Below are 55247 nucleotides of genomic sequence, written 5' to 3'. Positions count from 1 at the left end.
GAGGCCTTCTCCAAGACCTATGACCTCGCCACCAAGCTCGCCATCACCGGAACGCCGTCCTATGTCGTCGGCAACGAGGTGGTGTTCGGCGCGCTTGGCCAGGAAGTGCTGGCCGAAAAGATCGAGGCGGCGAAGGCCGCGCTCTGATCAGCATTCGGGTTTCGATTAGGCTGCGGGTTTCCGGCACCGGCCGTTTTTCCGGCTGTTGTGGACGGCGAAAGAACGCACTTGCGCTCTTTTCGCCAGCGTCTATGCCCATTATAGAGGGTCCGGCGCGCCGGCTTAGCCGCGCCGGGAAAGGTCGGCATATTTTGAAAACGGTTTTCGTCCTGAACGGCCCCAATCTCAACGCGCTCGGCAAGCGCGAGCCAGGCATCTATGGCGGCAAGACGCTTGCCGCGATCGCCGACGACTGCAAGCAGGCAGGTGCCGCACTTGGGCTGGAGATCGATTTCCGCCAGTCGAACCATGAGGGCGACCTCGTCGACTGGATCCAGGAGGCCGCCGACAAGGCCGCCGCGATCGTCATCAATCCGGGCGCCTACGGCCATACCTCGATCGCCATTCACGATGCCATCCGCGCTGTCGCGCCGCTGCCGGTCGCTGAGGTGCATCTCTCCAACATCCACGCGCGGGAACCATTCCGCCACGTGTCCATGGTCGCGCCGGTCGCCGTCGGCATGATCTGCGGGTTCGGGCCGCTCGGCTACACGCTGGCGCTGCAGGCGCTGGCTGCACGCCTATGACCGGCCAACAAACAGAAGGCTCGAAAATGTCGATAAAGAAGAACGGTGTTGACCAGCAGCTGATCCGCGATCTGGCGGGCATACTGAACGACACCAACCTGACCGAGATCGAGGTCGAGCTGGGCGATCTGAAGGTGCGCGTCTCGCGGCAGGCCCCGGCCGTCCATGCCGTCGCCACAGCTCAGCCGGCCTATGCCCCGGCAGCCGCGCAGCCTGCGGCAGCGGCCGCGCCGGCGACGCCCGACGTGTCGAAGAACGCCGTTGCCTCGCCGATGGTCGGCACCGCCTATCTGGCACCGTCGCCTGACGCCAGGCCGTTCATCGAAATCGGCCAGAAGGTCAAGGAAGGCCAGACGCTGCTGATCATCGAAGCAATGAAGACGATGAACCAGATCCCCTCGCCGCGCGCCGGCACGGTGACGGCGATCCTGTTTGAAGATGCGCAGCCGGTCGAATATGGTATGCCGCTCGTCGTGATCGAGTAGAGCCGGGAACAGGCGAAAGATGTTCCAGAAAATCCTCATCGCCAATCGCGGCGAAATCGCCCTCAGGGTGCTGCGCGCCTGCAAGGAGCTCGGCATCCAGACGGTGGTGGTGCATTCGACCGCCGACGCCGACGCCATGCATGTGCGTCTCGCCGACGAGAGCGTCTGCATCGGCCCGCCGCCGTCGCGCGACAGCTATCTCAACATCCACCAGATCGTCGCCGCCTGCGAGATCACCGGCGCCGACGCGGTGCATCCCGGCTACGGTTTTCTGTCGGAGAACGCCAAGTTCGCCGACATCCTCGCCGCGCACAACATCACCTTCATCGGCCCGACCGGCGACCATATCCGCATCATGGGTGACAAGATCGAGGCCAAGCGTACCGCAAAACGCCTCGGCATTCCCGTGGTGCCCGGCTCCGACGGCGCGGTCACCGAGGACAAGGAAGCCGAGCGCATTGCCGCCGCGATCGGCTACCCCGTAATCATCAAGGCGTCGGCCGGCGGCGGCGGGCGCGGCATGAAAGTGGCGCGTAGCGAGGCCGATCTCGAGGTGGCGCTGCAGACGGCACGCTCGGAGGCGGGTGCGGCCTTCGGCGACGACGCAGTCTATATCGAGAAATATCTGCAGAAGCCGCGCCATATCGAAGTGCAGGTGTTCGGCGACGGCGCCGGGCGCGGCGTGCATTTCGGCGAGCGCGACTGCTCGCTGCAGCGCCGCCACCAGAAGGTCTGGGAAGAAGCGCCCTCGCCGGCGCTCAATGCCGAGGAGCGCGCGCATATTGGCGGCGTCTGCGCCAGGGCGATCGCCGATCTCGGCTATTCCGGCGCCGGCACCATCGAATTCCTCTATGAGGACGGCGAGTTCTATTTCATCGAGATGAACACGCGCCTGCAGGTCGAACATCCGGTGACCGAGGCGATTACCGGCATCGACCTCGTGCACGAGCAGATCCGCGTCGCCTCGGGCGGCGGACTTTCGGTGCGCCAGGAGGACATCCGCTTCCACGGCCATGCCATCGAATGCCGCATCAATGCCGAGGATCCGCGCACCTTCACCCCCTCGCCGGGCACCATCACCCATTTCCACACGCCGGGCGGCCTCGGCATCCGTGTCGATTCCGGCGTCTATTCCGGCTACAAGATCCCGCCCTACTACGACAGCCTAATCGGCAAGCTGATCGTGCATGGCCGCAACCGCGTCGAATGCATGATGCGGCTGCGGCGCGCGCTCGACGAATTCGTCGTCGACGGCATCAAGACGACGCTGCCACTGTTTCGCGACCTCGTTGGCAACGCCGACATCGCTAATGGCGACTACGATATCCACTGGCTGGAAAAATACCTGGCCGAAGGCGAGTGATACAGGGGCGAAGCGATGACCCGTCCCTACGCACCCGGTTATCGCATCCCGACCGACCTTTTGCTCAAAGCCTATGCCTCCGGCGTCTTCCCGATGGCCGAAAGCGCCAATGACCCCGAAGTATTCTGGGTGCGGCCGGAGACGCGCGGCATCATTCCGCTCGACGGGTTCCACATACCGAAAAGCCTGAGAAAGACGATCCGCAAGAACCTGTTCGAGTTCCGCATCGATTTCGACTTCGAGGCGACGATCGAGGCCTGCGCCGAAAGGCGCGAGGAACGTCGGTCGACCTGGATCAACGCGCCGATCCGCGAAGCCTATATCGAGTTGCATCGGATGGGCCATTGCCATTCGGTCGAGGCCTGGCACAACGACCGATTGGTCGGGGGGCTCTACGGCGTATCGCTCGGCCGCGTGTTCTTCGGCGAGAGCATGTTCGCCAGGGAGACCGACGCGTCAAAGGCCTGCCTGGTTCACCTCGTCGAACGCCTGAAGGCGCGTGGCTTTGCACTGCTCGATACGCAGTTCACCACCGAGCATCTCAAACGCTTCGGTGCAATCGACGTGCCGCGCGGCAAGTACGAGAAGATGCTGGCCGAGGCGCTGAAGGGCGAGGCCGTGTTTTTTCCATAAACTGGTATGGTTCATCGTTTCACAGAAACAAAATTCCGGACGGAAAGCCGTTCACACTTTCCCGGAATTGCTCTTGCGGCCGGTCAGCCTTTTGCTGCCGTCACCAGCGGCGTCTGTGCGTGGAACATCATCTTCCAGCCATTGACGCGATGGACATAGCCGGTGCTGACCAGCGCCGCATAGGCTTCGCCATCTTGCCGCGTCGCACGCGCCTCGTAGGTCAGCATGACGATGTCGCTGCCCGGCTCGATGATGCCCTTGAGATCGATGTCGAGATCGCGCCAGCGGTTCGGGTCCGTGGCAGTTGCGGCCAGATCGGTATTGCTCATCACCCGCGCCATCTGCGGGAAGGCCACCAGGCAGTCGGTATCGGCATTGGCCTTGAAATAGTCGGCACCGCCGCTCCAGAATCCCCTTTCGATGTCGAGAAGTTCGTTCTTGTTGGCCATCATCATGGCAACCTCCTCCGTAGAGAGGCACCAACGCTCGGGCAACGCGGCGGTTCCGCAGGGCGCGGTATCCGCCGCGCACTGACAGATTCTAGTTGGTTTTGGGGGCGGCGGGTGCCGGCACGTCGGACTTCTGCTTGCAGCCCTTCAGCCAGATATCATAGACGGCATGCTCGACGGCGTTGATCCCGGGGCTTTCGGCAAACATCCAGCCGGTGAAGATACGGCGTATTTTCCGGTCGAGCGTGATCTCGTCGACCTCGACGAACGAATCCGTCTTCGGCTCTTCGTTTTCGGGCCGCGAATAGCAGATGCGCGGCGTCACCTGCAAAGCGCCGAACTGCACCGTCTCGTCGATATAAACATCGAAGGTGATGATACGACCGGTGATCTTGTCGATGCCGGCGAATTCAGCGACGGGATTGGTGATGCGCTCGGATACTGCGGGTGCTGCAGGCGCCACCGACGCGTCCGGCGCAGGCGGCGCCAACTCCTGCGCAGCAGCAAGCGCCACCATAGAAGCGAGAACGACCGCGGTTAATCCGCCCGTCAAAATTCGGCTGAACATGCTCATGCAAGGTCCGGTGGTTTGCGCCCGGGTGATTCTCTTAACGCCAAGGCTAGTTGCTGCTGTCGGATCAGCAAACAGCTAAACAGCAATTGGGGCGACAAAGGACCGCCCTCGTGGGGACCGCCCTCGTGGGGACCGCCCCCGTGGGGACCGCGCGCGTGTCGCGGCGATCGATCACGAACCAGGCGTCCAGGCGTCGTAGTCGCCCGTCACCTGCGGACGATGCTGGTTGGTCAGCACCGAGCCTTTCGGGCGATAGGCCGCGGGGCTGCCGGTGAGGTTCGGCACATGCGGCTTTTGCCAGTCGCGTGGCTTGTAGTCTTCGCTTGGCGGCGCAACGTCGACACGGTGATGGATCCAGCCATGCCAGCCGGGCGGAATCGCCGAGGCTTCCGAATAGTCGCGGTAGATGACCCAGCGGCGGGTGCGGCCTTCCGAATCGACGCCGCCCTCATAGTAGACGTTGCCAACCTCGTCCTGCCCGACCTTCTTGCCGTGCCGCCAGGTGTGGAAGCGCGTTCCCAATGTCTGGCTGTTCCACCAGGTGAAAAACTGCAGAAGGAAAGTCTTCATCCAAATCCTCGTGGCAAGTCCTTGAAGCAAGTCCTCGCGGCGGCTGCGGCGCCTGTTCCTGCTTATGGCGTCACGGCATTGCGAAGGCAAGGGTCTTGCCGCAACCGGCGAGCAAATGGCTGACGGGAAAGCGATACGTTCATGCTATTTTCGCGGCCGCCCGAAGCAGATGAAATGGGTTGTTGGCAACCTTACGCAGCGTTATTCTAGGAGTTGAAGCTTCGTTGCCTCAAGGACGGCAAATGAGAGGGGCTCATGTCATCGCTGGCGGGCACGGCCGGTCGCGCATTGCCGCAGGTCGTTGAGGCGATCTACGATTCGATTGCCGACGTCGACCGCTGGCAGGCGACACTCGAGGCCATCTGCAACCTGGCGGAAGGCCAGCTTGCCATGCTCGCCGTCATCGACACGATCAGCAGCTCCGCGCGGTTTTCGGTGTCTTGCGGCGATCCCGCAGTTCTTGAGCCGTTGAAGCATGACTACGGCTCGCAAGTGCCGTTCTATGCGGCGGTTCCCAAGATGGAGATCGACGTGCCGTTCACCGTCGATTCGATCTACGCCCTGCAAGGTCCGGATACGCGACAGAGATGGCTCGAAAGCCGCATCGTGCGCGAATGGGTGCAACCCAACCGCCTGGACGATTTCTTCTGGGTGGCGTTGATGAAGCGGCCGACCCGGATCGGCACGCTGATGGTGGTTACCGACAAGGACAGGCGCCAGATTTCCCGCGAGGATATCGAGCTTGTCTGCCTGTTGGCGCCGCATGTGCGGCGCGCGGTGACCATCGGCGACCTGTTCGAGGCCGAGCGGCGCAAGGCCGAAATCTTCCGCTCCATCATCGAAAGCCTCGACCATCCGGTGCTGATCGTCGCCGAAGACATGACCATCATCTTCGCCAACCCGTCAGCCGAAGCGCTGCTCGCCGAAAACATCTCGGTTGCTTGCGTGCGCGGCCAGCTTTCCTTCACCTATGCCAATGCCAATGCCGCGATCGGCCGCGCCGTCCAGCTCGGCACGCGCGACGAATTCGCGCTCGGACCTTGCGGCATCAACATTCCCCTGGCCAGGACGGTCGTTCCGGCGGTGGCCCATGTCATGCCGCTGGCGCGGCGTGAAATCTCGGCGCGCATCTCGCAACGCGCCGCCGCAGCGATCTTCATCGCCGCAGCCGGTTCGACACCGACCCCGGCGCTGGACGCCATTGCGGCGCTGTTCGGACTGACCGCGGCAGAAAGGCGCGTCGCCGGTCACGTTGCCGCCGGCCTGACGCGAAAGGAAATCGCCGCGGCCGGCGGCGTCTCGGACGGCACCGTCAAGTCGCAGCTGGCGACGATCTTCGACAAGACCGGTACAGGCGATCAGCGCGAGCTCGAACTGTTGATGCGCGAATTGTCGCCACCCTTGCGCTCCAGGTGATTTTGCTCAGGTTCCCCGGACCGGCAGCGGTCCAGAAGACTCGGCCGGCAAGTTTTTCAAGCCCTGACACCATCGTCCGCAAAATCTGGGAAACGAAACCGGCATCGTTGCAATTCGGCCAAAATCATGGTGCGGTCGTTCGCGGTCCAGAAACGCGGCACTATGCTCGGCTGGAATGAAAATGGTTTCTGGCGCGGATCTCGATCTTTGACACCGACATCTACCGAGCGGCTGCTCCCCTACCTCTTTCTGCTTGGGCTGATCGTAATCGCGGTCGCTTTCCGGCCACTGCTGCCCGTCGACGAAACGCGATATCTCAGCGTCACCTGGGAAATGTATCTGAGCGGACAGATCTTCGTCCCGACGATGAATTTCGCGCCCTATCTGCAGAAGCCGCCACTGCTGTTTTGGCTTATCGACCTTGTCTGGAACATTTTCGGCGCCAGCCGGCCGGCGGCGATGCTGGTCATCTTCGCCGCCTCCTCGCTCGTCATCTGGCTGACGACGGCGTTGGCAAAGACCCTGTTTCCGGGCCGCGACGACATCGCGCGGCGCATCCCCTGGCTGGTCGCCGGAAGCAGCGTGTTCGTCATCTATTCGACGCTGATCCTGTTCGACCTGTTGCTGACGGTCTTTGTGCTCGCTGCGCTGTTGTCGTTGATTGCCTTTGCCCGCAGCGGCAACCGCTGGCAGGCCGTTCTGGCCGGGCTGTTCATCGGCATGGGCGTGCTGACGAAAGGCCCGGTGGTGCTGATCCATATCGGCGCGCCCATCCTGTTCTACCCGTTCTGGCGCGACGGGCGGGCGGGACTGACGACACCGAACTTCCTCGCTGGAGTGGGCCTGGCCCTGCTCGCCGCACTAATTCCGGTGGCGATCTGGCTGGTGCCGGCGACCATCCTGACAAAAGGCAATTTCGTTTATGATCTTGTCTGGAACCAGTCGGCGGGGCGCGTCACCGGCAATTTGCGCAATTCGCACGGCCGGCCGTTCTATTTCTATCTGCTGCTGCTGCCGGTCATGTTCATACCGTGGATCTTCATACCCGAGGTTTGGCGGTTGAAGCTGCGCACGCGGATACGCAGCCTGATCGACGCGAAGTCGCCGGATCTGCGCGCCTTGCGCCTGCTGTCATTCTCGTTCGTTGCCGTGTTTCTGGTGTTCAGCGCGATATCCGGCAAGCAGCCTCATTATGTCGTGCCGATGTTGCCGTTCGTGGTCATCCTGTTCGGCTATTTCATGGCGGAGATCCCGCTCGCCAGGCTGAAGAGCTCGGCCATCGTCATGCTTGTCATTTTCGGCATCGGCCACGCGGTGGCATCGGCAACCGCGTTCAAACGCTATGATCTGACGCCGCTCGCCAACTTCATCGACGAGCGAAAGGATGCGGACTGGGCCGTGGCTTTCGACTATCAAGGCGAAGTCGGCTTCCTGGCCCGCTTGCAAAAGCCATTCGAAACCACCGACAAACCGGAAGAATGGCTTGGCTCGCATCCCAGCGGCTATGTCATCGACAAGGTTTCCAAGGATCCCGGCACTGCAGGGCAAATCGCGTTCCGGCTTCGCGTCGAACGCGGCTATCTCGTCGTGCTTAAGGGACAGCATTGACGATCGTCACCGGTATGCGAGTTCGTCCCCCGCGCGGGAGATGAAGGCGTTGCTGCTTCGTGGTTCCATCGCTCGATAGAACCGGGAGGTATTCATGCGCAAGCTCATCTCGACGACGCTTTTTGCCTTATCGCTCGCTGTGGCCGGCGTTATCGCCGATCCGGCATGGAGCTTCAAATGTCAGTCCGGAACGATTGGGCAAGGCAGTTGCTCCTGCTCCGGGACCGCCGACTGCACCGATATGCGGCATTCCAAAATGTGCAAGGGCGACCTGAACTGCGGTTCGGGCAAATGCTCCTGCACGGCCGCATTGGTAGTCGACCCCGGCCCGAAAACCCCCAAGCCCAAGGTCGTCGCGCCGATGGCGACAACCAAAGGCGTCGTGAAGCAGTAGGCATCCGACCCGAAAGGACGGCGGCTGGTTCCGCCCGATGTTTCGCGGTTCGTCCCCCGTGCGGGCGATGAACCGCTGTCGAAGAAATGGTGTTGTCTAGCCGGAGGGTGGTTTCCAACCGACTGAGCGAGGATACCATGTTGAAAATCTGCACGATGCTGTTCTTCTGCCTGATGGCGGCCGCCGCGGCCGCCCAGCCGCCGCCTTCGGGGCCGCCGGTTCCCAGTGCGGCACTTGCCCCATGCAACGCCACACAATCGAACAGGCCCTGCAAAGCCGAACTCGGCGTGTTCCTGATCACCAACACCGTCCGCAACCTGGCGCAAGCCAAGGTCGACGCCACCAACGCACAGCTGGCCGCCCAGGGACGATCGTCACGCGCATCGATCGAATCGCTGAAGCAATGGCGGCCGTCGCGCTTTGCGACGCAGATGCTGAACCAGCCGAACAGCTGGTTTGTCAAAGTTCCTTACATCCTGACCATCAAAGTCTCGATCCCGGTGACCTCCGACCGCCACATCGGCATTCCCATAGACGTCAACGTCTTCTGCAGCGGCTGGCAGACCGATTCCAGCCAGGTCATCATCCGCTCGCAACCCGGCCCGGCGAGCTTCGAGGGCGGCAACATCCTCGAAGACGTTTTCAACGTCGGCAATTACATCGACGCTCAGGTACGGAGCTCGTTTTCGGCACCTCTGCCGGTGACGACGCCGGTTCCAAATTCGAAATGCTCGGCAATAGACGGCTCCGATGCCGGCACGCAGGCCACCGGCGATGATCTCATCTTCTGGACGGTGCCACGGCGCAACCTGGTGGTGACGGACGCCATAGCCAAGCCGACGGTTGAAGTGACCTTCGACAGCCTCACACGCCTGCCAGCCCGCGACTTCCACAACAATGTCGTCTATACGGAATCCGAGGCCATAAACCTCAACGTCTATGCCAATGAGGATGGCCGTCAGAAGGCGCTGACGATGCGCGAACGCGACGTGGCTGCGCTGAACCTTCCCGCAGTACGGCTGGACGCGCGAAAATACGATTCGCTGGTCGTCATCGGCAATGTCGACCAGCCGCCGAACGACCCCAGAGACAGCGCCTTCGCGGTAGCGGCCAAGACTGCGGGATTCGGTGCCGGTTCCAAGATCATGCAGATCCCGAAGTGGTATTCGAGGCCGCCGGACCAGTTCAATCACAAGCCTACATGGATCAGAGTTCCCGGCTACGAGTTGCACTATACGGTGCGCTATCTCAACAGCGGCGGGCTGGCCGTCGACGGTGGAGCCAGTACGGTCCGGCCCCCAAAAGTCGCCGTTCCGATAAAGACGCTCATCAAGCCGAAAACGCCCTGACGCGGCCGCTCGCGGATGACGGCGGCGGTTCAGACCGCTGCCGCCATCCCCCGCGCGGCAGATGCGGCAGCGCCGGCATCATGGCCTGATCTTGCTGGAACAAACGCGCCGCTGCGCCACGAGCGAGCGGCGCCATCGATGGAGACAAACGATGCTGCACCTTCCTCACACCATGCCCGCCATCAGGATCATTGCGGCAATCTCGCTGCTTGCCTTCCCGAACTTCCTGCCGCCGGTCACGAGCCCGGCGAACGCGCTGCCGGTCAGCCAATCCTGCAGGATCACCACGTATTACAAGTCTGCGGCAAAGGCGACGGAGGTTGGCGTGCGCTCGACGTGCCAGGGCGTCAAAAAATGGGGCGTCACCTCGAAATATTACGAGGTGGAAAAAATCGAAGCCGCCACGCCCCCGCACACGTCGGGTGGAGGCGGCAGCCTGCCGTGCGAGTTTCTCGCTGCCGGCTGCTCCAACCTGCCCGTGAAACGCAACTGAGCGCCAGGCGAACGAGCTAGCCGGTCGCCTTCTCCAAAACCAGCGCCGGCAAGCCTGAGGCGCCGCCGCAATCGGCCGTGTTGCCGGCGGGCAAGAACCCTCGCGCGCGGTAAAAGGCGATGGCCGGAGCATTTGCTTCCTCGACCTCGACGCGCAGCGTCCGGGCCTCCGGAAAGCTGGCCTCGATCTCGTCCAGCAGCGCCTGGCCGATGCCTTGCCTCTGCCAGGCCGGATGCACGTAAAGCTGGTTCAGCATGACGATCGCGGGATCCGTGGTGGCGGCGGCGAAGGCCATGCCGCCGATGCTTTTGCCGTCATCGGCGAGCAGGAACTCCGAGTTGGGCCGCGTCAGCCGTGCTTTGAGCGCGGCGATAGAATGCCATTCATCGGTGATTTCGGTAACCCGCGCCGCGCCGTAGATGGCGTCATAGGTGGCATGCCACGTCTCGATCAGCAATGCGCGCACCGCCGCCAGATCGCGCTCGCCGGCGGTGCGGACGAACATCCTACTCGATCCCGAGCCTGGCCTTGACCAGCTCGTTGACCGCCTGCGGATTGGCCTTGCCGCCAGTCGCCTTCATCACCTGGCCGACGAACCAGCCGGCCATGGTCGGCTTGGCGCGCGCCTGTTCGACCTTGTCCGGGTTGGCCGCGATCACCTCGTCCACCGCCTTTTCGATGGCGCCGGTATCGGTGACCTGCTTCATGCCGCGGCTTTCGACCAGCTGACGCGGATCGCCGCCCTCGTTCCAGACGATCTCGAATAGATCCTTGGCGATCTTGCCGGAGATGGTGCCTTCCTTGATCAGGTCGATGACCGCGCCAAGCTGGTCGGGCGAAACAGGAGCGTTTTCAATGTCCTTGCCGGCTCTGTTCAACGCACCCAGCAAATCGTTGATGACCCAGTTGGCGGCAAGCTTGCCATCGCGACCAGCGGCCACCTTCTCGAAATAGTCGGCGACCGCCTTTTCCGATACCAGGATCGAGGCGTCGTAGGTCGACAGGCGGAGCGAGGTGATCAGCCGCGCCTTTTTGGCGTCGGGAAGTTCCGGCAGGTCCTTTGCCAACTCGTCGACATAGGCCTGGTCGAATTCCAGCGGCAGAAGGTCGGGATCGGGGAAATAGCGGTAGTCGTGCGCTTCTTCCTTGGAACGCATCGAGCGCGTTTCGCCCTTGTTGGGGTCGAACAGCCGCGTTTCCTGGTCGATCTTGCCGCCGTCCTCAAGGATGGCGATCTGGCGGCGCGCCTCGTAGTCGATGGCCTGGCCGATGAAACGGATGGAGTTGACGTTCTTGATCTCGCAGCGCGTGCCGAATTCACCGCCGGGCCGGCGTACCGAGACGTTGACGTCGGCGCGCAGCGAGCCTTCGTCCATATTGCCGTCGCACGTGCCGAGGTAGCGCACGATGGTGCGCAGCTTGGTGACATAGGCCTTGGCTTCATCGGCGGAGCGCATATCCGGCTTCGAAACGATCTCCATCAGCGCCACACCGGAGCGGTTGAGATCGACATAGGACATCGTCGCATGCTGGTCGTGCATCGACTTGCCGGCGTCCTGCTCCAGGTGCAGGCGCTCGATGCCGACCTCGATGTCCTCGAATTCGCCCTGCCGGTCCGGGCCGACCGAGACGATCACCTTCCCCTCGCCGACGATCGGCTGCTTGAACTGCGAGATCTGGTAGCCCTGCGGCAGGTCGGGATAGAAATAGTTTTTCCTGTCGAAGACCGATTTGTGGTTGATCTCGGCCTTTAGGCCCAGCCCGGTGCGGATCGCCTGCTTGACGCATTCCTCGTTGATGACCGGCAGCATGCCGGGCATCGCCGCGTCGACCAGGCTGACATTGGCGTTGGGCGCGGCGCCGAAAATGGTCGAGGCGCCGGAAAACAGCTTTGCCTGAGAGGTCACCTGCGCGTGGACCTCGAGGCCGATGATGATCTCCCAGTCGCCGGTGGCGCCGGGAACCAGGCGCTTGGCGTCGGGCGTGCGGGTGTCGATAATGCTCATAAGGGCCTGCATATTGAAATTGCGGATATGCGAGAACGCATATTTTGATGTGCAACTTCGCTAGTGCAAACCGCCAAAAGAGACAAGCGCAAAGCCGCAGGCGCCGACGCGGCACAGGCCCGCACCTGCCGCGACGAACTGCGATAGCAGCTTGAAAAATCGACCTGTCGGCAACCCGGCCGCCGTCACCTATGCCGTGGCGATGTAGGCCCTGATCTCCTCGGCCTCGCGCTCGACATCCTCGATGCGGCGCTTGACCACGTCGCCGATCGACACGATGCCGTCGAGCAGCCCGTTCTTTTCCACCGGCAGATGGCGGAAGCGGCCCTTGGTCATGATCTCCATGACCTCGTTGACGGTGTGGTTCTCATTGCAGATCTTCACCTTGGGCGTCATCGCCGAGCGGATGGCAAGGTCGAGCGCCGCCGCCCCCTCCTTGGCGAGAACCCGCACCACATCGCGCTCGGAAAGAATGCCGACGATCTTGTGATCGCCGTTGGTGATGACCAGCGCGCCGATCCTGTGTTCGGAAAGCATGCGGATGGCTTCGCTGAGCTTTTCGTTCGGCCCGAGCGTCACCACGCCGTGGCCTTTTGCCTCGAGAATTGCCTTAACAGTCATGGCGTCCTCCTCTGCATTTCCTGCCGGCTCCTGCCCTGGCCGGCTTTCCCTGGGATGAACATGGTGCGCCGCGATCGGTTGCTTTTCAAGTGCGGCGGTCTCAGGTCTCCGGCTCGTCCGCCTGCCGGGGCACCTGCTCTCGTCGATCAAAAAACCGCAGGCCGAAGAAGCCGGCAAGAAAGCCGCCAATATGGGCTTCCCAGGCGATCTGGCCGTCAATGCCAGGCGCCAGGCCGAAGAGGCCGGTCGCGAGGTTGATCACCATCCACATGGCGAGAAAGGTGACGACGCCGCGCGAGCGCAGCACCGCCGCCATCGGCAAAGGCCGGCCGGCGAAGGCGGCCTTGCCCGACGAGCGGTCGATGCGGAAGCCGTAGCGTGCCGCCGCGCCCATCATGCCGGAAATCGCGCCGGAGGCGCCGACCAGCGGCGCCTCGCCAAGCGGGTGCATGGCCCAGAACAGCGCCACCGCCGCCAGTCCGGTCGCGGCGAAGAACAGGCTGAAGCGCAGGGCGCCGAAGCGGTTGGCCAACGGTGAGCCGAAGGCCGCGAGCCACACCATGTTGATGGCAAGATGGGCAAAGCCGCCATGCAGGAAGGCATATGTAAAGGGCCGAGAAAACAGGAACCAGTCGAAGCCGTATTGGCCAGTGTAGAGAACAGGAATGAAGGCCCCGTCGTACAATAGTGTCAGCTGCTGGTCTTGGCTAAGCACATACTGCTGCATCAGAAAGACGACGACGCAGATGGCGATCACCGCCAGCACCACGGGCGGCAGGTTGAACACCGGCTCGCGGCGCTGCTCCGGTTCGCGGGCGACAGGCCCACCCTGGCCCTGCTCGATCTCCGGTGGGCTTTCTGGGTCGCTCATATGGCTTGCACTCAGTCGCTGGATTGGACTTGGCGAGCATGTAGATCACGGCCAACCGAATCACAAACGGCGAATCAGCAGCCCCGAATCAAAAAAGAAGCCGTCCAAGGTTTCCCTTGAACGGCTGGTCGAGCCCCCTTGCTCCCCCTGAACTCTTGACTGAAGTGCTGCCGATCGTCGCAAAACGACCGCTTCTGGAGTGGTTTTGGTGTGCCACAGGGCTGGCAGGCGCGCAACGTAAACCAGTTGTTAACCTTAACCGCCCCGACCCGTGAACAAGTATTAACGATGCTGGCACGCATCCTGCTCCGCAACGCATGTAGGTCTTCGGAGGGCGCCCTTCTGTTCACCGATGGGACATCAGAAGACAGAATGCGCGGAGCAGCATTAGCATGAACCAGACCGGATCGATCACGCTGTTCCATTATTGGAACCGGTTGCGTGACGGACGCCCTGCCCCGAAGCGCTCGGAAGTCGAACCGGCCGACATCAAGTCGCTGCTGGCCGACACGTTCATCCTGGAAAAGGACACGCGCGGCGAAGCGGTGTTCCGGCTGGCCGGCACCAGGCTCTGCGCGGTCTATGGCCGCGAACTCAAGGGGTTTTCATTCCCTTCGCTGTGGCGCGAGAAGGACCAGCGGCTGATCTCGAAGCTGACCGATGGCGTCTTCGACCTGAAATCGGTGGTGCTCATCACCTACGAGGGTTTCAGCCGCAGCGGCCGTTCCAACAGGTTCGAGCTGCTCGCGCTGCCGCTCGACGGCGGTGTCGAGAGCCCGCGCTGCCTCGGCGTGATAAGCGCCGTCGAAAAGCCCTTCTGGCTGGGTGCCGACCCGGTTCTCGACGCCTTGATCGATTCGATCCGTGTCGTCGATCCCGACAAGGAGCCGATGTTCCCGGGGAACCGTCCGGCGATAGAGGTTCCCTCGCTCGCCCCGTCGGAATTCGACCCGCCCGAGACGATTTCGGCGCTCGGCCAGGCCCGCCGCATCCGTCACCTGGTCGTCTTCGACGGCGGACGCGAGGAATGATGCCCAAAGCTTAAAGCAACAGTGACGGGCTTTCCCCTTTGTTAACCTGCTTTGTTGTAGTTTTCCGCTGAAATTCCCCGCATCCATGCGCGGAATGCCGAATGGGGTATGGCAGTGATGAGGTCAGCGGCGGTCGACCATGCGCCGTCCCAAGCTGAAAGGCGTAACTTTCAGCGCGTCCGCGTGAAAATTTACGGACGTTTCATGCTGGAAGACCGCACCGAACATCCCTGCCAGGTGGTCGACATGTCGCCCGGCAACGTAGCGCTGCGCACCGAGCGCGCCGGCCTGGCTGGCGAAAAGGTCATTGCCTATATCGATCACATCGGCCGCATCGAAGGCGTCATCACCCGCACTTTGCAGGATGGCTTTGCGATGACCGTCATCGCGTCGGACCGCAAGAGGGACAAGCTCGCCGCGCAACTGACCTGGCTTGCCAACAAGCACGAGCTCGACCTGCCGGAGGACCGCCGCCATGAGCGCGTCGCACCGCGCAACCCGACGAGCGTGCTGCAGCTTGCCGACGGACGCCAGTACCAGTGCCGCATCATCGACCTGTCGCTGTCGGGCGCGGCGATCGAGATCGACGTCAAGCCGGCCATCGGCGTCCAGGTGACGCTGGGCACCATGCGCGGCCAGATAGTGCGGCATTTCGAAGATGGCGTCGCCATCGAGTTCGCCGTCATCCAGCGGCCGGAAACGCTCGATACCGAATTCAGCTCATCGCGCGGCTGACGCGGAAGCGTTAGCACTATCGGGAAGAGAGGCTGGCGATCCTTCGCGCCCCCCGTCTGTCCCGCCATCCTAGCTGTTCGAACGGTGCGACGAAGCATGGGAACATGTCCGGCTGGAATCCTTAAACAATTCTATATTCAATTTGGTCAAATTTTATGTTTATTCTATTGGCGTTTTACTTAATGTCTACTTCGCGCTTTTGCGTCAAATAAATCCAGCCGTGTCATTGTCTCCTCAAACGGGGAGACTGAATAATGAACAGGATGAGGGGCAAGCTGTTGCTGGCGGCAATAGCGATGCAGCTTTTCGGTTGGGGGACTGTAAACGCGGCGGAGCCGGCCTTCATGCACACCGGCGGCCGCACCACGCAGCCGGTCGGACACTACGAATTGTGCCAGCAGCTTCCGCAGGAATGCAATCAGAGGACGCCTGGCCGGGCACCCGTCGAGCTGACCCGCAAGCTGTGGGCAACGATCGTCAAGGTCAACAATTCGGTCAACAGCAGGGTCGCGCCGCGCACCGACATGGAAATGTGGGGCAAGGAGGAAGTCTGGTCCTTTCCCAATAGCGGCTTCGGCGACTGCGAGGACTATGCGCTGGAAAAGCGCCGCGAGCTGATGAGCATCGGCGTGCCGGCCGGCGATCTGCTGATGACGGTGGTGCGCCAGCGCAATGGCGACGGCCATGCGGTGCTGACCGTGCGCACCAGCCTTGGCGAGTTCATCCTCGACAATCTCCAGCCCAAGGTGCTGTCCTGGACCAATACCGGCTACACCTACCTGAAGCGCCAGTCCGAGCGGAATTCCGGCGCCTGGGTGACGATCAACGACGGCCGCTCCGACGCGGTCGCCAGCGTCCGCTGAGGACGCCAATGGATGTCGCCCAAAAGCGCGTAGCGGTTTTGGGATAACGACATGCATAAAACAGAGGTTAAGTGCGTCGCATGACTTCGCGCTTTAGGAGAAACCCGGTCGAGTCCCCACCCTCCCCGTCCCCAACGACCGGGTTTAAGGAGCCGGCCCCGTCCCCGGGCCGGCTCCACCATTTCCAAGCAAGCGGTTGGCGTTAATTGCAAAACGGCGCAACATCGCCGTGACGCCTCTGAAACGTGTATGGTGTTGAGATCACCATGCGCAACGCTGCATGATAGTGATGGGGGTCTCAATGGCGGTCACGATCGCGGTAGCTGTAACGGATGGCGACTGGTTCAATCAGTTGCGCCGTCAACCGGAGCTTACTGAAGTCAATTTCTGGTCGCCTTCGCCAAAATCATTCCGAGCTTTGGAACCGGGCGAGTTGTTCCTGTTCAAACTGCATTATCCTATCAACATGATCGTTGGTGGTGGCATCTTCGCTTCGTCGACGATCATGCCGCTGTCACTCGCCTGGGACGCCTTCGGGGTAGCGAATGACGTGACCGGCCTTGCCGAAATGCGAACTCGCATTCTTCGCTACCGAAAAATGGACCCGGCTACAGCAGGGCCGGTGGAGATCGGTTGCCGAATACTGACACAGCCCTTTTTTCTGCCCGAGAGCCGGTGGTTTCCTCCTCCTGTGTCTTGGGCAAGAAACCTTGTGTCATTTCGAGGATACGGTACAGACGAAGCAGACGGCAGGGCCCTTTGGGAAAGCGTTCAAGATGCGATGGCACCAGCTATTGAATCCACGGGCTTCTCCGAACCCGTACGCTACGGGGAGCCGACGTTGATCCGACCACGGCTTGGTCAGGGAGCATTTCGCCTCGTTGTGACAGACTTGTACGGAAGACGTTGCGCCATAACCAAGGAGCGCACGTTACCAGCTCTGGAAGCAGCACATATTCGCCCTTACGCGGATGGCGGCGAACACTCTGCAAGCAATGGAATCCTCATGCGACGGGACATCCACAGCCTCTTTGATCAGGGTTATGTCACGGTGTCGCAAGACCACCGATTTGAGGTTAGCGGTCGGATCCGAGAGGAATTTGAGAACGGTCGGCACTATTACGAACTGCACGGATCAGAGATCTCACTCCCGGCCAACAAGAGCCAGCAACCGGATGCGGCGGCGCTGCGCTGGCACAATGAGAGCCGATACCTCGGTTAATGAGCATCATACTGACCGCTCGATCGTTAGGCGCGCTGTCTCACGATCGTTTGTCGGATACGAGCTGCCGTTTGCCGTCGAAACGCTGTTACTTGCCCCTGATACGGAACGCGTCGACAAAGGCGGAAAACGCCGGAGAGGGATGGCGCCGGCTTGGATAGTACAGGTGGTAACCCTGGAACGTCGGGCACCATTTGGTCAGGACTTCATGGAGAAGGCCACTCTCAATGTGTGGAAGGACGAGTTCGCGCGGCAGATAGGCCAAGCCCACTCCGTCAAGCGCGGCCTGGATCGCCGGCCCCATGTTGTTAAGCGTCAGTTGCCCCTCGACCCGAGCACTGAACTCGCGCGCTCCTTCCCGCAATTCCCAGGCATAGACCGATCCTGACGTCGGCAGCCGGTAGTTGATGCAGTTATGGTCGGTCAGCTCCTGCGGCGTCTCCGGCGGTGTCCGGTGGGCGAAGTAATGGGGTGAGCCGACCACAGTGTAGGTCACGTCGGCTCCGATGCGCACGGCTACCATATCCCGGGCAATGGACTCGCCCAGACGCACGCCGGCATCGAACTGGCGCTCGACGATGTTGGTGAAGGCGTTGTCGACCACCAACTCGACATTGATATCGGGGAAGTCGCTCAGGAACTTTGGCAGCCGGGCGCGGAAGACAATGTCGACCGAATCGTCGGTGCACACCAGGCGAATGTTGCCGGACGGCCTGTCGCGAAGGACGCCGAGAGCGCTGACCTCAGCCGCGATGCCTTCGAAATGCGGTTCGATCCCTTCCTTGAGGCGTTGACCGGCCGCCGTCGGGGCCACGTCGCGCGTGGTGCGAGACAGAAGACGGACGCCAAGCCGCGACTCCAGCGACTTGATGGTGTGGCTAAGGGCCGAAGGAGTGACCCCGAGCTTGGCGGCTGCTCGGGTGAAGCTCCGCGTCCGGGTGATCTCCAGGAACGCGCGCATTTCGGCGAACTCGTCGCGTGGCATTGATGAGCCTCATTCACAAGCACATCAAAATTATACCCGCTAGTCGCATTTGGCTAGCCCGACTACTTAGTTCGGGAACGGACAGGAGACTGCCTTATGACCATCGATTTCGCACTGGACGAGGCCACTGCTGCTGCTGACAGCGGGACGACCCCATGGTCTGCGGTGGTCTGCCTGTCGCTGCTGACCTTCCTTCTGGTCGGACTGGAGTTCCTCCCGGTGAGCCTGCTCACCCCGATCGCTCAGGATCTGGCCGTCTCCGAGGGTCAGGCAGGCCAGGCAATCGCGGTATCCGGATTCTTCGCCGTGGTTACCAGCCTCTTCGGCAACTCGCTGTTGCGAAACGTCGATCGACGGACGGTGGTTCTGGTCTATACGGCAGTGCTGGCCGCATCGAGCCTGGCGGTGGCGCTTGCTCCCAACTTCCTGGTCTTCCTGGCCGGGCGGGCGCTGGTCGGCATCGCGATCGGCGGTTTCTGGTCACTGTCGACGGCCATTCTGGCCCGCCTGGCCGCGGGACCCGACCTGCCCAAGGCCATTGCCTTGCTCCAGGGTGGCACTGCCTTCGCATTGGTGATCGCAGCGCCCGTCGGCAGCTTCCTCGGATCGCTGATCGGATGGCGGGGAACCTTTTTCGTCACTGTCCCCATCGGCCTTGCGGCGCTCGTGTGGCAGTTGGCCGTTCTCCCGAAGATGCCGCCGATAGAGATCGCCTCGGTGTCAAGCATGTTCGGCCTGCTGCGGAATCGCAGATTCGCCATCGGCATGGGCGCGACCGGGCTCGCTTTCATCGGGCAGAACGCGCTCTCGATCTATCTGCGGCCGTTTCTGGAAAACGTGACGGGCCTTGAGGTCAACACCCTCTCACTGGCTCTGTTAGGCGTCGGCCTCGGTGGCCTGGCGGGACTGTCGATCATCGGCCTCATACTCCGGCGGCACCTCACAGCCGTGCTGATCGGGCTGCCGAGTGCACTCGCGGTCTTCGCTCTACTGCTGATTACCTTTGGACCGTTTGCACGCGCCACGGCCGGCCTCCTGGTTCTTTGGGGACTGTTCGCTACCCCGATCCCGGTGGCGTGGAACACCTGGATGACCACGCTCATCCCTGAAGACCTGGAGGCCGGGGGCGGACTCCAGGTCGCCCTGATCCAGTTCGCGATCGCAGGCGGCGCTATTGCAGGAGGCCTGCTGTTCGACGTGGCCGGCTGGTGGAGCGCCTTCCTTCTCGCCGCGGTCCTGCTCACGGGCTCGGCCTTGCTCGCCGCCTCGGCCGGCCCCCGCACCTGAACTCTTTCAATTCTTGTCTAGGAGAATCTCATGTCCGAAGGAATCGAGAACAAGATCGTCATCATCACCGGTGCCAGCAGTGGCCTCGGTGAAGCGACGGCACGCCATCTTGCCGCACGAGGCGCTTCCGTGGTCCTGGGTGCTCGCCGGTCACACCGCATCGACGCCCTTGTCCAGGAACTGACCGCCGCTGGGCACAAAGCCAAGGCCGTTACTACGGACGTCACCGACGCCGGCCAGGTCCAGAATCTGGTGAACACGGCGGTCCGGGAATTCGGCCGCATCGACGTGATGCTCAACAATGCGGGCCTCATGCCGTTGGCCCCGCTCGAACGGCTCAAGGTCGACGAATGGGACCGGATGATCGACGTCAACATCAAGGGCGTCCTTTACGGCATCGCGGCCGCGCTTCCGTACATGAAGGAGCAGCGATCGGGGCACATTATCAATGTCTCGTCCGTATACGGCCATGTGGTCGACCCGGGTGCGGCGGTCTATTGCGCCACCAAGTTCGCGGTGCGTGCGCTATCCGAGGGTCTGCGGAAAGAGGTGAAACCCTACAATATCCGCACCACGGTGATCTCGCCGGGCGCTGTCAGCACAGAGTTGCTCGAGCATATCAGCGAGAAGGATATCCAGCAGGGGACCAGGGACTTCGTGAGCAAGATCGCCGTGGGGCCAGATACGTTTGCCCGAACGGTCGCCTTCGCGATCAACGAGCCCGACGACGTCGATATCAACGAGATCTTGTTCCGGCCGACCGCCCAGCCGGTTTGACTTGGAAGGGGTTATGCTTCGATATCTTAAGGCCCGGCTCCGCCATTTCCGGGTCGGCTAGACCTTCTTCAGCCCCGCCCTAAACCGCCTGCCGTTTGCCACATAATGCGCGGCCGAGGCGCGCAGCCTGGCGACTGCGGCCTCGTCGAGCATCCTGACGACGCGCGCGGGCGAGCCGACGATCAGCGAATTGTCGGGAAATTGCTTGCCTTCGGTGACCAGCGCGCCGGCGCCGACCTGCGAGTTGTTGCCGATTTTCGCGCCGTTCAGCACGATGGCGCCCATGCCGATCAGGCTGTTGTCACCGATCGTGCATCCGTGCAGCAAGGCACGGTGGCCGATCGTGCAGCCTTGGCCGACGGTCAGCGGAAAGCCGGCGTCGGTGTGCATGATTGTGTGCTCCTGCACGTTTGTGTCGGCGCCGATGACGATTGGCTCGTCGTCGCCGCGGACGACGACGCCGAACCAGAAGCCGGCATTGCGGCCAATCCTGATATTGCCGATCAGGGTGGCATCGGGCGCGATCCAGTTGCTGTCGGCGTCCTCGAAGGCGGGCGCTTTTCCGTCAATCGCGTAGATCGGCATTGCTATCTCCAGATCGTCTCACACCGACAAGCTGCCAGACCCTAGAAGCGAAGCCGCCCAGGACGCAATGGCGATCACCACCATGCCCAGCGCCAGCGCCCAGATGGTCGCCGTACAGCCGTAGGAGATCAGCCCCAGCACCGAGATGCGACGCTCGCGCCAGGCGTCCAGCGCCTCGTTGGCGAACATCAGCGGCCCGGCGCAAGCCGTCGCGGCGAGTGAGCGCAGCATGTGCTTCGACGATACATAGGGTTGGACGAAGGCAAGCCTACGGCCGGCGATCAGCTCCATCGCCGATCCGGCCAGGCCGCAAGCCGTCAGCCCAGCCATAAAACTGAATATGATTTGTTCGACGGGGCCCATCTTTACCCTCCGTTTACCATGAAATCGCACAGTCGCCCGCAAAGCTGCGAAGCAAGAGCCGTGCCGCGCCGAGATGTGCCGTTCAGGCACACCCGATGGGACGGCAAACGAGGGTCGCGATGAAGCAGGCAGCCGCCACTGAGAGCCCGCAACTCAGCGTCGTCGATTCGACGCTGATGAGGCGGGTGTTTTATGCATTCGCGACGCTGGCGCTGCTTTCGGTGGCGATCAGCCTCGGCGGCAAATGGTTCGGCCGCTCGATCGCCATGGCCGGGTACACCGACGACACCACGGTCCACAGGGTCGTCATCGGCAACAACGTCATCGCCGTGCCGGCCAATGTCATCCGCTTTGCCCAGGCCCGGCGCGACGGCATCGCCTCGCGACTCGACCTCTATCTGCGCTATCCCGAGATGGACGGCTACAGCGAGGCTGCCCGCAACGACTTCAACCACACCGGACCCAGCAAGGACATCGTCTTCCTGTCGTTCGAGCCGCAGATGATGTCGCGCGACATGAGCGGCCGCTTCGCGCCGATCTACAGCGCGCTGATCGCCAAGCCGGGTACGCCCGGCCCTGGCGGCACCACGCTTTACGCGTTCAGCGAAAAATCAGGCTATCTGAACGAAGTGCTGGCGGTCGCCGATCGCCCCGGAAAGGATCCGTTCGTCGCACGCTGCCTGAGCGGCCCGAGCTCGGACGAATCGCTGGCGCCCTGCGAACGCGACATCCTGGTCGGCGATAATCTCAGCCTTACCTACCGCTTCCCCCGGGAATTCCTTGGCGACTGGCAGGGGCTCGACGCGGCGATTTCTGCCGAAGCAGCGCGTGTGCTGAAGACCGGGCGGTAAGCAACGAAACGAGCCGTTCCGTAGCGATCCTTCGCGCCCCTCTCTGTCCTACCGGACATCTCCCCCACGAGGGGGGAGATCGGCCGTCATCTTGGCTTTCGCCAATCTCCAATGTTGCAGGAAGAGTGCAGCGCCGAGGCTGCCAATCTCCCCCCTCGTGGGGAGATGGCCGGCAGGCCAGAGGAGGGCGCTGTCCCGCCGCCGTCCTGCAAGGTTCCGTACCGCCGCAGCGCTTGAGGCGTAGCGGCCAGCTAAACTCCCAACTCAGGCCAGATCGATGTCGAGGATCGCCATCGAGAAATTATAATCGCCGTCGTCCTCGTCCTTGAAGACGATGCCAAGGAACTCGTCGCCGACATAGACCTCGGCCGAATCTTCCTTGCGCGGCCGCGCCTTCACTTCGAGTTTAGGGTTCTGGAAGGTGCGCTTGAAATAGGCGTCCAGCTTTCTGATTTCGTCCGGCTTCAACAGTCTTCTCCGATCGTCGCTTGCTAAAGTGCGTCGCGTCTGAAGAGACGATGCGACGCGCTTTAAATCTTGCTTCATGCATGTCGCTATCCCAAAAACCGCTGGGCACTTTGGGCGACATGCATTGGTGAGCGCGCTTCTGGCACGTCGACAATGGCCATGTAAAGGCAAGCCGGCATGGGGGGCAGGAATTCAGCCCCTGCCCGAGCACTCAGATGTCGAAGCTGACGACGTGGTCCATCGTCTGCGATGGCAACAGCTGGTCCATCTGCCGCGAAGGCTGGTCGCAGCCGGTCTCGCCGACGACGCGGGCCGGCACGCCGGCAACCGTCTTGTTGTGCGGTACCGGCGACAGCACCACCGAGCCGGCCGCGATCTTCGAGCAATGGCCGATCTCGATGTTGCCGAGGATCTTGGCGCCGGCGCCGATCAGCACGCCGTAGCGGATCTTGGGATGGCGGTCGCCGCCGGCTTTGCCGGTGCCGCCCAGCGTCACGCCGTGCAGGATCGACACGTCGTCCTCGATCACCGCCGTCTGGCCGACGACGAGGCCGGTGGCGTGGTCGAGGAAGATGCCCTTGCCGATGCGGGCAGCCGGATTAATGTCGGTCTGGAACACCGAGGACGACCGGCTCTGCAAATACAGCGCGAAGTCCTGGCGGCCCTGGTTCCACAGCCAATGCGCCAGCCGGTGCGTCTGGATGGCGTGAAAACCCTTGAAGTAGAGCACCGGCATGATGAAGCGGTCGCATGCCGGATCACGGTCGTAATAGGCCTGGATATCGACGCGCACCGTCGTCGACCAGTCCTTGTCGTCGGCCGCCATCGCCTTGAACGTCTGGCGGATGAGGTCGGAGCCGATGTCCTGATGGGCGAGGCGCTCGGCCAGCCGGTGAATGACCGCTTCTTCCAGGTTTTCCTGATTGAGGATGGTCGAATAGAGGAACGCCGCCAGCAGCGGGTCGCGGTTGACCGCTTCCATCGCTTCGTCGCGGATCGAACGCCAGATCGGATCTACCGGCTGCACCCTGGTGGGACGGGAAATCGTAACGCTGTTCATCTGATGTCTCCGGCCATCCAATGTCTCGGCCATCCAATGTCTCGGTTGGCGGCTTGCCTATTCTCCGGCCGCACCTATAAGCCAGATCATAGCACGGGTGAACTCAATTTTCCTTAGTGCTTCGTCAAATGGATTTGGTTGGCGGAATTTCAAGCAGCCATGGAAAACGCAACCTTGATGGACGAGACCCTGAAGCGCGAGCTTTCCGCGCTCTATGAGGCCGAAGATCGCCACTACCACGACCTTGGCCACATCGAGGCGATGCTGGCGCTGGCCAATGATTACAAGGCGTTGTTGCATGATCCTGAAGCAGTCGAGGCAGCGATCTGGTTTCACGACGCGATCTACGACAGCCGCGCCAAGGACAATGAGGCGAGGAGTGCCGCACTTGCCGAGGAAAAGCTCGCCGGTCGCGCCGATGCACAACGCCTCGGCCACATCGCGGCGATGATCACTGCCACCGCCGGCCACGAATTGCCGCCCCTTGGCGACCAGCATTCGGTTCGCGACGCGGCGCTGTTCCTCGACATGGACCTGGCGATCCTGGGTGCTGCGCCCGAGGCGTTCGACGCTTATGAACAGGCGGTCCGCCGCGAATATCAGTGGGTCGATTGGCCGATGTGGCGGGCCGGACGTGCCGCAGTCCTGAATGGCTTCCTCGCCCGCCCGCATGTCTTCCATAGCAAGGAGTTCCGCCGGCGCTTCGAAACCCAGGCCCGGCATAACATGGCGCGGTCGCTCAGGGCGCTGGGGCACGGCCCGCGCGGATCGTAGCCCGACGCGTCGGCCACTTGCGTCCGGAAGATTTGCCCGAAATCAGGTGAATGCGCCAAAAGTCGATGCCATTGCCCATAGCATGAACACCCCGGCCGCCAGCGACGCGCCGTTGACCACGATGCCAGCCAGGCCGAGCAAACGATTGTCGTTTGGGCGCCCAAGCGCCATCAGCCCGAAGACCGCGCCGGTAAGATGTGCCAAAGGCCCGGCCAGGAAAAATACCGCAGCGAAGAAGCCCGTCGCACTGTTCTGGAGCAGTGGGGAGGCGTCGCTCGGCATTGCTATCAACGCGGTGATCGCAATCGCCCCTGTCGCCAATGCGGCCAGCGCTATATCAACGGACCATTCGCCGAACCTGCTTTTCGCAATGACGCCCTGCAAAGCGGCGTCGCTTCTTCCCCATTGTGCCATCGTATCCCCTGCCTTCAGTTCAGCGCGCGGCGGGTTTGAACCGATCCACACGTCGCTATTATTAATTCCTGTATCGTTGCAAAACCGCTAAGAATCCCAGCTTCAGGCCCTATGGCCGCTTTTGGGAACCATCCATCAAAGCGGATGCTCGGCATAAAACTCCAGCACGCGCTGCTTGAAGGTCTTGTCGCCGACCGCCAGCATATGGTCGCGGCCTTCGATATGAAAAGCCCTGGCGTTGGGCATCAGGGCGGCGAGTTCATCCGGCGAACCACCGATGTCGTCCTTGGTGCCGACGGCGATCAGCGTCGGCTGGGCAATGCGGGCAAGGTCGGCCTCGCTCAGCAATTCGCGCGAGGTGGCGATGCAGGCGGCGAGCGCCCGGCGATCGCTGCGGGTCTGATCGGCGAAGGCGCGGAACGAGCGGCCGCGCGGATCGCTGGTGCCTGCCGGATCGTCGGCCAGAAGGGCGTCGGCTATCGGATCCCAGTCGCCGACGCCGTCGACCATGCCGATGCCGAGACCGCCGAAGACCAGCGTCGCCACCTTCTCCGGGTCGGAGAGCGCCAGGAAGGCCGATATGCGCGCGCCCATCGAATAACCCATGACATGAGCGCGTTCGATGCCGAGATGGTTCAAAAGCGCTGCCGCGTCCGACGCCATTTTTGCCGGCGTGTAGTCGGCTTCGTCATAGCTCTTCGACGACGACCCATGGCCGCGATTGTCGAAGGCGATGGCACGATAGCCGGCGTCGTTCAGCGTCTTGAACCAGCCGGGCGACACCCAGTTGACGTAATGGCTCGAGGCAAAGCCGTGGATCATCAGCACCGGATCGCCCTGCCCCGATGCCGGCTGGCGGTCAAGGAAAGCAAGGTCGAAACCGTCATGGGAGAAAAACTGCATCGGCCGAAGATCCTGCCCGTTCAGTCGGAATCGACACTCGGCGCATCGCCCTTGTCGGGCGGCGGCATGGCCGCGCCCGGCGCCGTGCCGATGGCCGGATGGCGCAGCAGGTCGCCGTCCTCAAGGCCCTTTTTGGCGGCGGTGCCCGCCTTGAGCTCGAGCACGAAGCGCACAGGTTCGTCCGGCGAGATGATCGCCTCCGACTGCGGCTCGCCTTGCTCGATCGCCCGGATCCGGCCGTCCTGGCCGACGAAGATCAGGTCGAGCGGCATCGGCGTGTTCTTCATCCAGAAACTCACATCCTGCGGCGCACCGAACACGAACAGCATGCCGTGATTGTCGGCCATGTGGCGGCGGAACATCAGGCCGGCTTCGCGCTCGGCGGGCGTGTCGGCGATTTCGACCGAAAAAGAACGCTCGCCGGCCTTCGTCACCGCGACCAGCGGCGCTGGGTCGACGGGAAGGATCATCGCCTTGCCGTCGGCGGAACTCGGTTGCTGAAAATAGAAGAACGCACTTGCGGCGACGATGAGGAAAATCCCGGCGCAGAGCGCGCCCGCCGTCAGCCGGTTCCTGTGAGCCATATGAAATCCTCGGCCGGAACTAATGCGAGACCGGCAAGGTACCCATATCGGGGTGAATTTCGGCAGCCATAAGGCCTTTGTCGCCGCGCCCGAAGCGGACCAGCACCACCTGGCCCGGCCGGAGTTCGGTGATGCCGTAGCGGCGCAGCGTCTCCATGTGGACGAAAATGTCCTCGGTGCCCTCGCCCCGGGTCAGAAAGCCGAACCCCTTGGTGCGGTTGAACCATTTGACCAGCGCCCGTTCGAGGCCGCTTTCCGGCGTCACCGCGACATGGGTGCGCTGCTCCTGCATCTCCGCCGGATGCACCGCCGTGGTGACATCCATCGAGAGCACGCGGAAGGCCTGCAGCCCGCGCTCGCTTTGCTTGACCAGGCAGACGACACGGGCGCCTTCCAGGGCGGTCTGAAAACCGTCCTTTCGAAGGCATGTCACATGGAGGAGGATATCGCCCGAAGAACCATCATCGGGAAGGATGAAACCGTAGCCCTTGGCCACGTCGAACCATTTGATGGCGCCGGCGATTTCGACGAGATCGGCCGTATCGGCGCTCTCATCCCGCTTCAACGCATCGTTACCGGCCCCGTCCCGCCCCATGAAAGAGGCCTTTTCCCCCATAAGAACGCCCCCTTTTTTCAACAAACACCGCAACTGATTCTTGGTATCAGATTAACACCGCGGCTTCCGGTGTGTGCAAGACCTGACGTGCCTTTTTTCACGGTTCCGTACAGGAATAGCGGATTTGCCGTTTGCCGGCGCCGGCAAGCGTGGCCAATTGCCCTTTGGCCGGGCCGCCCCTATGTTGCGCCGCAACGCAACATAAGGAGGAAATCATGCGCTATCTGCACACCATGGTCCGCGTCGCCGACATCGATGCTTCGCTCGATTTCTACTGCAACAAGCTTGGCCTCAAGGAAGTGCGCCGCCATGAAAACGAGCAAGGCCGCTACACGCTGATCTTCCTCGCCGCCCCCGAAGACGAGCAAAGCGGCATCAGCGAGAAAGCGCCGCTGGTCGAGCTGACCTACAATTGGGACCCGGAAGACTACAAGGGCGGCCGCAATTTCGGCCATCTCGCCTATGAGGTCGACGACATCTACGCCACCTGTCAGCGGCTGATGGACAATGGCGTTACCATCAACCGGCCGCCGCGCGACGGCAACATGGCGTTCGTCAAATCGCCGGACGGCATCTCGATCGAGCTGTTGCAGAAAGGTCCGGCCAAGCCGAAGGCCGAGCCGTGGGCGTCGATGCCGAACACCGGCAGCTGGTAACCGATCACGCCATCTTGAACGAACGCAGGGGGCCCTGGTTCGGTTTTCGCGTCCGCATTCCCAAGGAGAATTCATTCATGCCGGCCAGCCATGTCGACGTCGCCACCGAACTCGCCAGCCGCTATCTGCAGCAGCTGTGCAAGCATTGGGCACATAAATTTCCGGTCGAGTTCGACCCGAACCACGGCACCATCGATCTGACGCTCGGCCGCACGGTTCTCGATGCCGACCCGGCTGCGCTGCACATTGCGGTGACGACCGATGAAGCCGGCTCGCTCGAGCGCCTGGAAACGGTCGTCGCCGAGCACATCAAGCGCTTCGCCTTCCGTGAAGAGCTGGCATTCGACTGGAAACGCGCTCCGGCCGCGTAGACGACCTGTCAACCGCCGGCCTTGGCCATGTCCAGCAGCATCAGCACGGTGCGCCAATTGCGCGCCGTGCCCGGCACCTTCAGAACGCGCGGAATGAGATTGGCAAACACCGATTTGCCGAGCCCGTCAGGCGCATGCAGGTAGAGCACGTCGCCCTTGATCTCGAAGCGTTCGGGACCGGTGCATTTCTCTGTCAGCCGAGCGACCTCTTCGGCGGTCGGCCGGCGCTCCAGCGCATAGGCGTGCAGCTTGGTCGGCTCGCCGGCCACTTCCGGATAGGGATTGTCCGCCGCCAGCCGCTCGAGCCAGCCGAGATCGCGCACCATGATGCGTGAATGGAACCCCCATTTCTTCTCGAATTCCGCTTCCAACCGCCTGGTCAGCGTCGCCGCATCGCCATCTGGCGACCGGAACACGGCGTTGCCGCTCTGCACATAGGTGGCGACATCGGAGAAGCCGAGCTGCTCGAAAAATGACCTGAGTTCCGCCATCTTGACGATGCGGTTGCCGCCGACATTGATGCCGGAAAACAGCGCGATAAGAACGTTCGCCGGAGCGTTCGGAAGATCGTTGCTGCTCATATGATGAACCCTGCGAGCGTCTCGTTGTCTGTGATGTCCTGGTAATGGACGCTCTCGGCGTCGAAATTCGCCTTGAGCAGGTCGAAATTGCGGCGGTCCTTGGTTTCGATGCCGATCAGCACCGAACCGAAATTGCGCGCCGATTTCTTCAGATATTCGAAGCGGGCGATGTCGTCGTCGGGACCCAGCAATTCGAGGAAATCGCGCAGCGCGCCGGGCCGTTGCGGAAAGCGGATGATGAAGTATTTCTTCAAGCCCTCGAAGCGCAGCGCCCGTTCCTTCACATCCGGCAGCCGCTCGAAATCGAAATTGCCGCCCGACACCACGGCGACGATGGTCTTGCCCCTGATTTCCTTCCTGGAAAAATCCTTGAGCGCATCGATCGCCAGCGCGCCGGCCGGCTCCAGCACGACGCCTTCGACATTGAGCATTTCGATCATGGTCGCGCAGAGCCGGTTTTCCGGGATCAGCCGCACGGTGTCGGCGGCAAACTCCTTGAGGTGCCGCAACGGCTCGCGGCCGATCTCGGCCACTGCTGCGCCGTCGACGAAATTGTCGACCTTGGCGAGCTTGATCCGCTTTCCGGCGGCAAGGCTCTCGCTCAGACTCGGGGCGCCGGCCGGCTCGCAAAAGACGAAGCGCGTTTCGCGGTGCTGGTCGGCGAAATAATGGGTGACGCCGGCGGCCAGGCCGCCGCCGCCGACCGGCAGCATGACAATGTCGGGCATGCGCGCGCCGGGCATCTGGCCTGATATCTCATAGGCGACGGTCGCCTGCCCTTCGATGATGTCCTTATGGTCGAACGGCGGCACCATGTGTGCGCCGGCAGTTTCGGTGTATTCGAGTGCGGCGCGGTAGCAGTCGTCGAAGAAATCGCCGACCAGCCTGATCTCGACGAATTCGCCGCCGAACAGCCGCGTCTTGTCGATCTTCTGCTGCGGCGTCGTCACCGGCATGAAGACGACGCCCTTCTTGCCGAAATGGCGGCAGACGAAGGCAAAGCCCTGCGCGTGATTGCCGGCCGAAGCGCAGACGAACAGCTCGGCAGCGTTGCCGGCGGCGAGCGTCTTGCGGAAGAAGTTGAAGGCGCCGCGGATCTTGTAGGAGCGCACCGGCGTCAGGTCCTCGCGCTTCAGCAGCACCCGCGCGCCGGTCTTCTTCGACAGATAGTCGTTTTCCTGCAGCGGCGTCTCCGGAAAAATCTCGCGGATCGCCGCAGCGGCGGCAGCGACGCGAGAGGAGAAACTGGTCATGGCAGGAGTACCCCACAGGCTACGCGAGTTCGGTCCCGCTATTGCATATCCGGCCTCGTGAAGCCATTGTCCGGCCGCCCCGAAGGGGCATTTCCGGAATCAACGTAAGCATTTGGGGGCGTTTGCTCATGCCTGTCGCATCGGTTGCCCGGAAAACCGTGTCGCTGCCGGAGTTCGGCGAGCCGACGGTGATGCCGCTGGTTCCCCGCGCCACCTATGAGGCCCGTATCGCGGCGCTGGTCGCACTTGGCGGGTTCGATGCCTTCGTCGTCTATGGCGACCGCGAACATGCGGCCAATGTCGCCTACCTCTGCGGCTACGATCCGCGCTTCGAGGAGACGCTGTTGGTCATCGTTCCCGGCAAGCCGCCGAAACTGCTGGTCGGCAATGAGGGCTGGGGCTATGCCGAGATCTGCGATGGGCCGTACGAGCGCGTGCTCTACCAGACGTTTTCGCTGCCGGCGCAGCCGCGCGACCGCTCGCAAGCGCTGGCCGACATCCTCGTCGATTGCGGCCTGAAAGCCGGCCAGCGCATCGGCGCCATCGGCTGGAAGCCGTTCGGCCCCGGCGATGCGGGTTTTGGCGAAACGACGCTCGACCTGCCGTCCTTCATCGCCGACACGCTGCGCAGCCTTGCCGGCGATAGGGGCGTGATCATCAATGCGGCGAACCTTTTGATGAACCCTGCCGACGGCCTGCGCGCCATCAATGAGGCCGACCAACTGGCGGCGTTCGAATTCGCCGCGACCTATTCCTCGCAAGGCCTGCGCAACGTCCTGCAAGCCATCGAACCCGGCATGACCGAATTGCAGGCGGCGCGGCTGATGGGCATCAACGGCCTGCCGCAATGCTGTCACCCGATGCTGTCGGCCGGCAAGCGTGCGGCCTATGGCCTGCCGAGCCCGCGGCTCGAAATCATCAAGCGCGGCGACCCGATCACCATGGCCTATGGCATCCAGGGCTCGCTCAACGCCCGCGCCGGTTTTCTGGTCGAGGACGCGGCCGAGCTTCCGAGGGGCATCCAGGACTATGTCGAGAAGCTGGTCGCGCCCTGTTTCTGCGCCGTCGTCGACTGGTACGAGACGGTCGGCATCGGCGTTCCCGGCGGCGCGCTGTGGCAAGCGGTGCACGACCGCATCGGCGATCCGTTCTTCGGCGTGTCGCTCAATCCCGGCCATCTCATCCATATCGACGAATGGATGCATTCGCCGTCATTTTCCGGCTCCGACATCAGATTGAAGTCGGGCATGGCCTTGCAGGTCGACATCATCCCGGCGACCGGCACCGATTATTTCACCACAAACATCGAGGACGGCATCGCGCTGGCCGACGAGGCGCTGCGCGAAGAGATCGCCGCGCGCTATCCCGAAGCCTGGCGCCGCATCGAGGCGCGCCGCGCCTTCATGACCGACGTGCTCGGCATAAGGCTGAAGCCGGAAGTACTGCCGTTTTCCAACATTCCGGCGTTCCTGCCGCCGTTCTGGCTTTCGCGCAACAGTGCGATGGCAGTCGCGAGGCGCTGAGCGCATTTCGGCGCCTGCGACTTACTTCCGCCGCACTTGGCCTGTCCGGGAGGTGCGGCGGAGGTGGATGGGCCTTTGGTCAGGCCGGAGTGGAATTGCTTAAGTGCCCTTGAAGACGATTTGCATCATTCTCATTGCCGCGCTGCTCGCCGGCTGCGGCGGGCGTCAAACCGAGGAACTGCTCGGCAGCGCCATGATGGCGGTGCCGGTGACGGAAATCGCCGGCAACCACTCGATCTTCATCGCAACCACGCGCAAGCGCTCCGACGATCCCGACAAGGTCTTCGACGGCGAGCGCTCGGCGACGCTGAACTATGCCCGCGTCAACGTCACCGTCCCCGGCATCCACAAGACAGGCCAGATCGAGCGGCGCTCGCGCGGCAAGTCGGACGATCCGGCCAAATACTTCATGGCTTCCGAGGTCGTCGGCTACGACACCCAGCCGAAATTCTCCAGCGCGCTCAGCGCCGACATCGCGGCGCGCGGTGGCCGTGTCATGGTCTTCGTCCACGGCTACAACACCGGCTTCGACGACGCCGTCTACCGCGTCACCCAGATCACCCATGATTCCGGCTATCCGGGCACCCCGGTGCTGTTTTCCTGGGCGTCGGGCGCCAAAACCACCGACTACGTCTACGACAAGGAAAGCGCCAGCGTTGCCCGCGACCAGCTCGAAGTGACGCTGAGAATGCTGGCGCAGACCGGCGCACGGCGCATCGACATCGTCGCCCATTCGCTGGGGACCTGGGTTACCATGGAGGCGCTGCGCCAGCTCGCCATCACCGGCGACCGCGATCTCGGCGGCAAGCTCGGCGACGTCGTGCTGGCCTCGCCCGACATCGACGTCGACGTGTTCAAGAGCCAGATGCGCCGCTACGGCAAGCCGGACAAGCCGTTCATCCTGCTGCTCTCCGACGACGACCGGGCGCTGCGGCTCTCCGGTCTGATCGCCGGTGCGCGGCCGCGCGTCGGCGACTACAAGGACGCCGCCGACCTCGCCAGCTATGGCGTGTCGGTCGTCGATCTCTCCAGCGTCAAGGGAGCCGACCGCTTCAACCACACCAAATTCGCCGACAATCCGGAATTGGTGCAGTTGATCGGCCAGAAGCTGCGCGAGGATGACGGGTTTGCCAGCGACCGCGAGGTGACCGACCGGATCGCCTCGGTCGGACAATAGCTGCATTGCGCGGCAGTGATTGTTGACCATTGCCGCACCATCGGAACAGTTTGAACTGGACCGTGCCGGGCTCTGCCTCTATCGAATAGGCCAAGACGTCTCCGGCTCGACGTCGCCTTTGCGGGAGCCCGCGTGACCGTGCCTTCGAAGATCTTTCTCGTCGTTGCGTTCGCGCTCGCGCTGGCAAGCTGCGCCGGCCAGAACACCCATGATTTGCTCAACAAGACGACGATCACGGTGCCTGCTGCCGATATCGCGGCGACGCATCAAATCTTCGTCGCCACAACCCGGCAAAAGGCAATGAAAGCGCCCCGGCAGGTGTTCGACGGCGACCGTTCGCCGACCACCAGCTTTGCCAGCGTCGAGGTGACGGTGCCCAAAATTCACCAGCTCGGCGCCATCGAGCGGGTCAAGGGCTCGGCCAACAGCAATCCGGCGAAGGATTTCACGGCGACCGGCGTCACCTTCTACGAAGGCGCGCCGCAATTCGCCAAGGCGGTCGGCGCCGATATCGCGATGCGCGGCGACCGCGCGCTGGTTTTCGTGCACGGCTTCAACAACGGCTTCGACGACGGTATCTACCGGCTGACGCAGATCGCGCATGACACGAAATACCCGGGAACGCCGGTGCTGTTTTCGTGGGCGTCGAGCGGCAAGACGACCGGCTACATCTACGACAAGGAAAGCGCCAATGCGGCGCGCGACGATCTCGAAGCGACGCTGCGCATGCTCGCCAAGAGCCGCGCCAAGAGCATCGACATCATTGCCCATTCGATGGGGACCTGGGTGACCATGGAGGCGCTGCGCCAGCTTGCCATCACCGGCGACCGCGACCTCGGCGGCAAGCTCGGCTATGTCATCCTGGCTTCACCCGACATCGACGTCGACGTGTTCAAGAAGCAGATGATCCGCTACGGCAAGCCCGACAAGCCGTTCGCCGTGCTGCTTTCGGGCGACGACCGGGCGCTCAGGCTGTCGACCCTGATCTCTGGCGACAAGCCACGCGTCGGCGACTATGGCGACGCGGCCGACCTCGCCAGCTATGGCGTCTCGGTGGTCGACCTGACCAAGACCAAGGGCGGCGACCGGCTGAACCACGCCAAATTCGCCGACAACCCGTTCCTGGTGCAGCTGCTCGGCGACCGCCTGCGCGCCCCGGCGGGCCTGGCCTCCGAAGAGACCGCGCCGGCCCAGCTCGACAATCTCGGCCAGGGCCTCGGCAAGGCCGTCGGTTCGGTCGCCGAAATCGTCATCACCACGCCGTTCAAAGTGCTGACCATCGCCACCGGCGGGTGAGCCGACCTCTGCTGCCAATCACGCCGGTGATTGGCAGCTGTCAACAAAAACGCCCTGTAGCGATCCTTCGCGCCCCCCTCTGTCCTGCCGGACATCTCCCCCTCTAGTGGGGAGATTGGCCGCCACTTTCGGCTTTCGCCAATCTCCATCTTTGACGAACAAGGCGCTGTCAACGAAACCGCCAATCTTCCCCCTTGAGGGGGAGATGTCCGGCAGGACAGAGGGGGGCGCTGTTCCTCCAGGGTTCAGTGGTTCTTCAAACGAACAAATCAACCTTCTGAAAAGTCGTCACGTCGATCAGGCCGACGTCGGAAATCCTCAACTCCGGGATGACGACCAGCGCCAGCAGCGAGTGCTGCATGTAGGCGTTGTTGAGCGAGCAGCCCATCTGGCGCATGGCGTCGCTGAGTTGGTCCGCCTTGGCGGCGACGATTTCCGCCCGCTCGTTGGACATCAGCCCGGCGATCGGCATTTCGACCAGCGCCAGTTCCTTGCCCCTGGAGAACAGCACGACGCCGCCGCCGACCTCGCCCAGCCGGTTCACGGCCAGAGCCATGTCCTGCTTGTTGGTGCCGACGACGATGATGTGGTGGGCATCGTGGGCCACGCTCGACGCCATGGCGCAGTCGCCGATATAGCCGAAGCCGGAGACGAAGGCGTTGGTGACGCCGCCGGTGCCCTTGTGGCGCTCGACCAGCGCGATCTGGCAGACATCGTTGCGGCGATCCATGGCGACCAGCCCGTCCTCGACGGCAAGATCGGCCTCCAGCGCCCGCGTCGGCGCCTGGTTTTCGATGACGCCGATGACGCGCACCCGCACCTCGTTGGCGCCCATGGGTGCCGCGATGTCGAAATCGCCTGCCTTGAGCTTCCTGCCGAGCTTGACGGTGTTCTTCGCCGTCCGCGGATAATTGTAGGCCGGAATGTCAATTTCGAGCTTGCCGCCCTTGGCCAGCCTGACGCCGCGGCCATAGACCTCGTCGATGGTCATTTCGGCCAGGTCGGAGATGATCAGCAGATCGGCGAGCCGTCCCGGCGCGATCGAGCCGATCTCGCGCTCCAGCCGGAAATGCTGGGCGGTGTTGAGCGTCGCCATCTGGATCGCCGTCACCGGCGTCAGCCCTTGGCTGATGGCGTGGCGCACGACCCGGTCCATATGGCCTTCGTGCACCAGCGTACCGGAATGGCTGTCGTCGGTGCACAGGATGAAGTTGCGCGGGTCGAGGCCGCTCTCGGTCACCGCCTTGATCTGCGAGGCCACGTCGTACCAGGCTGAGCCCAGCCGCAGCATCGCCTTCATGCCCTGGCGGACGCGCGCGATGGCGTCCTCGGCGCGCGTGCCTTCGTGGTCATCCTCCGGGCCGCCGGCGACGTAGCCGTGAAACGGCAGGCCGAGATCGCGCGAGGCATAATGCCCGCCGACGGTCTTGCCGGCCCTCACCGTCGCCGCGATCTCGCCCGACATCACCGGATCATTGGCGGCGACGCCCGGAAAATTCATCACCTCGCCGAGCCCGATGATGTTCTCCCAGGTCATCGCCTCGGCAACGTCGGCGACGGTCAGCTCGGCGCCGGCATGCTCGAGCCCCGGGGCGGAGGGCACGCAGGACGGCATCTGCACGAGCACGTTGACCGGCATGGCGATGGCCTCGTCATGCATCAGCCGCACGCCCGGCAGGCCGAGCACGTTGGCGATCTCATGCGGATCGATGAACATCGAAGTTGTGCCATGCGGGATCACCGCGCGGCAGAATTCCGTCACCGTCACCATGCCGCTCTCGACATGCATATGCGCGTCGCAAAGCCCCGGCACCAGATAGCGGCCGCCGGCATCGACCACCTTGGTGCCCTGGCCGATGGCATGGCCGGCGTTCGGCCCGCAATAAGCGAAGCGGCCGCCGGCAATGGCGATGTCGGTGCCGGCGATGATCTCGCCCGAATGGACGTTGACCCAGCGCCCGTTGCGGATGACGAGATCGGCGGGTTTGCGGCCCATAGCGACATCGACCAGATGCGTCGCCATCTCGGCCCAGGGTTTTGGTTTCGTCGCATTGGCGGTCTTCGGCATCAACAGGCTCCTCTTTGCCCGACTGTGCCAAGCCGCGAGGATTTTGACCAGCGAGGAAGTAAGCGCGGACGGCGAAGTTGCAGATCTCCCCCCTCGAGGGGGAGATGTCGCCGAAGGCGACAGAGGGGGTCGGGACGTCCTGACGCGAACCTTTACCGCGAACAAAACAGGCTGGCCTTTACCGCGAACAAAACAGGCTGGCGCTCGACGCGAGACGTCCCCCTCTGGCCTGCCGGCCATCTCCCCCTCAAGGAGGGAGATTGATGCCACCACGGCTTTCGCCAATCGCCAAGGCCGGGAAGGCAGGACAAATATGCTTTTGTGCCGGCCGCAGCAACTTTGTTCTTGCTTTGTGCCGGCAGCTATGCTATTAATTTGGGTATGGTGCCAATTGGCTCCAACGACCCGTCCTCCCGAGGCGGGTTTTTTTGTTATTGCGCCATTCGTGGCAAATGGCCCAGGCGGAATACGATTCCGTTGCGGCCAATCAGCTTTCGTGTCGTTGGAGGATCCTTCTGAATCGACGGTCGCGGAGTTTGACGCACTCCATCGTTCGAGCCTTCGGCCGGTTCACTCAATTCGATCCCGAACTGTCACTTTTTGCTTGGATCGTCCGCCGGGTTGACGTAGGTGATCTTGAATGGCCCCTCGCCATGAACCTGGATAATCGTATCGCTTGTCGTCCAGGCGAAGTGATTCATTCCGGCCGGCGCGACGCCGAAGCCGCCAGCAGTCAGTTCGACACCTTTCGCCTCGTCGAGCTTATCGCCCATTCCAATATGGAAGTTGCCGGAAAGCACCGTTACGTATTCCGTGGTGGGATGATTATGTGCGGCAATTTTGTAGCCGGCGGGTGTCTTCAACCGCAGCACATAGGCGCCGTCCTTTGAGGGATCTCCAGCGACAACAGCCATTTCCGCGCCAGCGGGAATGACAGCAGGAGCAGGACCCCATTTGATGTCTTTGGCGTTCATCGGCATCTCATCGGCAAACAGAGGCGCCGTCCCAACAAGCAGCAGTGCCAGGGCAGAGGCAAGCTTGAGCATGACAATCTCCCAATGTCTGTAGAGGACGGCGTCGAGTATCGGCGCGCCGATCCACTTGCCAATTGGAGTCTATCAGGGCAGAGCGCCCGAACGCATCCTGCGAACGGGGGACGCGCATTCGCGGTAGCCGCGGAAGTTGCCGGTAAAAACATTTCCAGGTGAAACGATTTTGTTTGTATCACTGTAGGTGATCGGCCTCGCTAGCTTCCAGTGCCAGATTTGTCGACGGCAGAAGACGGCTTGACGGCCTTTGGCTGGCGGCTGAAAAGGGCTGGCCTGCGGACGTGGCGGAATTGGTAGACGCAAGGGACTTAAAATCCCTCGATCTCTGATCGTACGGGTTCGATTCCCGTCGTCCGCACCAGATTTGCACAGCATGTGGCACGTCTTCGGGACGAGAATATGGGAGTTTTTATTCTATGCGATTCAGACGCTCCGAAGGACTTACTCAATCTGAGAAGGTTCTGGCAGAGCTGTGCGATCACTCTTTTCTAAAGCTGTGGACCTATCCTAACCTTTTCAAGAAGCCTGCCAAAGAACTGACAGATCTGCTGGTGGTGTTCGGAAGCGACATACTGCTTTTCTCCGACAAATCCTGCGGATACCCCGACACCGGCAACCCGACATTAGATTGGTCACGCTGGTATCGGAAATCCATTTCCGATTCAGCGCATCAGATTGACCAGGCCGAGCGCTAGCTGCGTAGTTATCCGGACCGCGTCTACCTCGACGCTAAATGCACGACACCGCTTCCAATCACACTGCCGTCCTGTGCCGATACGCGTGTTCATCGCATCTGCGTTGCCCTCGGTGCTGGCGAACGGGTACGGATTGACACAGGGAAACGTGGGCTGACCGTAAACCCATCGGTTCAGAACGATGCAGTGCCGTTCACGGTGGGAAAGACTGACAGAGCTCGCGGCTGGGTTCACGTGTTCAATGAGGAGAGCCTCGCAATTGTGCTTCGCGAATTGTCAACGATCTCTGATTTTGTTCACTATCTCAATAGCAAAACGGCGCTCTTCGACCGCAGCCAACTCATCCTAGCCGAGTCCGAACTCGATCTTATGGCGTACTATCTTTGGAACGGTCGAGTGTTTCCGCCCACGGATCGGCCTTTCAGACTCGATCCGAACCTCTGGTCCAAAGTCGAAGCCGATCCTTCTTTCCTTCGCGGGCGCTTAGAGAACCAGGTCAGCTACTTCTGGGATAACCTGATTGAGTATATCACCCGACATTATCTTGAAGAGACGCTTGAGTTTGGCAACGAGATGAAGATGGCGGACCACGAGCTGTTGGTCAGGATAATGGCCGGCGAGACAAGGTTCTTCCGTAGAGTTCTCACAAACAATATTCTCGAACGCGCAGAGGCGGCCCGGACGCACGCAATAGGAAGTCTTCTGGAATCCGGCCAGCCCGACGTCAACTATGTCCTCTATATCGGGCGCGGAGATGGGGGAAATGATCATGCTGCCTATCGAGCGGATCGCGCGTCACACCTGCAAGCCCGGTGCATTGCGGCCAAGGCGCTTAAACCGGAGAAACGTTACATCATTGGCATCGGCCTAGATGCACGCGGGGTAAAAGGATCGTCCGAGGACTTCGTCTTAATCGATACCAAAGACTGGCCTCCGGAGGCCGTCAAGAAAGCCGAGAAGTTGCGGCAGGAACTAGGCTATTTCCTTCCAGGCAAAGCCATCGAGACGCGGCTGCGTGTGGACGAATATCCGGACAGCACGGCGCCTGTCTGAAGCTAGAAAGAGATCGACTTGGCAATCCATCCGTAAAATTCGCGCATTTCTTTCACGGGACGACCGTTATAGCCTCGGAAATCCGCCCTGCGGGGCGACTCAGACGAACGGGTGTTGTGAGATCCCCTCACTTCCCAATCGGGTTCAGCTTTAAATGCTGGATTAAAATAATCGTCTTGGCATCGATGATGCGACCGTCGTGGATGCCGGCCAGCGCCTCGTCGAGCGGCATTTCCAGAACTTCGATGTCCTCGCCTTCGTCGTGGGCGCCGCCGCCGTCGGAAATGCGGTCGGCGGGCGAATAGCGGGCGACGAAGAACCAGAGCCGCTCGGTCACGCTGCCGGGGCTCATATAGGGCGAAAACAGCCGCTGCACGTCCTTCAGCCGATAGCCGAGTTCCTCCTCGGCCTCCTTGCGGATGCAGGTTTCGGGATCGTCTTCGTCGAGCAGGCCGGCGCAGGCCTCGATCAGCGGCTCGCGGTGGCCGGTGACATAGGCCGGGTAGCGGAACTGCCGCACCAGAAGCACCGTCGAGCGGTCGGGATCGAAAGGCAGGATCACCGCGCCGTCGCCGCGATCGTAGGTCTGGCGGGTGTGCGTTTCCCATTTGCCGTCGCGCCGGCGGTAGTCGAAGACGGTCTTTTTCAAAACCGCCCACTCGTCGGAAAGGACTTCCTCAGAGCGGATGCGAATGCGATCTTCCATGGTGGACTCCCTGCTGCCGCGGCAAGGCGTAGCCGCGAACGGCGGTTCGTGCAATCGGGCCACCAATTGGTCCAGAGCACCGGTTCACCGTCTCGTGTCTGGCGCTGGCACAATCGGCTGCATAAATAGCGGCAACCCTTTCCGGAGTTTTTTATGACCTCATCGCTTTTCCAGCCGATCACCCTCGACGGCCTGACCTTCCCCAATCGCATCGCGGTCGCGCCGATGTGCCAGTATTCGGCCGAGGACGGCTCGGCCAGCGATTGGCATCTCTATCACTGGATGAACCTAGCGATGTCGGGCGCCGGCATGGTCACCGTCGAGATGACCGATGTCGAACGGCGCGGCCGCATCTCGCATGGCTGTCTCGGCCTCTATTCCGAGGACAACGAGGCGGCCGCGCGACGCACGCTGGATGCAGCCAAGCGTGTCGCGGCACCGGGCACGAAATTCGGCACGCAGCTTGCCCATGCCGGCCGCAAGGCCTCGAATCGGAAACCCTGGGAGGGCGGCGGCCCGCTGCATGCCGATCAGGATCCGTGGCCGATCGTGTCGGCCTCGGCGATCGCCTACGACACCGGCTGGCAGGTGCCGCGGGCCCTGGAGGACGACGAGATCCTGCAAATCATCGAACGCTTCGCCGAAGCGGCACGGCGGGCCGAGCGCGCCGGCTTCGACTTCATCGAGCTGCATGCCGCGCATGGCTATCTGATCTTCCAGTTCCTGTCGCCGCTCTCCAACCGGCGCACCGACCGCTGGGGCGGCTCGCTGGAAAACCGCATGCGTTTCGCCGTCGAGATCGCCAAGGCGGTGAAGAAGGCGGTGCCGAGACTGATGCTCGGGGCGCGCCTGTCGATCAAGGAATGGGTCGATGGCGGCTTCGAGATCGAGGATGCGATCGAAGTGGCAAAAGCGCTGAAGGAAGCCGGCGTCGCCTATCTCTGCTGCTCGAGCGGCGGCAATTCACTGTTGCAGAAGCTGCCCTCCGGGCCCGGCTACCAGGTACATCTGGCCGAAGCGGTGCGCAAGGCCGTCGGCATCCCGACGCGGGCCGTCGGCCTGATCGACGATCCGAAACAGGCCGAGGCGATCGTCGCCGACGGCCGCGCCGACATGGTGGCGCTGGCGCGCGCCTTCCTCGCCGATCCGCGCTGGGGCTGGCGCGCCGCGGCCACCTTCGGCGAAAAAATCCACCCGGCGCCGCAGCTTGCCCGCTCGGTGACGACGATGCAGCATTGGATGAAAGCGGCGAACTGAAGGGGCGGGTTCTCACCTCACTGGGCAGGTATCACAGCTTCGCATTGATCCACTGCCGGTGTAGAGTGGCCGGGGCCGCGGCTGGGCGCGGCGGGTTGGGGGAGCAGAGACATGCCGTTCAGGGGGAATTCCATTGCGGCTGCTGCCGCGGTGTTGGCCGGGCTGTCGTTCGCCGCACCGACGCCGGCCGAGGCGCAATATTGCGAAGGCACGGTGCACGGCCTTTCCAGGCACTACAATCTGGCGACGGGAAGCGGCTTTCTCGCCGTTCGAGCCCGACCGAACTCGTCGTCGCGCATGATCGGGCAATTATTCAACGGCGACCAAACCGAGATCTTCGACCGCCGAGGAAGCTGGTACAAGGTCGATTTCGGCGGCCGCACCGGCTGGGCGAATGCACGCTGGCTGCGCAACGACTGCGGCTATTGAGCTATTTTCGCCTGAGCTAAAATAGCAGTTGCAACCAAATCGGCCGCTCCGCGTTGGCGGCGATGATGGACAGCAAGCCATTTGAAAAGCCGGTCGTGGTCGAACTCGGCCATGTCGGCAAATATCGGCAGATCCGCAGCGCCCAGGAGGCGGCGGAGTGCCTGATGACGGTCTGGCCACTCAATCGCGGGCCGCGTCATCGTGATGCCCTCGACACTTGCCTAAAAGTGCTGGAAGGTTATCGTTCGACGGCGGATGCGCGCCGGGCACTGATCGAAGCCGCCAGGGAATCGGATGTGCTGGTCACAGACGACAGGCTGCCAGACGACAGACTGGCCGACGATAGGCTGCATTGAGGCAACGGGCTTTCAACCGGAGGGTTTCATGGCGAAACTGACCTACAAGATCGTCGAGCATGACGGAGGCTGGGCCTACAAGGTCGGCTCGACATTCTCCGAAACGTTCCCCACCCATCAGGACGCGTTGCGCGCCGCCGAGATCGCTTCGGCCGAACAGCAGGTCGCCGGCAATACCGACGGCATCCAGTACGAGGACGCCGACGGCAAATGGCACGACGAACTCGCCGACGGCCGCGACCGGCCGCAGACCGAGGTTTCGGATTAGGGTGTGCCGATATCCCAGTGATGCCGGCGTGCTTTACAGGTCGGTTTGGTAGCGCTACCGTCTCACATCGCGCGTGACCGGGGAGGAGCCTGGGCGCTGTCGCGGGCCAGGCAGGAAAGCGGTTTCCTTCGAAGTCGGTGCAGGAATCAATCGGGAGGAGATCGATGGCGTCTGTCGCAATCGGCGATGTCTACAAATCATTTGGGACCGTCGAGGTCCTGCACGGGGTCAGCGTCGATATAAACGACGGCGAGTTCGTCACGCTGGTCGGTCCTTCGGGTTGCGGAAAGTCGACCCTGCTCAGGATGATCGCCGGCCTGGAAAAGATCTCGCGCGGCCAGATCGCGATCGGCAAACGTGTCGTCAACAACGTTGCGCCAAAGGAGCGCGACGTCGCCATGGTCTTCCAGAACTATGCGCTCTACCCACATATGACGGTCGCCGAGAACATGGCGTTCTCGCTGATGCTCAAGGGCGTTCCCAAGACAGAGAGCGATGCCGGCGTGCGGCGCGCGGCCGAAATCCTGGGACTGGTGCCGCTGCTCGACCGCTATCCGCGCCAGCTTTCCGGCGGGCAGCGCCAGCGCGTTGCCATGGGCCGGGCGATCGTGCGCGATCCGCAGGTTTTCCTGTTCGACGAGCCGCTATCCAATCTCGATGCCAAGCTCCGGGTGCAGATGCGCGCCGAGATCAAGGAACTGCACCAGCGCCTGAAGACGACGACGGTCTACGTCACCCACGACCAGATCGAGGCGATGACCATGGCCGACAAGATCGTCGTCATGCATGACGGCATCGTCGAACAGATCGGGCCGCCGCTCGAACTCTACGACCGGCCGAACAACCTCTTTGTCGCCAGCTTTATCGGCTCGCCCGCCATGAATATGCTCAGGGGCGAGATCGTAAGCGACGGCTCGCCGTCGTTTCGCGGCGCCGGAGGGATTTCGGTCCCGTTGGCCTCGGCACTTTCCATCGGCAATGGTGAGCCGGTCGTGCTGGGGATACGGCCCGAGCATTTACGGCTGTCCGACCATCAGGGCATCCCGGTCACCGTCGTGGTGGTCGAGCCGACAGGGTCCGAAGTGCAGCTCATCGGCCGCACCGCCGGCGGCGAGGAGATCGTCGCAAACTTCCGGGAACGCCATTCCTTCACGCCGGGCGAAACCATCCGGCTTACGGCCGAGCCTGGCCTCATCCATCTCTTTCACGGCAAAACCGGACAGCGGTTCGAAACACCCATCGGGCAGTAGGACGGCAAGGACAATAAGCAGGAGGAAGCGAGCATGAAATTCACCAGACGTGACGTGATCCGCACCACCGCCGGCGTTGCGGCGGGAGCCTTGGGAAGCCGGCTCATCGGCTCTCCCGCCTTTGCCCAGGAGGGGTTGAAATACAAGCCCGAGGACGGCGCCAAGCTCAGGCTGTTGCGCTGGTCGCCTTTCGTGCAGGGCGACGAGGATCAATGGCTGGCCAACACCAAGCGCTTTACCGAAGCGACCGGTGTCGAGGTCCGCGTCGACAAGGAAAGCTGGGAGGACATCCGCCCCAAGGCGGCGGTCGCCGCCAATGTCGGCTCCGGTCCGGACCTGATGTTCGTCTGGTTCGACGACCCGCACCAATATCCCGACAAGCTGCACGACGTGACGGAACTGGGCGAATATCTCGGCTCGAAATATGGCGGCTGGCACGATGGACCGCACCAATATGCGACACGGCAAGGCAAATTCCTCGGCCTGCCGCTGGCGACAATCGGCAATGCCATCGTCTATCGCGAAAGCTGGGTGAAGGAGGCCGGCTTCTCCGAATTTCCGAAGGACACGGCAGGCTTGCTCGAGCTTTGCAAGGCATTGCAGGCAAAGGGGCACCCGGCCGGCTTCACGCATGGCCACGGCGTAGGCGACGGCAACAACTACGCCCACTGGCTGCTGTGGAGCCATGGCGGCCAGATGGTCGACGAGAGCGGCAAGGTGACGATCAATAGCCCCGAGACGCTCAAGGCGATCGAATACGCGCAGCAACTCTACAAGACTTTCATTCCGGGTACCGAAAGCTGGCTCGACGTCAACAACAACCGCGCCTTCCTGGCCGGGGAATTGAGCGTCATCGCCAACGGCATTTCGGCCTACAACACCGCCAAGATCAACAAGGACAAGGATCCGAAACTGGCCGAGATGGTCAAGGACATCCGCACCACCAACCTGCCGATCGGCCCGGTCGGAAAATCCGTCGAGCTGTTCCAGGTGACCACGGCCGTGATCTTCGACTACACGCCCTACCCCAACGCCGCCAAGGCCTACCTGCAGTTCATGTTCGAGGATCCGCAAATGTCGCAGTGGATCACGTCGTCGGCAGGCTATTGCTGCCAGACGCTCAAAGCCTTCGACAACAACCCGGTATGGACGGCCGATCCGAACAATGCCGCCTACGCCAAGGCCTCGGCGACGCTGCGGCCCAACGGCTATGCCGGCCCGCTTGGCTATGCCTCGGCAGCGACCATGGCCGACTATGTGCTGGTCGACATGTTCGCCAAGGCGGTGACCGGCCAGGCGACGCCGCAAGAAGCGATGGAAGAAGCCGAGAAGCGCGCAAACCGCTACTATCGCGTTTGAGCCGGATTCAGCCGGGCAGCCATGCTGCCCGGCTGGCTTTGGACTGCGTCGCGGCCGCCCGCCGATCAATGAGACCTTAGAGGAGCCGACCCATGGCCGTGACCTCCGCTGCCGCCCAGCCACGCCGGTCGACGCTGTCGCGCATTCTAGCGTTCGTGTCCGAAAGTCATAACGCGCTGGGCTTCGGCTTCATGCTGCCGGCGGCGGCGCTGCTGCTGGTCTTCCTGACCTATCCGCTCGGGCTCGGCGTCTGGCTCGGCTTCACCGATGCCCGCATCGGCCGCCCCGGCATCTTCATCGGCTTCGAGAACTATGAATATCTGTGGGATGACGCGGTCTTCTGGCTCTCCGTCTTCAACACCTTGCTCTACACGATCAGCGCCTCGATCCTGAAGTTTGCGCTCGGCCTGTGGCTGGCGCTTATCCTCAACCAGAACCTGCCGTTCAAGTCGTTCTTCCGCGCGATCGTCCTGCTGCCCTGGGTGGTGCCGACGGTGCTGTCGGCGATCGCCTTCTGGTGGATCTACGATTCGCAATTCTCGATCCTGTCCTGGGCGCTTATGGAAATGGGCCTGATCGACCACCGCATCAACTTCCTCGGCGATCCCGAGAATGCGCGGGCTTCGGTCATCGCCGCCAATGTCTGGCGCGGCATTCCTTTCGTGGCGATCACGCTGCTTGCCGGCCTGCAGACGATTCCGCAGTCGCTCTACGAGGCCGCCACGCTCGACGGCGCCAGCCGCTGGCAATTGTTCCGCTATGTGACGCTGCCGCTGCTGACGCCGATCATCGCCATCACCATGACGTTTTCGGTGCTGTTCACCTTCACCGATTTCCAGCTGATCTATGTGCTGACGCGCGGCGGGCCGGTGAACGCCACGCATCTGATGGCGACGCTGTCGTTCCAGCGCGGCATTTCCGGAGGCCAGCTTGGCGAAGGCGCCGCGATCGCAGTTGCCATGATCCCGTTCCTGCTGGCGGCGATCCTGTTCAGCTATTTTGGCCTGCAGCGTCGCAAATGGCAGCAGGGCGGCGGAGATTGACATGACCGCGATCGAAACGAGCAAACGCCCGGAACTCGACGAAGGCGGCATGGGCTACCTGCAGAGTTTGCCGCGCCGCGTGGTGACGGTCTACCTGCCGTTGCTGATCTTCGTCATCGTGCTGTTGTTTCCGTTCTACTGGATGACGATCACGGCGGTTAAGCCCAACCTCGAGATGACCGACTACGCCAATTTCAATCCGTTCTGGGTGGTGCATCCGACGCTCGAGCATATCCGCTACCTGCTCTTCGAGACATCCTATCCGGGCTGGCTGCTCAACACGATCATCATCTCGACCGCCGCCACGTTCCTGTCGCTGCTGGCTGCGGTGTTCGCTGCCTATGCGATCGAACGCTTGAGGTTCTCCGGGGCGCGGCAGGTCGGCCTCGCGGTGTTCCTCGCCTATCTCGTGCCGCCCTCGATCCTGTTCATTCCGCTGTCTGTGATGGTGTTCAACCTTGGACTTTACGACACGCCATTCGCGCTCATCCTCACCTATCCGACCTTCCTGATCCCGTTCTGCACATGGCTGCTGATGGGTTATTTCCGCTCGATCCCGTTCGAGCTGGAGGAATGCGCGCTGATCGACGGGGCGAGCCGTTGGCAGATCCTCACCAAGATCGTGCTGCCGCTATCGGTGCCGGGCCTGATTTCCGCCGGCATCTTCGCATTCACGCTGTCATGGAACGAGTTCATCTACGCCTTGACCTTCATCCAGTCGTCCGAAAACAAGACTGTGCCGGTCGGCGTGCTCACCGAGCTGGTGCGCTCGGACGTCTATGAATGGGGGGCGCTGATGGCGGGAGCGCTGATCGGCTCGCTGCCGGTCGTGGTGCTCTATTCGTTCTTTGTCGAGCACTATGTTTCCTCGATGACCGGAGCCGTGAAGGAATAGCCAGCATCGCGATTGGGTTCGGAGGTATTCCCGGCGGCCAGGAATGCCTGGGGTAGGCACCCTGCCGGCCGAGACCGCGTTCCGGGAGGGTGTCAGCTGCTGGTGTCGGACTTCGGCGCAAATGCGCGGTCGGCAATGCGTTCGATGAAAGCGACGACCCGTTCCGGCTCGACGAATTGCGGCATGTGGCCAAGCCCCTCGACAGGCTCGAAATGCAGCCCCCTGATCTTTTCCATCACCGGCCAGCCATGGATATCGATGCCCAGCACGCGGTCGGAAGCACCAAACAGAATGCCGGCCGGCATGGTGATCTCGCGATAGCGTTGCTCGATGCGGCCAAGGTCGTGCTCGATGGCCACGACATCGGTCGACGTTGCATAGAAATGGCTTGGCCTCAGCCCGCACCAGCCGCCGCCCTCGACCATATAGTCGGCCGGCGCCGTCTGCGGCGCGAAAATGAAGGCAAGCGTCGCTTCGGCATATTTGAGAGCCGCCGGGATCGCCACCGCATGAGCCATGATCCGGCGCCGCAGCGGCGACTTAATGTACAGCGGGCCGAACTTCTCGCGCGCGTCCGGCTCCAGATGGGTCAGCGGTGCCAGCAAGGCGATGCCGGAAATCGCCTCTGGATGCTCGATAGCCAGCGTCAGCGCGATGGCGCCACCCAGCGAATGACCGACGACCAGAGGCTTTTCCAGCCCAAGCGCGTCGATAAAATGCCGCACGATCTCGGCCTGCTCGGGCAGCCGTCCGCTGGCGGCCCTGGCCCGCACCGAATAGCCGGAGCCCGGACGGTCGAGCGCGATCAGCCGATAGTTCGGGCCGAACCGTCCGAACAGCGTGTGGCCGAATTGATGAAGCTGCGCGCCGAGGCCGTGCAGGAAGACGATCGGCCGCCCCTCGCCCGTCTCGACATAATGGATGCGGTTGCCGTCGATCTCGATGAATTTGCCACTGGCCGGCACCAGCCTTTCGGCCTCCGCCGCGATCCGCAGCGTCGCCAGCATCGGATAGGCTGCCACGACGAGCGCCAGCAGAAACAGCGCGCCGGGTAGCCATAGCAGAATCGATGCCGGCATGTCTTGCTCAGGGCTCCAAACCGGCACGCAGCATCACCCGCCGACGGGTGCACTGCAAGGGAGGTGGCGCAGGTACATCCGTCGTTTGGCGGCATTGCCGCCGGCCGTTTGCCGCGCTATCTCAGGCGACCCGTTTGCCGGAGCCAGTCATGACCGAAATCGTCACCGCCGCCATGCTCGTCATCGGCGACGAGATTCTGTCCAGCCGCACCAAGGACAAGAACATCGGCCACCTCGCCGACATCATGACGGCGATCGGCATCGACCTGAAGGAAATGCGCATCGTTGCGGACGAGGAAGACGAGATCGTCGCTGCGGTGAATGCGCTGCGCACCCGCTATACTTATGTCTTCACCACCGGCGGCATCGGCCCGACGCATGACGACATCACCGCCGATTCGGTTGCCAAGGCCTTTGGCGTGCCATGCGAATACGACGCCAAGGCCTACGCCCTGCTGGAGGCAAGCTACGCCGCCCGCGGCATCGAATACACCGAAGCGCGCAAGCGCATGGCGCGGATGCCGCGCGGGGCAGACCACATCGATAATCCAGTGTCGGTTGCGCCGGGCTTTCGCATTGGCAACGTCCATGTCATGGCCGGCGTGCCGGCGATTTTCCAGGCGATGCTCGACAATGTCGTGCCGACATTGCGGGCCGGCACCAAAATGCTGTCGGCAACCGTGGAATGCCCGTTCGGCGAAGGCCTGATCGGCGGGCCGCTGGGCGACATCCAGAAGGCGCATCCGGACACGATCATCGGCTCCTACCCGAAATATGGCGATGGCAAATTCTGGACGGAACTGGTGGTGCGCGCCCGCAGCCAGCAGGCGCTGGACTCCGCACGCGCCGACGTAGAGGCTATGGTGGCGGGCTTGATCAAGGCAAGCCGAGTGGGCTGATCGGCCGGCCTGACGGAACCAGCATCGCGCAGTGACGTTTGTCACGAGTGGGATCGCCGCAAGAAGTGAGGGACTGCCATGCGCTTCAAGACCATCGTCGCCATATTGCAGAATGAACAGGATGCCGAGCGCGTCCTCGACTGCGCGATCCCGCTGGCCAGCCGATTCCAGAGCCATCTGATCGGCATCCATGCCGAGGCGCTGCCCGTGCCCTACACCTCTGCCACCGGCTTTCCGGACACCGAGTTCCTGCAGGTTTCCGCCGATATGAACCGGGAGCGCGCCGAGAAGTTGCAGGCCGCCTTTCACAAGCGCATCGAGAATTCCGGCCTGTCGTTCGAGTGGCGCAGCCTCGAGAGTTTTTCCGGCGACAGTGCGCTGACCGGCATCTCGACCGTTCGCACCGCGGACCTGATCATCGCCGCCCAGCGCGAATCGGGCAGCGACCCGAGCGCCGACGTCGACACGCTGGTCTACGATGCCGGCCGGCCGGTGCTGGTGGTGCCGCATTCGGGTCCGCTCGTCACCAGCTTCAAGCACGTGCTGCTCGCCTGGAACGGCAGCAAGGAAGCCGCGCGCGCGGCCTTCGATGCCCTGCCCTTCATTATCGAGGCCGAAAAGACGGACATCGTCGTCATCGACCCGCCCGATACGCTCGACGAGGCGCCGGAAACAGCCGGCGCCGAGATCGCCGCCTCGCTGTCCAGGCATGGCGCGACCGTCAGTGTCTCGGTGCTGAGGTCCGGCGGCGCCTCGGTCGACGACATCATCCAGACCAGGGTCGCCGAGTCGGGTGCGGACCTGCTCGTGCTCGGCGCCTACAGCCATTCCTGGCTGCGCCAGCTGCTGTTCGGCGGGGTGACGCGAACGGTGCTGCGCACCGCACCCGTGGCGGCCTTTCTGTCGCGGTAGGTTCACAGGGATAGCTGGCAGGACAATAGCTTTGCCGCGCCCTTGCCAAAGCCAAGCCTTTCCAGTTAATTCCGCGCGCATTCCATAGTGTCTGCGCGCGATGCGCGCTTTGCGGAGTGCGCGAAAGATGTCCCTGCCCGAAAAAGCCTTCCCGGTCTCCTGGGACCAGTTCCACCGCGATGCGCGCGCGCTCGCCTGGCGGCTTGCCGGCGCCAACAAGGGGCAATGGAAGGCGATCGTCTGCATCACGCGCGGCGGCCTGGTTCCGGCCGCCATCATTTCGCGCGAGCTTGGCATCCGCATCATCGAGACGGTCTGCGTCGCCTCCTACCACGATTATACCAGCCAGGGGCAATTGCAGGTGCTGAAGGAGGTCACGCCGGCGCTGCTCGCCGATGACGGGGCCGGCGTGCTGATCATCGACGACCTCACCGACACCGGCAAGACGGCGGGCATAGTGCGCGCGATGATGCCCAAGGCGCATTTCGCCACCGTCTATGCCAAGCCGAAAGGCAGGCCGATGGTCGACACTTTCGTCACCGAGGTCAGCCAGGACACCTGGATCTATTTCCCCTGGGACATGGGCTTCACCTACCAGAAGCCGATCGCCGACGACCACGCCGGCTGATTCGCGGCAACGCCGCTTGATGCACCGAGTCCGCCCAGGGGACCTCCGCACACCGATAAAGGCGTGGCGCGACGCTGCTGCAGTCGCGCCATTGGGCTGAGATCGGCGCAGATTGACGGAATCTGGCCGATCCGTGAAACATTTTTTACTTTCATTGCTTATAATTAGCCGTAAGATTCGTGAGACGGCAAATAATTCTGGAAGCTGGGGCAAGCTTCTCCGATGTTGACGAGGCCAACGACGCACAACCATAAGGCCGAAAGGGTCCGGCGACTCTTCGGCGCGGTGCCGTCCCGCCTGCAGGTTGCAGCCCTGCCCTGGCGCGATAGCGGCGACGGCGTCGAAATCATGCTGATCACCAGCCGCGATACCGGCCGCTGGGTGCTTCCCAAGGGCTGGCCGGAAGCGAAGGAGCCGCTTTGCGAAGCGGCGGCACGCGAAGCCGGCGAGGAGGCCGGCCTGAGCGGCACAATCTCGCATCACGAGGCCGGCCGCTATTTCTATGCCAAGCTGCTGGCTACCGGCGAGGAAGTGCCGTGCGAGGTCCTGGTGTTCCCGCTGCAGGTCGACAAGGTCGCCGACCGGTGGAAGGAAAAGCGGGCACGCAGCCGCAAATGGGTCAGCGCCGCCGAGGCTGTGCGCATGGTCAACGAACCCGACCTCAGCCAGATCATCGCCCATTTCTGCGCGGATCCGCATCGGTTCTCCTGAGTCTCAGTCGCGCATAGCCTATCGCTGAGGTGCTGTGGAACGTCGTTGCCGAAGCGCCTCCACCCAGAGCCGACCCTTCCTTGCGCTCCGCTTCTATCCCCGTTATCCACATGCGTGACACACAAGATGTGGGGGTCATAAAAGCTACGCAAACGAATCCTTGACGCCGCAAAACGAGTCGCCTTTTATAGGCCATGCGCTCCTGTTGAGAGTGTGACCGGAAAAGTTTCGAGGCCGGTCTTTTTCCCGGAATATGTGCGTTTTGAGCCGCATTCCCGCCTGTTTACGAGGCCGGCGAAGGCGTGGGATTTTGAAGCCTTGGGTGGCGAAAGGGGAGGATTGTCGGACTTGAATAAATTGTCTGTTAATACTATATTTAGTGTTTGCAGGTAGGTTCGACGCTAGATAATGTAAATTTCCCTCGATCGAGGGCGTTACAAAAAGTTTTCAGTTTTGAGGGATCCACAGGGTCCGTGAGCGCGTTGGACAGCGGCCTCGCGAGAGGTTTGACCGGCAGGGCGGCGGAGACTGTGAAGATGAGAGCCGGCGGGTTTCGAACGCCGGCAGACGGCGGACATGCGCGTTTCGTCAAGAGGGCAGAAATCCTCTGGGAAAAGCGCTATATGTAGACAAAAGGGACCGGACCAATGCGCATCGAGCGTCGTTTCACCAAGCCAGGGCAATCAGCTTACGCGGAGATCGAATTCCGCAAGGCGCTTTCCGAGATCAAGAATCCGGATGGCTCGGTGGTGTTCCGCTTGGACAACATCGACGTGCCGGCGCAGTTCTCCCAGGTTGCCGCCGATATCCTGGCGCAGAAATATTTCCGCAAGGCGGGTGTTCCCGCACGGCTGAAGAAGGTCGAAGAGACGCAAGTCCCCTCCTTCCTGTGGCGCTCCGTCGCCGACGAGGCTGAACTGGCCAAGCTGCCGGAAGCCGAGCGCTACGGTTCCGAGATCGACGCCCGCCAGGTCTTCGACCGGCTTGCCGGTACCTGGACCTATTGGGGCTGGAAGGGCGGCTACTTCAAGTCGGAGGAAGACGCGAGCGCCTTCCGCGACGAGCTCGCCTATATGCTGGCCACCCAGCGCGTCGCGCCGAACTCGCCGCAATGGTTCAACACCGGCCTGCACTGGGCCTATGGCATCGACGGTCCGAGCCAGGGCCATTTCTATGTCGACCCGTTCACCGGCAAGCTGACCAAGTCGAAGTCTTCCTACGAGCATCCGCAGCCGCATGCCTGCTTCATCCAGGGCGTGCAGGACGACCTCGTCAACGAGGGCGGCATCATGGACCTGTGGGTGCGTGAGGCGCGGCTGTTCAAATACGGCTCCGGCACCGGCTCCAACTTCTCGTTCCTGCGCGGCGAAGGCGAAAAGCTGTCGGGCGGCGGTCGTTCGTCGGGGCTGATGAGCTTCCTCAAGATCGGCGACCGCGCCGCGGGCGCCATCAAGTCGGGGGGCACGACACGCCGCGCCGCGAAAATGGTCATCGTCGACGCCGATCATCCCGATATCGAGGAATTCATCGACTGGAAGGTCAATGAGGAGCAGAAGGTCGCCTCGCTGGTCACCGGCTCGAAGATCGTCAAGAAGCGTCTCGAAGCGATCATGAAGGCCTGCATCAACTGCGAAGGCAATGGCGACGATTGCTTCGACCCGGCGGTCAACACCGCACTGAAGCGCGAGATCAAGGCGGCCAAGAAGGACGCGGTGCCGGAGAACTACATCTACCGCGTCATCCAGTTTGCAAAGCAGGGCTACACCTCGATGTCGTTCAAGACCTACGACACCGACTGGGATTCGGACGCCTATCTCACGGTTTCCGGCCAGAATTCCAACAATTCGGTGTCGCTGAAGGACGATTTCCTGCGCGCCGTCGAGCAGGACGGCGACTGGCATCTCACCGCCCGCAAGGACGGCAAGGTGCTGAAGACGCTGAAGGCGCGCGATCTCTGGGAAAAGATCGGCTATGCCGCCTGGGCATCGGCCGATCCGGGCCTGCATTTCAACACGACGATGAACGACTGGCACACCTGCGCCTCGGCCGGTGCGATCCGGGCGTCCAACCCGTGCTCGGAATACATGTTCCTCGACGACACCGCCTGCAACCTGGCCTCGATCAACCTTCTGCCCTATCGCAACGCCGACGGCACCATCGACATCGCTGCCTACGAGCACACAGTGCGGCTGTGGACCATGGTGCTGGAAATCTCCGTCATGATGGCGCAGTTCCCGTCGAAGGAGATCGCCAAGCTTTCCTACGAGTACCGCACGCTCGGCCTCGGCTACGCCAATATCGGCGGCCTGCTGATGACCTCGGGCATTCCCTATGATTCCGACGAGGGCCGCGCCATCTGTGCCGCCCTCACCGCGATCATGACCGGCACGGCCTATGCAACTTCGGCCGAAATGGCCGCCGAGCTCGGCGCGTTCCCCGACTACGACCGCAACGCGCAGAACATGCTGCGCGTCATGCGCAACCACCGCCGCGCGGCCTATGGCGAAAGGGACGGCTACGAGAAGCTAGCCGTCAACCCGGTGCCGCTGGTCGCCTCGGATCTCAGGCAGCAGGAGCTTGCCGACCATGCCAAGGCCGCCTGGGACCGCGCCATCGAGCTCGGCGAGGAGCATGGCTACCGCAACGCACAGGCAACGGTGATCGCACCGACCGGCACGATCGGCCTGGTGATGGATTGCGACACCACCGGCATCGAGCCCGACTTCGCGCTGGTAAAATTCAAGAAGCTGGCCGGCGGCGGCTATTTCAAGATCATCAACCGCGCCGTTCCGGAAGCGCTGCGCACGCTCGGCTATTCCGAGAGCCAGATCGCCGAGATCGAGGCCTATGCCGTCGGCCACGGCAATCTCAACCAGGCGCCGGGCATCAATCCCGGCTCGCTCAAGGCAAAAGGCTTTACCGACGAAAAGATCGCAGCGCTCAATGCGGCGCTGAAGTCGGCCTTCGACATCAAGTTCGTCTTCAACCAGTGGACGCTGGGCGCCGACTGGGTGAAGGAGACGTTCGGCTTCACCGACGAGCAGCTCAATGATTTCTCGTTCGAGATGCTGCCGGCGCTGGGCTTTTCGAAGAAGGACATCGAGGCCGCCAACATCCATGTCTGCGGGGCGATGACGCTGGAAGGCGCGCCGTTCCTGAAGGCCGAACACCTGCCGGTGTTCGACTGCGCCAGCCCGTGCGGCAAGATCGGCAAGCGTTCGCTGTCGATCAACAGCCACATCATGATGATGGCGGCGGCGCAGCCCTTCATCTCCGGCGCCATCTCCAAGACCATCAACATGCCGAACGACGCGACGGTGGAAGACGCCAAGGGCGCCTACATGCTGTCGTGGAAGCTGGCGCTGAAGGCCAACGCGCTCTATCGCGACGGCTCGAAGCTGTCGCAGCCGCTCAACGCCTCGTTGCTTGCCGACGTCGAAGACGACGAGGACGAAGCCATCGAGCAGCTGATCGCGGCGCCGGCCGCACAGCGCGCCGTGCAGGTGACCGAGAAGATCGTCGAGCGCGTCGTCGAGCGTCTCTACCGCGACCGCGAGAAACTGCCGAACCGCCGCAAGGGCTATACCCAGAAGGCGGTCGTCGGCGGCCACAAGGTCTATCTGCGCACTGGCGAGTTTGATGACGGCCGTATCGGCGAGATCTTCATCGACATGCACAAGGAAGGTGCGGCCTTCCGGGCGATGATGAACAACTTCGCTATCGCCATCTCGCTCGGCCTGCAATATGGCGTGCCGCTCGACGAATATGTCGAGGCCTTCACCTTCACCAAGTTCGAGCCGGCCGGCATGGTGCAGGGCAACGACGCCATCAAGAACGCCACGTCGATCCTCGACTACGTGTTCCGCGAACTGGCTGTCTCCTATCTCGGCCGCCACGATCTCGCCCATGTCGACCAGTCGGATTTCGACAAGACGGCACTCGGACGCGGCATCAATGAAGGCAAGGCGACGCCCTTCTCCAAGGGCCTGACCCGCGGCGCCTCGCCGGTCAAGCTGGTGTCGGGCATGGGCGCCGAGCCGAAAGGCTTTGCGGGTTCCGGTTCCGGAACTCCAGCCCGTACCGCCCCGACCGCTTTCTCCGGCTCCAACGTGCTGACGCTAAAACCGGCAAGCGACGAAGCCGTCGCCTACAAGCGCGACTACGAGGAGCGCGCCAGGGAACTGGTCGAGGACATCGTCTACGCGGAAGCCTCCGACCCGACGGAGCTGTTCACCGACGAGGCCGCGAAAGAAGCAGCCGAAGCCAAAGCGCTCGCCGCCAACCGGCGCCAGCAATCGCTGATGCAGGGCTACACCGGCAACGAATGCTCGGAATGCCATAACTTCACGATGGTGCGGAACGGGACTTGCGAGAAGTGCGATACTTGCGGGGCCACGAGCGGGTGTAGCTGAGGAGCTGAGGTCGCGCCCTCCCTTCTCCCCTTGTGGGAGAAGGTGGCCGAGCGAAGCTCGGTCGGATGAGGGGTGCTCCAGCTTGGCACCGGCGGCGCTCCGTCCAACACCCCTCAACCGTCTCGGCGCTCCGCGCCGAGCCACCTTCTCCCACAGGGGGAGAAGGGAAGAGCGCGCGATTACCGCCAAGGCTGCAAACTGTCATCGCGGACGTAAGCGATGATG

At 62.5% G+C, this 55247-nt stretch carries 60 protein-coding genes and 1 tRNA gene (1 of these 61 running past the window's edge); 39 read left to right on the top strand and 22 right to left on the bottom strand.

The window, feature by feature from the left end; all coding sequences use genetic code 11:
* From NKJ32_RS26335 to aat, 5 genes are all read left to right on the top strand, one after another.
* Positions 1-147: the final stretch of a DsbA family protein gene (locus tag NKJ32_RS26335; protein WP_023674825.1), read on the top strand. The gene continues 657 nt to the left of window position 1, outside the view; the window shows 147 of its 804 coding nt (coding positions 658-804); the start codon falls outside the window, past its left edge; it ends in the stop codon at positions 145-147.
* Between the two features lie 164 nt (positions 148-311).
* Positions 312-746: a type II 3-dehydroquinate dehydratase gene (aroQ, locus tag NKJ32_RS26330; RefSeq protein WP_031211260.1), complete on the top strand. Its 435-nt coding sequence runs from the start codon at positions 312-314 to the stop codon at positions 744-746.
* 26 nt (positions 747-772) lie between these two features.
* Entirely contained in the window at positions 773-1231 is a 459-nt protein-coding gene (gene accB / locus NKJ32_RS26325) for an acetyl-CoA carboxylase biotin carboxyl carrier protein (RefSeq protein WP_023674823.1), read from the top strand.
* A 19-nt stretch (positions 1232-1250) separates the two neighbouring features.
* Complete coding sequence (accC, locus tag NKJ32_RS26320) at positions 1251-2594, top strand: acetyl-CoA carboxylase biotin carboxylase subunit (RefSeq protein WP_352829315.1); 1344 nt, start codon at positions 1251-1253, stop codon at positions 2592-2594.
* 15 nt (positions 2595-2609) lie between these two features.
* Complete coding sequence (gene aat, locus NKJ32_RS26315; RefSeq protein WP_023674821.1) at positions 2610-3227, top strand: leucyl/phenylalanyl-tRNA--protein transferase; 618 nt, start codon at positions 2610-2612, stop codon at positions 3225-3227.
* An 83-nt stretch (positions 3228-3310) separates the two neighbouring features.
* Here the strand turns inward: aat and NKJ32_RS26310 are convergent, their stop codons facing one another.
* From NKJ32_RS26310 to NKJ32_RS26300, 3 genes are all read right to left on the bottom strand, one after another.
* On the bottom strand, positions 3311-3679 hold the full coding sequence (locus tag NKJ32_RS26310; protein ID WP_352593854.1) for a hypothetical protein: 369 nt from the start codon (positions 3677-3679) through the stop codon (positions 3311-3313).
* 88 nt (positions 3680-3767) lie between these two features.
* Positions 3768-4250, bottom strand: a complete 483-nt coding sequence (locus NKJ32_RS26305; RefSeq protein ID WP_352451095.1) for a DUF2155 domain-containing protein — start codon at positions 4248-4250, stop codon at positions 3768-3770.
* Between the two features lie 171 nt (positions 4251-4421).
* Positions 4422-4820 carry an NADH:ubiquinone oxidoreductase subunit NDUFA12 gene (locus NKJ32_RS26300; RefSeq protein WP_023674818.1) on the bottom strand — a complete coding sequence of 133 codons (399 nt, stop codon included), beginning with the start codon at positions 4818-4820 and terminating at the stop codon, positions 4422-4424.
* Positions 4821-5075: 255 nt separating this feature from the next.
* Here NKJ32_RS26300 and NKJ32_RS26295 point away from each other — a divergent pair, with 255 nt between their 5' ends.
* The 5 genes from NKJ32_RS26295 to NKJ32_RS26275 all read left to right on the top strand — a co-directional run bounded on the left by NKJ32_RS26295 (position 5076) and on the right by NKJ32_RS26275 (position 10080).
* On the top strand, positions 5076-6236 hold the full coding sequence (locus NKJ32_RS26295) for a helix-turn-helix transcriptional regulator (protein WP_352829314.1): 1161 nt from the start codon (positions 5076-5078) through the stop codon (positions 6234-6236).
* A 207-nt stretch (positions 6237-6443) separates the two neighbouring features.
* Positions 6444-7844, top strand: coding sequence for an ArnT family glycosyltransferase (locus tag NKJ32_RS26290; protein ID WP_352829312.1), 1401 nt, complete (start codon positions 6444-6446; stop codon positions 7842-7844).
* A 94-nt stretch (positions 7845-7938) separates the two neighbouring features.
* Positions 7939-8238, top strand: a complete 300-nt coding sequence (locus tag NKJ32_RS26285; protein WP_352829310.1) for a hypothetical protein — start codon at positions 7939-7941, stop codon at positions 8236-8238.
* A 137-nt stretch (positions 8239-8375) separates the two neighbouring features.
* Positions 8376-9587, top strand: coding sequence for a hypothetical protein (locus tag NKJ32_RS26280; RefSeq protein ID WP_352829309.1), 1212 nt, complete (start codon positions 8376-8378; stop codon positions 9585-9587).
* 151 nt (positions 9588-9738) lie between these two features.
* Positions 9739-10080 carry a hypothetical protein gene (locus NKJ32_RS26275; protein WP_352829307.1) on the top strand — a complete coding sequence of 114 codons (342 nt, stop codon included), beginning with the start codon at positions 9739-9741 and terminating at the stop codon, positions 10078-10080.
* 16 nt (positions 10081-10096) lie between these two features.
* Here the strand turns inward: NKJ32_RS26275 and NKJ32_RS26270 are convergent, their stop codons facing one another.
* The 4 genes from NKJ32_RS26270 to NKJ32_RS26255 all read right to left on the bottom strand — a co-directional run bounded on the left by NKJ32_RS26270 (position 10097) and on the right by NKJ32_RS26255 (position 13578).
* Positions 10097-10585 (bottom strand): GNAT family N-acetyltransferase, encoded by a 489-nt coding sequence (locus NKJ32_RS26270; RefSeq protein ID WP_352829305.1) that lies wholly within the window; start codon positions 10583-10585, stop codon positions 10097-10099.
* A gap of 1 nt (position 10586) precedes the next feature.
* Positions 10587-12086 carry an Asp-tRNA(Asn)/Glu-tRNA(Gln) amidotransferase subunit GatB gene (gatB, locus tag NKJ32_RS26265; protein ID WP_352829303.1) on the bottom strand — a complete coding sequence of 500 codons (1500 nt, stop codon included), beginning with the start codon at positions 12084-12086 and terminating at the stop codon, positions 10587-10589.
* A 189-nt stretch (positions 12087-12275) separates the two neighbouring features.
* Positions 12276-12707 (bottom strand): CBS domain-containing protein, encoded by a 432-nt coding sequence (locus NKJ32_RS26260; RefSeq protein ID WP_352451102.1) that lies wholly within the window; start codon positions 12705-12707, stop codon positions 12276-12278.
* Between the two features lie 100 nt (positions 12708-12807).
* Positions 12808-13578 (bottom strand): rhomboid family intramembrane serine protease, encoded by a 771-nt coding sequence (locus NKJ32_RS26255; protein ID WP_352451103.1) that lies wholly within the window; start codon positions 13576-13578, stop codon positions 12808-12810.
* 392 nt (positions 13579-13970) lie between these two features.
* Here NKJ32_RS26255 and NKJ32_RS26250 point away from each other — a divergent pair, with 392 nt between their 5' ends.
* The 4 genes from NKJ32_RS26250 to NKJ32_RS26235 all read left to right on the top strand — a co-directional run bounded on the left by NKJ32_RS26250 (position 13971) and on the right by NKJ32_RS26235 (position 17429).
* Positions 13971-14609, top strand: a complete 639-nt coding sequence (locus NKJ32_RS26250; RefSeq protein ID WP_023674809.1) for a PAS domain-containing protein — start codon at positions 13971-13973, stop codon at positions 14607-14609.
* A 117-nt stretch (positions 14610-14726) separates the two neighbouring features.
* Positions 14727-15344, top strand: a complete 618-nt coding sequence (locus NKJ32_RS26245) for a PilZ domain-containing protein (RefSeq protein WP_352541383.1) — start codon at positions 14727-14729, stop codon at positions 15342-15344.
* Between the two features lie 263 nt (positions 15345-15607).
* Positions 15608-16207, top strand: coding sequence for a transglutaminase-like cysteine peptidase (locus NKJ32_RS26240; protein ID WP_198023528.1), 600 nt, complete (start codon positions 15608-15610; stop codon positions 16205-16207).
* A gap of 301 nt (positions 16208-16508) precedes the next feature.
* A complete protein-coding gene (locus tag NKJ32_RS26235; RefSeq protein ID WP_352829301.1) occupies positions 16509-17429 on the top strand; it encodes an HNH endonuclease in 921 nt (306 codons plus the stop codon).
* A gap of 88 nt (positions 17430-17517) precedes the next feature.
* Here the strand turns inward: NKJ32_RS26235 and NKJ32_RS26230 are convergent, their stop codons facing one another.
* Complete coding sequence (locus NKJ32_RS26230) at positions 17518-18414, bottom strand: LysR family transcriptional regulator (RefSeq protein ID WP_352829299.1); 897 nt, start codon at positions 18412-18414, stop codon at positions 17518-17520.
* A gap of 96 nt (positions 18415-18510) precedes the next feature.
* Between NKJ32_RS26230 and NKJ32_RS26225 the strand changes: the two genes are divergently transcribed.
* Positions 18511-19701 carry an MFS transporter gene (locus NKJ32_RS26225; RefSeq protein ID WP_352829297.1) on the top strand — a complete coding sequence of 397 codons (1191 nt, stop codon included), beginning with the start codon at positions 18511-18513 and terminating at the stop codon, positions 19699-19701.
* Between the two features lie 30 nt (positions 19702-19731).
* Positions 19732-20478, top strand: coding sequence for an SDR family oxidoreductase (locus tag NKJ32_RS26220; RefSeq protein WP_352829295.1), 747 nt, complete (start codon positions 19732-19734; stop codon positions 20476-20478).
* 57 nt (positions 20479-20535) lie between these two features.
* Here NKJ32_RS26220 and NKJ32_RS26215 read toward each other — a convergent pair whose 3' ends face one another.
* Entirely contained in the window at positions 20536-21063 is a 528-nt protein-coding gene (locus NKJ32_RS26215; RefSeq protein WP_352829293.1) for a gamma carbonic anhydrase family protein, read from the bottom strand.
* Positions 21064-21081: 18 nt separating this feature from the next.
* Complete coding sequence (locus NKJ32_RS26210) at positions 21082-21426, bottom strand: DUF6949 family protein (protein WP_023674802.1); 345 nt, start codon at positions 21424-21426, stop codon at positions 21082-21084.
* Between the two features lie 119 nt (positions 21427-21545).
* On the opposite strand from NKJ32_RS26210, the gene NKJ32_RS26205 reads away from it, so the two are divergent.
* Positions 21546-22277, top strand: coding sequence for a hypothetical protein (locus NKJ32_RS26205; protein WP_352829291.1), 732 nt, complete (start codon positions 21546-21548; stop codon positions 22275-22277).
* A gap of 264 nt (positions 22278-22541) precedes the next feature.
* Here NKJ32_RS26205 and NKJ32_RS26200 read toward each other — a convergent pair whose 3' ends face one another.
* Both NKJ32_RS26200 and cysE read right to left on the bottom strand, forming a co-directional pair.
* Entirely contained in the window at positions 22542-22745 is a 204-nt protein-coding gene (locus NKJ32_RS26200) for a DUF3126 family protein (protein WP_023674799.1), read from the bottom strand.
* 211 nt (positions 22746-22956) lie between these two features.
* Entirely contained in the window at positions 22957-23805 is an 849-nt protein-coding gene (gene cysE, locus NKJ32_RS26195; RefSeq protein WP_023717455.1) for a serine O-acetyltransferase, read from the bottom strand.
* A 159-nt stretch (positions 23806-23964) separates the two neighbouring features.
* On the opposite strand from cysE, the gene NKJ32_RS26190 reads away from it, so the two are divergent.
* Complete coding sequence (locus NKJ32_RS26190) at positions 23965-24579, top strand: HD domain-containing protein (protein ID WP_352829289.1); 615 nt, start codon at positions 23965-23967, stop codon at positions 24577-24579.
* Positions 24580-24621: 42 nt separating this feature from the next.
* On the opposite strand, the gene NKJ32_RS26185 is transcribed toward NKJ32_RS26190, so the two are convergent.
* From NKJ32_RS26185 to NKJ32_RS26170, 4 genes are all read right to left on the bottom strand, one after another.
* Positions 24622-24993: a hypothetical protein gene (locus tag NKJ32_RS26185; RefSeq protein ID WP_352829287.1), complete on the bottom strand. Its 372-nt coding sequence runs from the start codon at positions 24991-24993 to the stop codon at positions 24622-24624.
* Positions 24994-25128: 135 nt separating this feature from the next.
* On the bottom strand, positions 25129-25896 hold the full coding sequence (locus NKJ32_RS26180) for an alpha/beta fold hydrolase (protein ID WP_352683375.1): 768 nt from the start codon (positions 25894-25896) through the stop codon (positions 25129-25131).
* A 20-nt stretch (positions 25897-25916) separates the two neighbouring features.
* The gene (locus NKJ32_RS26175) at positions 25917-26480 is read right to left on the bottom strand and encodes a DUF192 domain-containing protein (protein WP_352829286.1); all 564 of its coding nucleotides are present in this window, start codon (positions 26478-26480) and stop codon (positions 25917-25919) included.
* Between the two features lie 19 nt (positions 26481-26499).
* Entirely contained in the window at positions 26500-27096 is a 597-nt protein-coding gene (locus tag NKJ32_RS26170) for a cold-shock protein (RefSeq protein WP_502901132.1), read from the bottom strand.
* 215 nt (positions 27097-27311) lie between these two features.
* Between NKJ32_RS26170 and gloA the strand changes: the two genes are divergently transcribed.
* Both gloA and NKJ32_RS26160 read left to right on the top strand, forming a co-directional pair.
* The gene (gloA, locus tag NKJ32_RS26165) at positions 27312-27752 is read left to right on the top strand and encodes a lactoylglutathione lyase (RefSeq protein ID WP_023674793.1); all 441 of its coding nucleotides are present in this window, start codon (positions 27312-27314) and stop codon (positions 27750-27752) included.
* Between the two features lie 77 nt (positions 27753-27829).
* Positions 27830-28123 carry a DUF2218 domain-containing protein gene (locus tag NKJ32_RS26160; protein WP_352829282.1) on the top strand — a complete coding sequence of 98 codons (294 nt, stop codon included), beginning with the start codon at positions 27830-27832 and terminating at the stop codon, positions 28121-28123.
* A gap of 8 nt (positions 28124-28131) precedes the next feature.
* Here NKJ32_RS26160 and NKJ32_RS26155 read toward each other — a convergent pair whose 3' ends face one another.
* Complete coding sequence (locus NKJ32_RS26155; protein ID WP_352829280.1) at positions 28132-28704, bottom strand: DUF1697 domain-containing protein; 573 nt, start codon at positions 28702-28704, stop codon at positions 28132-28134.
* Positions 28701-29957 (bottom strand): threonine ammonia-lyase IlvA, encoded by a 1257-nt coding sequence (ilvA, locus tag NKJ32_RS26150; RefSeq protein WP_352829278.1) that lies wholly within the window; start codon positions 29955-29957, stop codon positions 28701-28703. Before ilvA ends, NKJ32_RS26155 begins: the two co-directional genes overlap by 4 nt.
* Before the next feature lie 128 nt (positions 29958-30085).
* On the opposite strand from ilvA, the gene NKJ32_RS26145 reads away from it, so the two are divergent.
* The 3 genes from NKJ32_RS26145 to NKJ32_RS26135 all read left to right on the top strand — a co-directional run bounded on the left by NKJ32_RS26145 (position 30086) and on the right by NKJ32_RS26135 (position 33953).
* Positions 30086-31480: a M24 family metallopeptidase gene (locus NKJ32_RS26145; protein WP_352829277.1), complete on the top strand. Its 1395-nt coding sequence runs from the start codon at positions 30086-30088 to the stop codon at positions 31478-31480.
* Positions 31481-31583: 103 nt separating this feature from the next.
* Positions 31584-32657, top strand: coding sequence for an alpha/beta hydrolase (locus NKJ32_RS26140; protein WP_352458455.1), 1074 nt, complete (start codon positions 31584-31586; stop codon positions 32655-32657).
* A 132-nt stretch (positions 32658-32789) separates the two neighbouring features.
* Positions 32790-33953 (top strand): alpha/beta hydrolase, encoded by a 1164-nt coding sequence (locus tag NKJ32_RS26135; protein WP_352570885.1) that lies wholly within the window; start codon positions 32790-32792, stop codon positions 33951-33953.
* Positions 33954-34209: 256 nt separating this feature from the next.
* Here NKJ32_RS26135 and ade read toward each other — a convergent pair whose 3' ends face one another.
* Both ade and NKJ32_RS26125 read right to left on the bottom strand, forming a co-directional pair.
* On the bottom strand, positions 34210-36021 hold the full coding sequence (gene ade, locus NKJ32_RS26130; protein WP_352829275.1) for an adenine deaminase: 1812 nt from the start codon (positions 36019-36021) through the stop codon (positions 34210-34212).
* A 593-nt stretch (positions 36022-36614) separates the two neighbouring features.
* Complete coding sequence (locus NKJ32_RS26125; RefSeq protein ID WP_352570883.1) at positions 36615-37067, bottom strand: cupin domain-containing protein; 453 nt, start codon at positions 37065-37067, stop codon at positions 36615-36617.
* A 278-nt stretch (positions 37068-37345) separates the two neighbouring features.
* On the opposite strand from NKJ32_RS26125, the gene NKJ32_RS26120 reads away from it, so the two are divergent.
* The 3 genes from NKJ32_RS26120 to NKJ32_RS26110 all read left to right on the top strand — a co-directional run bounded on the left by NKJ32_RS26120 (position 37346) and on the right by NKJ32_RS26110 (position 38818).
* A tRNA-Leu gene (locus NKJ32_RS26120) sits at positions 37346-37431 on the top strand.
* A 55-nt stretch (positions 37432-37486) separates the two neighbouring features.
* A complete protein-coding gene (locus NKJ32_RS26115; protein ID WP_352829273.1) occupies positions 37487-37765 on the top strand; it encodes a hypothetical protein in 279 nt (92 codons plus the stop codon).
* Between the two features lie 261 nt (positions 37766-38026).
* Positions 38027-38818 carry a hypothetical protein gene (locus NKJ32_RS26110; RefSeq protein ID WP_352829272.1) on the top strand — a complete coding sequence of 264 codons (792 nt, stop codon included), beginning with the start codon at positions 38027-38029 and terminating at the stop codon, positions 38816-38818.
* Positions 38819-38945: 127 nt separating this feature from the next.
* Here NKJ32_RS26110 and NKJ32_RS26105 read toward each other — a convergent pair whose 3' ends face one another.
* A complete protein-coding gene (locus NKJ32_RS26105) occupies positions 38946-39524 on the bottom strand; it encodes an NUDIX domain-containing protein (protein ID WP_352829270.1) in 579 nt (192 codons plus the stop codon).
* A gap of 153 nt (positions 39525-39677) precedes the next feature.
* On the opposite strand from NKJ32_RS26105, the gene NKJ32_RS26100 reads away from it, so the two are divergent.
* The 8 genes from NKJ32_RS26100 (at position 39678) to NKJ32_RS26065 (ending at position 46381) form a co-directional block, all read left to right on the top strand.
* Positions 39678-40781, top strand: coding sequence for an NADH:flavin oxidoreductase/NADH oxidase (locus NKJ32_RS26100; RefSeq protein WP_352829268.1), 1104 nt, complete (start codon positions 39678-39680; stop codon positions 40779-40781).
* A gap of 111 nt (positions 40782-40892) precedes the next feature.
* Positions 40893-41210, top strand: coding sequence for an SH3 domain-containing protein (locus NKJ32_RS26095; RefSeq protein ID WP_352829266.1), 318 nt, complete (start codon positions 40893-40895; stop codon positions 41208-41210).
* A gap of 62 nt (positions 41211-41272) precedes the next feature.
* Positions 41273-41566, top strand: coding sequence for a DUF982 domain-containing protein (locus NKJ32_RS26090; RefSeq protein WP_031211240.1), 294 nt, complete (start codon positions 41273-41275; stop codon positions 41564-41566).
* A 28-nt stretch (positions 41567-41594) separates the two neighbouring features.
* The gene (locus NKJ32_RS26085; protein WP_023674770.1) at positions 41595-41834 is read left to right on the top strand and encodes a DUF2188 domain-containing protein; all 240 of its coding nucleotides are present in this window, start codon (positions 41595-41597) and stop codon (positions 41832-41834) included.
* A 164-nt stretch (positions 41835-41998) separates the two neighbouring features.
* The gene (locus tag NKJ32_RS26080; RefSeq protein ID WP_352646781.1) at positions 41999-43084 is read left to right on the top strand and encodes an ABC transporter ATP-binding protein; all 1086 of its coding nucleotides are present in this window, start codon (positions 41999-42001) and stop codon (positions 43082-43084) included.
* A 33-nt stretch (positions 43085-43117) separates the two neighbouring features.
* Positions 43118-44443, top strand: coding sequence for an ABC transporter substrate-binding protein (locus NKJ32_RS26075; RefSeq protein ID WP_352829264.1), 1326 nt, complete (start codon positions 43118-43120; stop codon positions 44441-44443).
* A gap of 191 nt (positions 44444-44634) precedes the next feature.
* The gene (locus NKJ32_RS26070) at positions 44635-45486 is read left to right on the top strand and encodes a carbohydrate ABC transporter permease (protein WP_502896011.1); all 852 of its coding nucleotides are present in this window, start codon (positions 44635-44637) and stop codon (positions 45484-45486) included.
* A 1-nt stretch (position 45487) separates the two neighbouring features.
* On the top strand, positions 45488-46381 hold the full coding sequence (locus tag NKJ32_RS26065; RefSeq protein ID WP_023674766.1) for a carbohydrate ABC transporter permease: 894 nt from the start codon (positions 45488-45490) through the stop codon (positions 46379-46381).
* A 92-nt stretch (positions 46382-46473) separates the two neighbouring features.
* Here the strand turns inward: NKJ32_RS26065 and NKJ32_RS26060 are convergent, their stop codons facing one another.
* A complete protein-coding gene (locus NKJ32_RS26060; RefSeq protein WP_352829260.1) occupies positions 46474-47460 on the bottom strand; it encodes an alpha/beta fold hydrolase in 987 nt (328 codons plus the stop codon).
* Between the two features lie 149 nt (positions 47461-47609).
* Here NKJ32_RS26060 and NKJ32_RS26055 point away from each other — a divergent pair, with 149 nt between their 5' ends.
* The 5 genes from NKJ32_RS26055 to NKJ32_RS26035 all read left to right on the top strand — a co-directional run bounded on the left by NKJ32_RS26055 (position 47610) and on the right by NKJ32_RS26035 (position 55022).
* Positions 47610-48359 carry a competence/damage-inducible protein A gene (locus NKJ32_RS26055; protein WP_352829258.1) on the top strand — a complete coding sequence of 250 codons (750 nt, stop codon included), beginning with the start codon at positions 47610-47612 and terminating at the stop codon, positions 48357-48359.
* 78 nt (positions 48360-48437) lie between these two features.
* Entirely contained in the window at positions 48438-49271 is an 834-nt protein-coding gene (locus NKJ32_RS26050) for a universal stress protein (protein ID WP_352458593.1), read from the top strand.
* A gap of 127 nt (positions 49272-49398) precedes the next feature.
* Positions 49399-49899 (top strand): xanthine phosphoribosyltransferase, encoded by a 501-nt coding sequence (gpt, locus tag NKJ32_RS26045; protein ID WP_023674762.1) that lies wholly within the window; start codon positions 49399-49401, stop codon positions 49897-49899.
* Between the two features lie 222 nt (positions 49900-50121).
* Entirely contained in the window at positions 50122-50610 is a 489-nt protein-coding gene (locus tag NKJ32_RS26040; RefSeq protein ID WP_352748196.1) for an NUDIX hydrolase, read from the top strand.
* A 647-nt stretch (positions 50611-51257) separates the two neighbouring features.
* Entirely contained in the window at positions 51258-55022 is a 3765-nt protein-coding gene (locus tag NKJ32_RS26035; protein ID WP_352683418.1) for a vitamin B12-dependent ribonucleotide reductase, read from the top strand.
* Positions 55023-55247 lie beyond the last annotated feature (225 nt).

Origin of the sequence: Mesorhizobium sp. M0159 (genome assembly GCF_040322295.1) — a bacterium.
GTDB lineage: Bacteria > Pseudomonadota > Alphaproteobacteria > Rhizobiales > Rhizobiaceae > Mesorhizobium.
This window is presented reverse-complemented; position numbering and strand designations above follow the sequence as displayed.

Coding starts and splice junctions, on each gene's coding strand:
- accB (WP_023674823.1), top strand. CDS start 773: ATGTCGATAAAGAAGAACGGTGTTGACCAGCAGCTGATCCGCGATCTG.
- accC (WP_352829315.1), top strand. CDS start 1,251: ATGTTCCAGAAAATCCTCATCGCCAATCGCGGCGAAATCGCCCTCAGG.
- aat (WP_023674821.1), top strand. CDS start 2,610: ATGACCCGTCCCTACGCACCCGGTTATCGCATCCCGACCGACCTTTTG.
- NKJ32_RS26310 (WP_352593854.1), bottom strand. CDS start 3,679: ATGATGGCCAACAAGAACGAACTTCTCGACATCGAAAGGGGATTCTGG.
- NKJ32_RS26305 (WP_352451095.1), bottom strand. CDS start 4,250: ATGAGCATGTTCAGCCGAATTTTGACGGGCGGATTAACCGCGGTCGTT.
- NKJ32_RS26300 (WP_023674818.1), bottom strand. CDS start 4,820: ATGAAGACTTTCCTTCTGCAGTTTTTCACCTGGTGGAACAGCCAGACA.
- NKJ32_RS26295 (WP_352829314.1), top strand. CDS start 5,076: ATGTCATCGCTGGCGGGCACGGCCGGTCGCGCATTGCCGCAGGTCGTT.
- NKJ32_RS26285 (WP_352829310.1), top strand. CDS start 7,939: ATGCGCAAGCTCATCTCGACGACGCTTTTTGCCTTATCGCTCGCTGTG.
- NKJ32_RS26280 (WP_352829309.1), top strand. CDS start 8,376: ATGTTGAAAATCTGCACGATGCTGTTCTTCTGCCTGATGGCGGCCGCC.
- NKJ32_RS26275 (WP_352829307.1), top strand. CDS start 9,739: ATGCTGCACCTTCCTCACACCATGCCCGCCATCAGGATCATTGCGGCA.
- NKJ32_RS26270 (WP_352829305.1), bottom strand. CDS start 10,585: ATGTTCGTCCGCACCGCCGGCGAGCGCGATCTGGCGGCGGTGCGCGCA.
- gatB (WP_352829303.1), bottom strand. CDS start 12,086: ATGAGCATTATCGACACCCGCACGCCCGACGCCAAGCGCCTGGTTCCC.
- NKJ32_RS26260 (WP_352451102.1), bottom strand. CDS start 12,707: ATGACTGTTAAGGCAATTCTCGAGGCAAAAGGCCACGGCGTGGTGACG.
- NKJ32_RS26255 (WP_352451103.1), bottom strand. CDS start 13,578: ATGAGCGACCCAGAAAGCCCACCGGAGATCGAGCAGGGCCAGGGTGGG.
- NKJ32_RS26250 (WP_023674809.1), top strand. CDS start 13,971: ATGAACCAGACCGGATCGATCACGCTGTTCCATTATTGGAACCGGTTG.
- NKJ32_RS26245 (WP_352541383.1), top strand. CDS start 14,727: ATGAGGTCAGCGGCGGTCGACCATGCGCCGTCCCAAGCTGAAAGGCGT.
- NKJ32_RS26240 (WP_198023528.1), top strand. CDS start 15,608: ATGAGGGGCAAGCTGTTGCTGGCGGCAATAGCGATGCAGCTTTTCGGT.
- NKJ32_RS26235 (WP_352829301.1), top strand. CDS start 16,509: ATGGCGGTCACGATCGCGGTAGCTGTAACGGATGGCGACTGGTTCAAT.
- NKJ32_RS26230 (WP_352829299.1), bottom strand. CDS start 18,414: ATGCCACGCGACGAGTTCGCCGAAATGCGCGCGTTCCTGGAGATCACC.
- NKJ32_RS26225 (WP_352829297.1), top strand. CDS start 18,511: ATGACCATCGATTTCGCACTGGACGAGGCCACTGCTGCTGCTGACAGC.
- NKJ32_RS26220 (WP_352829295.1), top strand. CDS start 19,732: ATGTCCGAAGGAATCGAGAACAAGATCGTCATCATCACCGGTGCCAGC.
- NKJ32_RS26215 (WP_352829293.1), bottom strand. CDS start 21,063: ATGCCGATCTACGCGATTGACGGAAAAGCGCCCGCCTTCGAGGACGCC.
- NKJ32_RS26210 (WP_023674802.1), bottom strand. CDS start 21,426: ATGGGCCCCGTCGAACAAATCATATTCAGTTTTATGGCTGGGCTGACG.
- NKJ32_RS26205 (WP_352829291.1), top strand. CDS start 21,546: ATGAAGCAGGCAGCCGCCACTGAGAGCCCGCAACTCAGCGTCGTCGAT.
- cysE (WP_023717455.1), bottom strand. CDS start 23,805: ATGAACAGCGTTACGATTTCCCGTCCCACCAGGGTGCAGCCGGTAGAT.
- NKJ32_RS26190 (WP_352829289.1), top strand. CDS start 23,965: ATGGAAAACGCAACCTTGATGGACGAGACCCTGAAGCGCGAGCTTTCC.
- NKJ32_RS26185 (WP_352829287.1), bottom strand. CDS start 24,993: ATGGCACAATGGGGAAGAAGCGACGCCGCTTTGCAGGGCGTCATTGCG.
- NKJ32_RS26180 (WP_352683375.1), bottom strand. CDS start 25,896: ATGCAGTTTTTCTCCCATGACGGTTTCGACCTTGCTTTCCTTGACCGC.
- NKJ32_RS26175 (WP_352829286.1), bottom strand. CDS start 26,480: ATGGCTCACAGGAACCGGCTGACGGCGGGCGCGCTCTGCGCCGGGATT.
- NKJ32_RS26170 (WP_502901132.1), bottom strand. CDS start 27,096: ATGGGGGAAAAGGCCTCTTTCATGGGGCGGGACGGGGCCGGTAACGAT.
- gloA (WP_023674793.1), top strand. CDS start 27,312: ATGCGCTATCTGCACACCATGGTCCGCGTCGCCGACATCGATGCTTCG.
- NKJ32_RS26160 (WP_352829282.1), top strand. CDS start 27,830: ATGCCGGCCAGCCATGTCGACGTCGCCACCGAACTCGCCAGCCGCTAT.
- NKJ32_RS26155 (WP_352829280.1), bottom strand. CDS start 28,704: ATGAGCAGCAACGATCTTCCGAACGCTCCGGCGAACGTTCTTATCGCG.
- ilvA (WP_352829278.1), bottom strand. CDS start 29,957: ATGACCAGTTTCTCCTCTCGCGTCGCTGCCGCCGCTGCGGCGATCCGC.
- NKJ32_RS26145 (WP_352829277.1), top strand. CDS start 30,086: ATGCCTGTCGCATCGGTTGCCCGGAAAACCGTGTCGCTGCCGGAGTTC.
- ade (WP_352829275.1), bottom strand. CDS start 36,021: ATGCCGAAGACCGCCAATGCGACGAAACCAAAACCCTGGGCCGAGATG.
- NKJ32_RS26125 (WP_352570883.1), bottom strand. CDS start 37,067: ATGCTCAAGCTTGCCTCTGCCCTGGCACTGCTGCTTGTTGGGACGGCG.
- NKJ32_RS26115 (WP_352829273.1), top strand. CDS start 37,487: ATGCGATTCAGACGCTCCGAAGGACTTACTCAATCTGAGAAGGTTCTG.
- NKJ32_RS26105 (WP_352829270.1), bottom strand. CDS start 39,524: ATGGAAGATCGCATTCGCATCCGCTCTGAGGAAGTCCTTTCCGACGAG.
- NKJ32_RS26100 (WP_352829268.1), top strand. CDS start 39,678: ATGACCTCATCGCTTTTCCAGCCGATCACCCTCGACGGCCTGACCTTC.
- NKJ32_RS26095 (WP_352829266.1), top strand. CDS start 40,893: ATGCCGTTCAGGGGGAATTCCATTGCGGCTGCTGCCGCGGTGTTGGCC.
- NKJ32_RS26090 (WP_031211240.1), top strand. CDS start 41,273: ATGATGGACAGCAAGCCATTTGAAAAGCCGGTCGTGGTCGAACTCGGC.
- NKJ32_RS26085 (WP_023674770.1), top strand. CDS start 41,595: ATGGCGAAACTGACCTACAAGATCGTCGAGCATGACGGAGGCTGGGCC.
- NKJ32_RS26080 (WP_352646781.1), top strand. CDS start 41,999: ATGGCGTCTGTCGCAATCGGCGATGTCTACAAATCATTTGGGACCGTC.
- NKJ32_RS26075 (WP_352829264.1), top strand. CDS start 43,118: ATGAAATTCACCAGACGTGACGTGATCCGCACCACCGCCGGCGTTGCG.
- NKJ32_RS26070 (WP_502896011.1), top strand. CDS start 44,635: ATGCTGCCGGCGGCGGCGCTGCTGCTGGTCTTCCTGACCTATCCGCTC.
- NKJ32_RS26065 (WP_023674766.1), top strand. CDS start 45,488: ATGACCGCGATCGAAACGAGCAAACGCCCGGAACTCGACGAAGGCGGC.
- NKJ32_RS26060 (WP_352829260.1), bottom strand. CDS start 47,460: ATGCCGGCATCGATTCTGCTATGGCTACCCGGCGCGCTGTTTCTGCTG.
- NKJ32_RS26055 (WP_352829258.1), top strand. CDS start 47,610: ATGACCGAAATCGTCACCGCCGCCATGCTCGTCATCGGCGACGAGATT.
- NKJ32_RS26050 (WP_352458593.1), top strand. CDS start 48,438: ATGCGCTTCAAGACCATCGTCGCCATATTGCAGAATGAACAGGATGCC.
- gpt (WP_023674762.1), top strand. CDS start 49,399: ATGTCCCTGCCCGAAAAAGCCTTCCCGGTCTCCTGGGACCAGTTCCAC.
- NKJ32_RS26040 (WP_352748196.1), top strand. CDS start 50,122: ATGTTGACGAGGCCAACGACGCACAACCATAAGGCCGAAAGGGTCCGG.
- NKJ32_RS26035 (WP_352683418.1), top strand. CDS start 51,258: ATGCGCATCGAGCGTCGTTTCACCAAGCCAGGGCAATCAGCTTACGCG.